53 protein-coding genes (2 of these 53 running past the window's edge) are annotated in these 56,604 nt (G+C 69.9%); 31 read left to right on the plus strand and 22 right to left on the minus strand.

The annotated features are described in order from the left end of the window. Positions 1-1,242, plus strand: the 3' portion of a protein-coding gene (locus ACH34R_RS31940) for a hypothetical protein (protein ID WP_397565279.1). The gene continues 132 nt to the left of window position 1, outside the view; only the last 1,242 of its 1,374 coding nucleotides appear in the window; its start codon lies off the left edge, out of view; it ends in the stop codon at positions 1,240-1,242. Here ACH34R_RS31940 and ACH34R_RS31945 read toward each other — a convergent pair. The 3 genes from ACH34R_RS31945 to ACH34R_RS31955 all read right to left on the minus strand — a co-directional run bounded on the left by ACH34R_RS31945 (position 1,158) and on the right by ACH34R_RS31955 (position 5,018). Continuing rightward, the gene (locus ACH34R_RS31945; RefSeq protein ID WP_397565280.1) at positions 1,158-1,691 is read right to left on the minus strand and encodes a hypothetical protein; all 534 of its coding nucleotides are present in this window, start codon (positions 1,689-1,691) and stop codon (positions 1,158-1,160) included. The genes ACH34R_RS31940 and ACH34R_RS31945 overlap by 85 nt on opposite strands. A gap of 42 nt (positions 1,692-1,733) precedes the next feature. Beyond that, a complete protein-coding gene (locus ACH34R_RS31950) occupies positions 1,734-2,189 on the minus strand; it encodes a DoxX family protein (protein ID WP_397565281.1) in 456 nt (151 codons plus the stop codon). A gap of 264 nt (positions 2,190-2,453) precedes the next feature. Beyond that, positions 2,454-5,018 carry a glycosyl hydrolase family 18 protein gene (locus tag ACH34R_RS31955; protein WP_397565282.1) on the minus strand — a complete coding sequence of 855 codons (2,565 nt, stop codon included), beginning with the start codon at positions 5,016-5,018 and terminating at the stop codon, positions 2,454-2,456. 304 nt (positions 5,019-5,322) lie between these two features. Between ACH34R_RS31955 and ACH34R_RS31960 the strand changes: the two genes are divergently transcribed. Together ACH34R_RS31960 and ACH34R_RS31965 are read left to right on the plus strand one after the other, a co-directional pair. After that, positions 5,323-6,939, plus strand: coding sequence for an FAD-dependent monooxygenase (locus ACH34R_RS31960; RefSeq protein WP_397565283.1), 1,617 nt, complete (start codon positions 5,323-5,325; stop codon positions 6,937-6,939). Positions 6,940-7,041: 102 nt separating this feature from the next. After that, the gene (locus tag ACH34R_RS31965) at positions 7,042-7,971 is read left to right on the plus strand and encodes a ParB N-terminal domain-containing protein (RefSeq protein ID WP_397565284.1); all 930 of its coding nucleotides are present in this window, start codon (positions 7,042-7,044) and stop codon (positions 7,969-7,971) included. Positions 7,972-8,006: 35 nt separating this feature from the next. Here ACH34R_RS31965 and ACH34R_RS31970 read toward each other — a convergent pair whose 3' ends face one another. Together ACH34R_RS31970 and ACH34R_RS31975 are read right to left on the minus strand one after the other, a co-directional pair. After that, the gene (locus tag ACH34R_RS31970; RefSeq protein ID WP_397565285.1) at positions 8,007-8,465 is read right to left on the minus strand and encodes a pyridoxamine 5'-phosphate oxidase family protein; all 459 of its coding nucleotides are present in this window, start codon (positions 8,463-8,465) and stop codon (positions 8,007-8,009) included. Positions 8,466-8,511: 46 nt separating this feature from the next. Further along, positions 8,512-8,973 (minus strand): anthrone oxygenase family protein, encoded by a 462-nt coding sequence (locus ACH34R_RS31975; RefSeq protein ID WP_397565286.1) that lies wholly within the window; start codon positions 8,971-8,973, stop codon positions 8,512-8,514. Between the two features lie 163 nt (positions 8,974-9,136). On the opposite strand from ACH34R_RS31975, the gene ACH34R_RS31980 reads away from it, so the two are divergent. Beyond that, the gene (locus tag ACH34R_RS31980) at positions 9,137-9,610 is read left to right on the plus strand and encodes an anthrone oxygenase family protein (protein ID WP_397565287.1); all 474 of its coding nucleotides are present in this window, start codon (positions 9,137-9,139) and stop codon (positions 9,608-9,610) included. 13 nt (positions 9,611-9,623) lie between these two features. Then, positions 9,624-9,953 carry an antibiotic biosynthesis monooxygenase gene (locus tag ACH34R_RS31985; RefSeq protein ID WP_111171576.1) on the plus strand — a complete coding sequence of 110 codons (330 nt, stop codon included), beginning with the start codon at positions 9,624-9,626 and terminating at the stop codon, positions 9,951-9,953. 83 nt (positions 9,954-10,036) lie between these two features. On the opposite strand, the gene ACH34R_RS31990 is transcribed toward ACH34R_RS31985, so the two are convergent. After that, positions 10,037-10,786 carry a BTAD domain-containing putative transcriptional regulator gene (locus ACH34R_RS31990; RefSeq protein WP_397565288.1) on the minus strand — a complete coding sequence of 250 codons (750 nt, stop codon included), beginning with the start codon at positions 10,784-10,786 and terminating at the stop codon, positions 10,037-10,039. 216 nt (positions 10,787-11,002) lie between these two features. Between ACH34R_RS31990 and ACH34R_RS31995 the strand changes: the two genes are divergently transcribed. Together ACH34R_RS31995 and ACH34R_RS32000 are read left to right on the plus strand one after the other, a co-directional pair. After that, positions 11,003-11,326 carry a TcmI family type II polyketide cyclase gene (locus ACH34R_RS31995; protein ID WP_397565289.1) on the plus strand — a complete coding sequence of 108 codons (324 nt, stop codon included), beginning with the start codon at positions 11,003-11,005 and terminating at the stop codon, positions 11,324-11,326. Beyond that, on the plus strand, positions 11,314-12,354 hold the full coding sequence (locus ACH34R_RS32000; protein ID WP_397565290.1) for a methyltransferase: 1,041 nt from the start codon (positions 11,314-11,316) through the stop codon (positions 12,352-12,354). Before ACH34R_RS31995 ends, ACH34R_RS32000 begins: the two co-directional genes overlap by 13 nt. A gap of 21 nt (positions 12,355-12,375) precedes the next feature. Here the strand turns inward: ACH34R_RS32000 and ACH34R_RS32005 are convergent, their stop codons facing one another. Next, positions 12,376-13,188, minus strand: coding sequence for an AfsR/SARP family transcriptional regulator (locus ACH34R_RS32005; RefSeq protein WP_111171436.1), 813 nt, complete (start codon positions 13,186-13,188; stop codon positions 12,376-12,378). A gap of 36 nt (positions 13,189-13,224) precedes the next feature. Next, entirely contained in the window at positions 13,225-15,504 is a 2,280-nt protein-coding gene (locus ACH34R_RS32010; RefSeq protein WP_397565291.1) for a germacradienol/geosmin synthase, read from the minus strand. 175 nt (positions 15,505-15,679) lie between these two features. Between ACH34R_RS32010 and ACH34R_RS32015 the strand changes: the two genes are divergently transcribed. From ACH34R_RS32015 to ACH34R_RS32025, 3 genes are all read left to right on the plus strand, one after another. Further along, the gene (locus ACH34R_RS32015) at positions 15,680-16,078 is read left to right on the plus strand and encodes a hypothetical protein (RefSeq protein ID WP_397565292.1); all 399 of its coding nucleotides are present in this window, start codon (positions 15,680-15,682) and stop codon (positions 16,076-16,078) included. Positions 16,079-16,166: 88 nt separating this feature from the next. After that, entirely contained in the window at positions 16,167-18,062 is a 1,896-nt protein-coding gene (locus ACH34R_RS32020) for a hypothetical protein (RefSeq protein ID WP_397565293.1), read from the plus strand. 80 nt (positions 18,063-18,142) lie between these two features. Next, positions 18,143-19,051, plus strand: coding sequence for a NaeI family type II restriction endonuclease (locus ACH34R_RS32025; protein WP_397565294.1), 909 nt, complete (start codon positions 18,143-18,145; stop codon positions 19,049-19,051). 289 nt (positions 19,052-19,340) lie between these two features. Here the strand turns inward: ACH34R_RS32025 and ACH34R_RS32030 are convergent, their stop codons facing one another. After that, complete coding sequence (locus tag ACH34R_RS32030) at positions 19,341-19,940, minus strand: very short patch repair endonuclease (protein ID WP_397565295.1); 600 nt, start codon at positions 19,938-19,940, stop codon at positions 19,341-19,343. 13 nt (positions 19,941-19,953) lie between these two features. Here ACH34R_RS32030 and ACH34R_RS32035 point away from each other — a divergent pair, with 13 nt between their 5' ends. Next, the gene (locus ACH34R_RS32035; protein WP_397565296.1) at positions 19,954-21,225 is read left to right on the plus strand and encodes a DNA cytosine methyltransferase; all 1,272 of its coding nucleotides are present in this window, start codon (positions 19,954-19,956) and stop codon (positions 21,223-21,225) included. Positions 21,226-21,247: 22 nt separating this feature from the next. On the opposite strand, the gene ACH34R_RS32040 is transcribed toward ACH34R_RS32035, so the two are convergent. After that, complete coding sequence (locus ACH34R_RS32040) at positions 21,248-21,943, minus strand: hypothetical protein (protein WP_397565297.1); 696 nt, start codon at positions 21,941-21,943, stop codon at positions 21,248-21,250. A 109-nt stretch (positions 21,944-22,052) separates the two neighbouring features. On the opposite strand from ACH34R_RS32040, the gene ACH34R_RS32045 reads away from it, so the two are divergent. The 3 genes from ACH34R_RS32045 to ACH34R_RS32055 are packed head-to-tail and all read left to right on the plus strand — an operon-like array spanning position 22,053 to position 26,123. Next, entirely contained in the window at positions 22,053-23,462 is a 1,410-nt protein-coding gene (locus ACH34R_RS32045) for a transcriptional regulator (RefSeq protein ID WP_397565298.1), read from the plus strand. Then, complete coding sequence (locus ACH34R_RS32050) at positions 23,462-25,294, plus strand: DEAD/DEAH box helicase (protein ID WP_397565299.1); 1,833 nt, start codon at positions 23,462-23,464, stop codon at positions 25,292-25,294. The genes ACH34R_RS32045 and ACH34R_RS32050 overlap by 1 nt, the downstream gene beginning before the upstream one ends. After that, on the plus strand, positions 25,278-26,123 hold the full coding sequence (locus tag ACH34R_RS32055) for a protein NO VEIN domain-containing protein (RefSeq protein ID WP_397565300.1): 846 nt from the start codon (positions 25,278-25,280) through the stop codon (positions 26,121-26,123). The genes ACH34R_RS32050 and ACH34R_RS32055 overlap by 17 nt, the downstream gene beginning before the upstream one ends. Before the next feature lie 13 nt (positions 26,124-26,136). Here the strand turns inward: ACH34R_RS32055 and ACH34R_RS32060 are convergent, their stop codons facing one another. Beyond that, positions 26,137-26,445: a DUF6881 domain-containing protein gene (locus ACH34R_RS32060; protein ID WP_397565301.1), complete on the minus strand. Its 309-nt coding sequence runs from the start codon at positions 26,443-26,445 to the stop codon at positions 26,137-26,139. Then, positions 26,390-26,947 (minus strand): HYD1 signature containing ADP-ribosyltransferase family protein, encoded by a 558-nt coding sequence (locus ACH34R_RS32065; protein WP_397565302.1) that lies wholly within the window; start codon positions 26,945-26,947, stop codon positions 26,390-26,392. Before ACH34R_RS32065 ends, ACH34R_RS32060 begins: the two co-directional genes overlap by 56 nt. 183 nt (positions 26,948-27,130) lie before the next feature. On the opposite strand from ACH34R_RS32065, the gene ACH34R_RS32070 reads away from it, so the two are divergent. Further along, on the plus strand, positions 27,131-27,979 hold the full coding sequence (locus tag ACH34R_RS32070; RefSeq protein WP_397565303.1) for a hypothetical protein: 849 nt from the start codon (positions 27,131-27,133) through the stop codon (positions 27,977-27,979). 448 nt (positions 27,980-28,427) lie between these two features. On the opposite strand, the gene ACH34R_RS32075 is transcribed toward ACH34R_RS32070, so the two are convergent. From ACH34R_RS32075 to ACH34R_RS32115, 9 genes are all read right to left on the minus strand, one after another. Continuing rightward, positions 28,428-29,231, minus strand: a complete 804-nt coding sequence (locus tag ACH34R_RS32075) for an SDR family NAD(P)-dependent oxidoreductase (RefSeq protein WP_397565304.1) — start codon at positions 29,229-29,231, stop codon at positions 28,428-28,430. Between the two features lie 120 nt (positions 29,232-29,351). After that, positions 29,352-29,603 (minus strand): hypothetical protein, encoded by a 252-nt coding sequence (locus ACH34R_RS32080; protein ID WP_397565305.1) that lies wholly within the window; start codon positions 29,601-29,603, stop codon positions 29,352-29,354. A gap of 163 nt (positions 29,604-29,766) precedes the next feature. After that, positions 29,767-31,794, minus strand: a complete 2,028-nt coding sequence (locus ACH34R_RS32085; RefSeq protein ID WP_397565306.1) for a xanthine dehydrogenase family protein molybdopterin-binding subunit — start codon at positions 31,792-31,794, stop codon at positions 29,767-29,769. Beyond that, positions 31,791-32,765, minus strand: coding sequence for an FAD binding domain-containing protein (locus ACH34R_RS32090; RefSeq protein WP_397565307.1), 975 nt, complete (start codon positions 32,763-32,765; stop codon positions 31,791-31,793). Before ACH34R_RS32090 ends, ACH34R_RS32085 begins: the two co-directional genes overlap by 4 nt. After that, positions 32,762-33,292 carry a 2Fe-2S iron-sulfur cluster-binding protein gene (locus ACH34R_RS32095; protein ID WP_397565308.1) on the minus strand — a complete coding sequence of 177 codons (531 nt, stop codon included), beginning with the start codon at positions 33,290-33,292 and terminating at the stop codon, positions 32,762-32,764. The genes ACH34R_RS32090 and ACH34R_RS32095 overlap by 4 nt, the downstream gene beginning before the upstream one ends. A 47-nt stretch (positions 33,293-33,339) precedes the next feature. Further along, positions 33,340-34,512 carry an FAD-dependent oxidoreductase gene (locus tag ACH34R_RS32100; protein ID WP_397565309.1) on the minus strand — a complete coding sequence of 391 codons (1,173 nt, stop codon included), beginning with the start codon at positions 34,510-34,512 and terminating at the stop codon, positions 33,340-33,342. A gap of 22 nt (positions 34,513-34,534) precedes the next feature. Further along, positions 34,535-36,229: a substrate-binding domain-containing protein gene (locus ACH34R_RS32105; protein ID WP_397565310.1), complete on the minus strand. Its 1,695-nt coding sequence runs from the start codon at positions 36,227-36,229 to the stop codon at positions 34,535-34,537. A gap of 275 nt (positions 36,230-36,504) precedes the next feature. Then, positions 36,505-37,878, minus strand: a complete 1,374-nt coding sequence (locus ACH34R_RS32110; protein ID WP_397565311.1) for a serine hydrolase — start codon at positions 37,876-37,878, stop codon at positions 36,505-36,507. Between the two features lie 5 nt (positions 37,879-37,883). Continuing rightward, positions 37,884-38,132, minus strand: a complete 249-nt coding sequence (locus tag ACH34R_RS32115; protein ID WP_397565312.1) for a hypothetical protein — start codon at positions 38,130-38,132, stop codon at positions 37,884-37,886. A gap of 179 nt (positions 38,133-38,311) precedes the next feature. On the opposite strand from ACH34R_RS32115, the gene ACH34R_RS32120 reads away from it, so the two are divergent. The 16 genes from ACH34R_RS32120 to ACH34R_RS32195 all read left to right on the plus strand — a co-directional run bounded on the left by ACH34R_RS32120 (position 38,312) and on the right by ACH34R_RS32195 (position 55,313). Next, on the plus strand, positions 38,312-39,250 hold the full coding sequence (locus ACH34R_RS32120) for a MarR family transcriptional regulator (RefSeq protein ID WP_397565313.1): 939 nt from the start codon (positions 38,312-38,314) through the stop codon (positions 39,248-39,250). An 89-nt stretch (positions 39,251-39,339) separates the two neighbouring features. Then, positions 39,340-40,365, plus strand: coding sequence for a D-2-hydroxyacid dehydrogenase (locus ACH34R_RS32125; RefSeq protein ID WP_397565314.1), 1,026 nt, complete (start codon positions 39,340-39,342; stop codon positions 40,363-40,365). A 3-nt stretch (positions 40,366-40,368) separates the two neighbouring features. Further along, a complete protein-coding gene (locus ACH34R_RS32130; protein WP_397565315.1) occupies positions 40,369-41,271 on the plus strand; it encodes a dihydrodipicolinate synthase family protein in 903 nt (300 codons plus the stop codon). Beyond that, positions 41,272-42,060, plus strand: coding sequence for an SDR family oxidoreductase (locus ACH34R_RS32135; RefSeq protein ID WP_397565316.1), 789 nt, complete (start codon positions 41,272-41,274; stop codon positions 42,058-42,060). It begins immediately after the preceding gene. After that, positions 42,057-43,199 (plus strand): pyridoxal phosphate-dependent aminotransferase, encoded by a 1,143-nt coding sequence (locus ACH34R_RS32140; RefSeq protein ID WP_397565317.1) that lies wholly within the window; start codon positions 42,057-42,059, stop codon positions 43,197-43,199. The genes ACH34R_RS32135 and ACH34R_RS32140 overlap by 4 nt, the downstream gene beginning before the upstream one ends. A 180-nt stretch (positions 43,200-43,379) precedes the next feature. Further along, the gene (locus ACH34R_RS32145) at positions 43,380-45,011 is read left to right on the plus strand and encodes an ABC transporter substrate-binding protein (protein ID WP_397565318.1); all 1,632 of its coding nucleotides are present in this window, start codon (positions 43,380-43,382) and stop codon (positions 45,009-45,011) included. A gap of 78 nt (positions 45,012-45,089) precedes the next feature. Further along, a complete protein-coding gene (locus tag ACH34R_RS32150) occupies positions 45,090-46,067 on the plus strand; it encodes an ABC transporter ATP-binding protein (RefSeq protein ID WP_397565319.1) in 978 nt (325 codons plus the stop codon). Continuing rightward, a complete protein-coding gene (locus ACH34R_RS32155) occupies positions 46,064-47,035 on the plus strand; it encodes an ABC transporter ATP-binding protein (protein ID WP_397565320.1) in 972 nt (323 codons plus the stop codon). Before ACH34R_RS32150 ends, ACH34R_RS32155 begins: the two co-directional genes overlap by 4 nt. A gap of 97 nt (positions 47,036-47,132) precedes the next feature. Beyond that, positions 47,133-48,038 (plus strand): ABC transporter permease, encoded by a 906-nt coding sequence (locus ACH34R_RS32160; RefSeq protein ID WP_397565321.1) that lies wholly within the window; start codon positions 47,133-47,135, stop codon positions 48,036-48,038. A gap of 4 nt (positions 48,039-48,042) precedes the next feature. Further along, positions 48,043-48,975, plus strand: coding sequence for an ABC transporter permease (locus tag ACH34R_RS32165; RefSeq protein ID WP_397565322.1), 933 nt, complete (start codon positions 48,043-48,045; stop codon positions 48,973-48,975). A 31-nt stretch (positions 48,976-49,006) separates the two neighbouring features. Then, positions 49,007-50,128 carry a Gfo/Idh/MocA family oxidoreductase gene (locus ACH34R_RS32170; RefSeq protein ID WP_397565323.1) on the plus strand — a complete coding sequence of 374 codons (1,122 nt, stop codon included), beginning with the start codon at positions 49,007-49,009 and terminating at the stop codon, positions 50,126-50,128. A gap of 2 nt (positions 50,129-50,130) precedes the next feature. Then, a complete protein-coding gene (locus ACH34R_RS32175) occupies positions 50,131-51,600 on the plus strand; it encodes a TldD/PmbA family protein (RefSeq protein WP_397565324.1) in 1,470 nt (489 codons plus the stop codon). Beyond that, the gene (locus tag ACH34R_RS32180; protein ID WP_397565325.1) at positions 51,600-52,946 is read left to right on the plus strand and encodes a TldD/PmbA family protein; all 1,347 of its coding nucleotides are present in this window, start codon (positions 51,600-51,602) and stop codon (positions 52,944-52,946) included. Before ACH34R_RS32175 ends, ACH34R_RS32180 begins: the two co-directional genes overlap by 1 nt. After that, positions 52,943-53,803 (plus strand): DUF4438 domain-containing protein, encoded by an 861-nt coding sequence (locus tag ACH34R_RS32185; protein WP_397565326.1) that lies wholly within the window; start codon positions 52,943-52,945, stop codon positions 53,801-53,803. The genes ACH34R_RS32180 and ACH34R_RS32185 overlap by 4 nt, the downstream gene beginning before the upstream one ends. Continuing rightward, on the plus strand, positions 53,800-54,657 hold the full coding sequence (locus ACH34R_RS32190; RefSeq protein WP_397565327.1) for a DUF4438 domain-containing protein: 858 nt from the start codon (positions 53,800-53,802) through the stop codon (positions 54,655-54,657). Before ACH34R_RS32185 ends, ACH34R_RS32190 begins: the two co-directional genes overlap by 4 nt. Next, complete coding sequence (locus tag ACH34R_RS32195) at positions 54,654-55,313, plus strand: GntR family transcriptional regulator (RefSeq protein ID WP_397565328.1); 660 nt, start codon at positions 54,654-54,656, stop codon at positions 55,311-55,313. The genes ACH34R_RS32190 and ACH34R_RS32195 overlap by 4 nt, the downstream gene beginning before the upstream one ends. A 138-nt stretch (positions 55,314-55,451) precedes the next feature. Here the strand turns inward: ACH34R_RS32195 and ACH34R_RS32200 are convergent, their stop codons facing one another. Then, positions 55,452-56,604: the 3' end of an NPP1 family protein gene (locus ACH34R_RS32200; RefSeq protein ID WP_397565368.1), read on the minus strand. The gene runs 1,283 nt beyond the window's last position; only the last 1,153 of its 2,436 coding nucleotides appear in the window; its start codon lies beyond the right edge, outside the window; the stop codon is at positions 55,452-55,454.

The raw sequence follows: 56,604 nt of genomic DNA on the forward strand, positions 1-56,604 counted from the left end.
CTCGGGGCGGCCAACCGGCTGCCCCGGCGGATGGCAGAAAGCGCGTACGCCACGGCCGGCTGGACCGAGGCCAGCTCACCGGAACGGCTCGCCAAGCTGCGGGCCGGCGACCTCGCCGAATGGGTGGTGCGGCACTATCCGCCGCGGCGCTATCCGGTGATCTTCGTGGGCTCGGCGTCCGGGGCGCTGGTCCACCTGGCCGCCGCGCTCGGCGCGGCCTGGCTGCCGCAGACCCTCCTGCTGCCCGTGCGGCAGCGCGGAGTCCACCCCGACGCGCCCGCCGACGGCCTGCGCCACTGCCGCGCCGCCGGGGAGGCCATGCTGGACGCCAACCCCGACCTGCTGCTGCACCACATGCACGACGCCGCCCAGGACCGGCTGATGATCGCGGGAATGGCCTATTTCCGGGTCAAATGGCGGCGGCTGCCCGCCGCCTACCGGAAGTTCATCCGCGAGCGGCTGGCCCCCGGCGGCACGCTCGTCGTCTCCGACTGCGGCCTGCGCTGGCCGACCACCCGGATCACCGACCGGTACGTCTTCCAGCACGGCGCCCTCGGCGGCCTGTCGCCCGGCGAATATCGCGAGGGCGGCCAGAAGGTCGCCGACTACCTGGCCGAGCACGGCTCGCCGTACCGGCGCTGGGACGCCCCCGAACCGGACGGCGAGAGCCCGGAGGCCGAATGGGGTTTCGCCCCCGAACTGCTCGGCGACCTGCGCACGGCCGCGCCCCGGGTGGCCCGGCTCGGCTTCCCCGACCCCGAGGCGCTGAGCCCGGCCGTGGCCGACCTCTACCGGGCGTGGTACGAGCGGCGCGGGATCCCGGCGGCCCGGCTGCTCGCCGAGTCGTTCGTGCTGGTCGAGCCGTGGTGGACGCTGCGCACCGGCTCGGTGCCGTTCTGGATGACCTTCAACGCCGAGTCGTCGCGCCGGGCGCTGGCGGCCTACCTGGACGGCGGCGAGCCGTACGACGAGATCCGGCTGACGCTCTTCAGCCACGGCGTGCGCTCGCCGGGGGTGGCCCCGATCGCGGCGTGGCGGGAGGTGCTGGAGCGGGCCAGGAAGATCGGCGTGTTCGCCGGGGTGGACCCGCGGGCCTTCCCCCGGGATTTCGCGGTGCTGGCCCGCACCCACCGCGATCTGTCGCGGGTGCGGACGACCTACCCGATGCCGCTGCCGATGGCGCTCGGCGAGGCCGAGACCTGGCTCACCGGACGGCCCGACCTCCAGTGGGTCACACTGTGATCGCCGCCGGGAGCCGCTCCTGCGCCTCCCGGCGGGGGCGTGGCCACGCGGATCGCGTCGTCGGGGGTGCGCTCGCGCACGTCGTCGGCGCGGATGGTGATCACCGCGGGCGGGCCGCCCAGGTCGCCGTAGCGGGCGGTGACCGCCGGAACGATCGCGGCGCGCGCGGCGGCGGCCACCTCCCTGGCCGTGAGGCCGGGACCGGCGACGGAAAGGAAGCCGAGCAGGGCCGCGAACCGCAACTCCTCGGCCGCGGGCGGCGGGGCCCCTGGCGGGGCGGGACGCCCCAGCCAGAACACCCCGCCGTGCAGATGGCCCGGGAAGGTCGTGCCGCCGCCCGCGGGGAGCGCGCGCACCGCGCCGGCCAGCAGCTCGCCGAACTCCATCAGCTCGGCCTGTGCCGGCAGGTCGGTCGTGACCAGCAGCGGAACGATGTGCGCACTCAGCATCGGCAGCCTCCCGGGGCCTCCCTGTCCTACTGAAGGGTCATGCTAGACACGGCGACCGACATTTTCCCGCTGGTCGGCGCTCGGTTCCGCGTTCGCGCCGTACCGGCGCCGGATGAGCGTGTCGAGTGCCCAGGTACCGGGACCGAGTATGCAGATCAGCAGGAACGACCAGGAGTACATCGCGGCGAGTTCGCCGTGGTTCTCGAAGGGCACCAGCCCCTGTGGCTGGTGCACGGTGAAGTAGGCGTAGGCCATCGCGCCGGATGCCAGGAACGCGGCGACCCTGGTGAACAGGCCGAGGGCGATGAGCGAGCCGCAGCCCAGCTCCACCAGCGCCGACCAGAAGCCCGGCCACGCGCCGAACTCGACGGTCTCGCCGGTGCCACCGGCACCGCCGAACAGGCCGAACATCTTGGCCACGCCGTGTTGCAGGAACATCAGGCCGGCCACGATACGGAACAGCGAGAGCGTCGGCCCGCCGTACCGGTCGAGATTCATGAGATCACCTCGATGTTGCGGGGGGTTACAGAGACGGGTCGCGCCGCCCGCTACCAGACCCGGAAAGGGCACGCCTTGAAGGGGGGCAAGGCGGGCCGGATGACGTCTGTGATGACGACGCTTCTGCGGCCGGCGCGACCATTTTTCGGATTTTCTCGAAGGTGTGACTTTCAAACGCGAACCGCGTCCCGCGACGTCCGGCGTCCGGACCGACGCCGCGGGACGCGTGCTCAAGTGGTCCTCCGGCGGACCCTCAGCCGCCGGTCAGGGCGCCTTCAGCGCGTTGTCCAGCGCGGTGGTGAGATTGCCCGTGTCTCCGGACATCTCCCAGATCATCGCGCCGAGCAGGTTCTTCTTCTTCAGCCAGGCGACCTTCTGCTGGATCGACCAGGCGTCGTCGAACGACCACCACTGCCCGTTGTTGCCCGTGTAGCAGTAGGTGGCCACGGCCTGCGTGTCGTGCTTGATCGTGCAGTTCGGAACGCTCGACAGCAGGTTGCTGTACCCGCGGGTGCCGGCCTCCTCCGCGAACTGACCGGGCGCCGCGCCCTTGGCGTCCTGCCACTCGCCGGACTTGCCGCCGTCGGTGACGTTCTGCCAGCCGCGTCCGTAGTAGGCGAGGCCGATGGTCAGCTTGCGGGGGTTGATTCCGGCGTCCAGGTACGGCTGGACCGCGTTCTCGACGCTGAAGTGGAAGTTGTAGGGGTCATCGACGTCGGTGTACAGGTTGCCCTGGTGCCCGGTCCGGTTGGGCTCCCAGGAGTTGTCGCTGCCCGACCCGTGGAAGTCGTAACCCTGGATGTTGAAGATGTCCATGTACTTGGCCACCTTCGCCAGTTCCCAGCCGGCCTCGATCTTGGCGGGGTCGGCGGGGGTGAACGCGGTCAGCTCGTACCGCTTGCCGGTCGTCTTGGTCAGCTCGTCGAGCTGCTTGCGGAACTCGGCGATCAGCAGGGTGTTGTTGACCTTGTCGTCAGGGCTGATGTGGTTGCCCGGGTGGCCTTCGGCGCCCGGCCACTCCCAGTCGAGGTCGATGCCGTCGAAGATGCCGGCGGCGGTGCCCGGTCCGCCCGCGGCGTTGTACGTCGGCAGGTTGCCCTTGATGTAGACGTCGAGGCAGGAGGCGACGAACTTCTTACGCGCGGCGTCGGTCTTGGCCACGTCGGAGAAGTACTTGGAGTAGGTCCAGCCGCCGAGCGAGATCAGCACCTTCAGGTGCGGGTACTTCGCCTTGAGCTTCTTGAGCTGGTTGTAGTTGCCGCGCAGCTTCTCCCAGCCGGTGTCGCCGACGCCGTCCACGGACTGCGCGGCGCTGAACGGCCTGCTGTAGTCGGCCTCGGCGTCGCCCGCGCCGTCACCCTGGTTGGGGTCCTGCGGGTTGGACGAGGTGCCCTTGGTGACGCCGTGCAGACAGGTCAGGTTGACCGGGTCGATGTTGCCGAACGCGTAGTTGATGTGGGTGAGCTTGCGGGCGTTGCCGGTCGTGTCCAGGTTCTTCACGAAGTACTGCCGACCGTAGATGCCCCACTGGACGAAGTAGCCGACCCGGGCGTAGCCGCCGGCGACGAGGTCGTCGGTGCTCGCCTTGACCGGGGTGCTCGCCGGGGACAGGTTGTCGTACAGGTCACGGGCCCGGACGGTGAAGGTGTACTCGGTGGACGGCGACAGCCCGTCAACGGTCGCGGTGGTGCCGGTCACCGTGGTCTTGAGTTCGTCGCCCACATAGACGTGGTAGTTGGCGACGCCCTTGTTGTCGGTGGAGGCGTTCCAGGCCAGCGAGACCGTGGAGGAGGTCTTGCCGGTGGCGCGTACGTTGGTCGGGGTGGTCGGCGGGTCGGGGTCCTCGGCCGGGTCGTTGGTCTTGACCGACAGCGCGTTGCTGGCCGGGGAGAGGGTGCCCTTGCGGTCGACCGTCTTCACCGTGAAGGAGTACTCGGTGTTGGGGGTCAGGTCGGTGACGGTCGCCGAGGTGCCCGTGACCGTGGTCTTGAGCGTGCTGCCCGCGTAGATGTTGTAGCCGGTGATGGGCAGGCTGCCCGGCGTGGCCGCGTCCCAGGCCAGGGAGACGGTCTTGGTGGTCTTGACCGGGGAGCGCAGGTTGCCCGGTGCGCCCGGCGCGGTGTCCGCCGACCCGTCGCAGCGCACATCGTTGACCCGGCAGTTGGCGGGCTCGGCGGACGCGGAGCTCAGGGTGAACGTCGGGCTGTAGGGGTCCGTGGTCCGCCGCGCGCCCACGTTGGTGTTGTAGTGCGCGGGGGTCAGCGTGACCTGGCGGCCGTTCTGGCTGAGCGTGGCGTGGTCGGCGTTGCTCGCGGTCACGCCGGCGGGGAGATCGAAGGTGACCGTCCAGCCGTTCAGCGTGGCGTCCGTGTTGTTGCTGATCACGTACGTGCCGCGGCTCCCGCTCTTGGAGAACTCGGCCATGACCGGGGACGGATCCGGTGGGTCCTCACCGCTGCCGTCGCAGTTCGCGCCGTTGATCGAGCACGAGGTGGGTTGCACGGCGGAGCTGAGGGTGAAGGTGGGGCTGTACGGCTCGGTACTGCCGTTCGCACGCACCGTGTTGATGTAGTGGAGGGGGGTGAGCTTCACCCGTGTACCGTTTTGGGAGATCGTGGCATTCTGGGGGTTGCTCGCGGTCACCCCGGACGGCAAGTCGAAGTAGATCGACCAACCGGTCACAGCGGTGGAATTGGGGTTGCTCACCACGAACTTGCCCTGGTTGCCGGTCAGTGTGAAGGCGGCGGTCAATCGGGCGGCGGCGTTGACAGGAGCGGCCATTGCGGTCGCCACGATGAGAACCAGCAGCACAGCGGCATATCGGCGCATGCGGCGGACCCTTTCTTAAAAGAAAGTTTCCTAACAATTAAGCCGGATCGTAACCCCCTGTCCTGACGGCGGCAAGGCCCAATCACTCTGTGCGTTCGAGGCATCGGACTGCTACTTGCGATATGTCGCGAGTGCTGGAATACTCTGACCAGAGTATTACGAAGGTATACAAAATGCCCTCAGCAGTGCTGCAACACCGCTGAGGGCACGCAGGTCCGCGTGGAGGCGTGACCCGAGCCTCGCTACAAGGCCATTCCCAGGCTAGCGGGCGCGACCTCCACTTCACCCACCGTGGAGGTTTCCGATGAGTTCCATTCGCGTGCCCGTTCTCGTGGTCGGCGCCGGCTATGCCGGGCTCAGCGCCGCCGCGCTGCTCGCCTGGCGCGGCGTCGCGGTCACCCTCGTCGAGCGGCACCAGAGCACGTCGATCCAGCCCAAGGCGTTCGGCGTCAACTGGCGGGCGCTCGAACTCCTGCGCTTGGTCCCCGGCCTTGAGCGCGAGCTGAGCGAGATCTCCGAGGGCATCGGCGACGGCATGCGCATCGCCATCGCGGCCAGCCTCTCCGACCCCGACCCCAAGATGATCGTCGAGGACTCCGACGACGACTTCTCCTTCCTCCGTCAGGTCACCCCCGTCCCCGACATCGGCGCCCCGCAGGCGCGGGTCGAGCGGGTGCTGCGGGGCAAGGCCGAGGAGTTCGGCGCCGACCTGCGGTTCTCCACCGAGCTGACCTCCCTCGTACAGGACGCGGACGGCGTCACCGCGACGATCCGCGACCTCACCACCGGCGCGGAGACCACGGTCAGGGCCGACTACGTCATCGCCGCCGACGGGCATCGCGGCCCGCTCAGGTCGATGCTCGGCATCCCGGTCACCGGCAAGGGCGAACTCGGCCACACCTGCGCCATCATGTTCGACGCCGACCTCACCGGCCTGGTACGCGAGCGCCAGGTCACCTTGTGGTACCTGCAGAACGACGTCTTCACCGGGGCCATCGTCACCGGCACCGGGGTCGGCTCCCACGTCCTCGCGGTCAACTTCGACCCCGCCGCGGGCGAGAGTGAGGCCGACTTCACCACCGAGCGGGCCCACGAGCTGATCGAGGTGGCCCTCGGCGTGCCCGGGATCGAGATAAAGGTGCTCGACCGGAACAGCTTCGCGATCGCGCACACGCTGGCCGCCCGCTACCAGGAGGGCCGGGTCTTCCTGGCCGGCGACGCCGCGCACACCATGCCGCCCACCGGCGGCCAGGGCGGCAGCACCGCCCTCCAGGACGGCGCGGACATCGCCTGGCGGCTCTGGCTGGTGCTCTCCGGCCAGGCGGGCCCCGGCTTCCTGGACTCCTACGACGCCGAGCGCCGCCCGATCGGCGCGATCACCGCCGACTCCCAGCTCGCCAACCTCGCGGTGCGGATGCCCCCGGCCGCCCGCGCCGAGTACCCCGAGCCGGTCTCCGACCCGTTCGCGGTCATCATCGGGCAGCGCTACCACTCCGGCGCGGTGCTGGCCGAGCCGGGCGAGGACGGCTCGCTGCTGGAGCCGCCGATGCTGCCGACCGCGCGGCCCGGCAGCCGCGCCCCGCACATCACGCTGACCAGGGACGGGCGGGAGATCTCGGTGATCGACCTGTTCGGGCACGGGTTCGTGCTGCTGGCGGGGCCGCGGGGGCAGGCGTGGGCGGGCGCGGCGGGCGCGGTCGCCGGGCGGCTCGGCGTACGGCTCGCGCCGTACGTGGTGGGCGGGCCCGCGCTGGGCGACCCGGGCGACGCCTGGGCGGCGAGGTATGGCGTGGCCGAGACCGGCGCGGTGCTGGTCCGCCCCGACGGCCACATCGCCTGGCGCGCCCGCGAGGCCGCCGCCGACCCCGCCCGCACCCTGGAAGACGTGCTGCGGACGGTGCTCGACCGGCCCATCCGGTAATTCACAGTTCCCGTTCGATCCACTCACCGCCGCCGGACGAATCAGCCATGGCACGTCCGTCAGGGGGAGTGGACAAAAGTGACACGGGGGAGTGTTGCGGTCGTGGGCCCGCCGACGACCGTTCCGATAGCCATGCTGTCGCCGGGAGACTCGCCGCGCCTGGCCGGCGAGGATCCCGGCCACGCGCTGCTGCTCGCCGAGTCGAGCACCAGGCTGCCGCCGATCATCGTGCACCGGCCGACGATGCGGGTGATCGACGGGATGCACCGGCTGCGCGCGGCGATCATGTGCGGCGCGGACACCATCGAGGCGCGGTTCTACGACGGCGACGCGGACGCGGCCTTCCTGCTCGGGGTCCGCGAGAACATCACCCACGGGCTGCCGCTCTCGGGGCCCGACCGCGAGGCGGCGGCGATCCGGGTGATGGGGGTTCATCCGGAATGGTCGGACCGGGCCATCGCCGCGGCGACCGGGCTTTCGGCCAAGACGGTCGCCGCGATCCGGCGGCGTACCGGCGGCGACGCCGCCCATCGGCGGGCCCGCGTCGGCCGTGACGGCCGGGTGCGGCCGATCGACGGCGGCGAGGGACGGCTGCGGGCCTCACAGATCATCCAGTCCGAGCCGGAGGTGTCGCTGCGCGAGGTGGCCCGGCGGGCGGGCATCTCGGTGGCCACCGCGCGCGACGTACGCGAACGCCTCCGCCAGGGGCGGCACCCGCTGCCACCCCGGCAGCGCCGCACCAGGGCCGCCCCGGCGGGCCGTACCGCCCGTCCCGTGCCCGTCGTCTGGCCCGAGGTACGCGACAAGCTGGGCAGGGACCCGGCGCTGAAGTACAGCGAGTCGGGGCGTCACCTGCTGCGCTGGCTGGACACCCACGCACTGGCCGCGGGCGAATGGGAGGCCCTGCTCAGAGCGGTGCCCAGCCACTGGACCGGCGACCTGGCCCACCTGTGCAAGCTCTTCGCCCGCCGCTGGCTGGACTTCGCCAACGCCCTCGAAGCAACCGGCCCCAACCCCCCACCCGGCCACTAACGCCGCGCTGCCGGGGCGTCGGCGTGTCGTTCGGGTCAGGCGAGCCAGCGGCCGTTCTCCATGAGGGTGCGGTCGGGGATCTCGCCGCGGTGCCGCCAGGCGAGCACGCGCTGCGGGGTGAGGCGCAGGTAGACGCAGCCGGGGACCCTGGCGGGGTCGAGTGGGAGGCCGGGCGGCGGCGTGAAGTCCTCAGGCAGGTCGCCCGGGGACAGCACCTCCACCGGGCCGTCCACCAGGATGACGTCGGCCGGGGTGCCGAACGCGGCCCGCGCCCGCGGGTTGTCCCGTAGGTTGCGGGCGGTCCGGTGCCGCTCGTGGGTGGCCATCACCACGTGGCTGCCGTCCCAGGCGCAGCCGAGCGGCACCATGTGGGCGCCGGAGGGCCCGCTGGTGGCCAGCCAGAGCTGGACGTCGCGGGCCAGCGTGCCGAGCACGTCGGACTTGCGCTGCGCGAGGTCGCGGACGGGGGCCGGAGCGGCTCCGGTCACGGGCATCTGCACTCCTTTTTCTTTGTCGCCGGTTCTGCTCGCCGCCCGGCGGTCAGATGGCGGATACCGCGGCAGCGGCGTTTCCGATGAGGGCGAGAACCGCGAATACCGTCCGCACGTGATTCCATTTTTCCCATTCGCCGCGTGGATCCACCCAATCGATGGGAATGGCGGCGGGATCAAGTGCTTTGACCCGGTGGTTGATGGGCACGTTGCGCGTCTGTGAGACGACCCCCGAGGCGATCAGCGCGACGGCGGACGAAGCGAACAACACACGGGGCACCAGGTCGGCGGAGAGCACCGCGAGCGCCGCGTCGCAGATGACGGCGGTGATCACGATGATCGGCATCAGCGGGTCGTAGGCTCGGTCGAACGACTTGTGGAAGGCGATGTAGCGGTCGGGGGCCAGCGCCCGCATCGCGGGCCAGACCCCGATGGCATGACTGAAGAGCACACCTGCCACGAGCCCGTTTCCGACGATTACCGTGGCGGTGAGAATTCGGGCGAGCAGCATGTCCGTCCTTTCGCCGGTCCCGGCGGCAGTCTGCCGCTGTCGGCTTGAGCCGAACTAGAGCGCCACTGGTGTGACCGCGAAATCCGAATTCGAGCGCCGTTCGAGGTGCGCACGAGGGCGCCCGACCAGGCTTGAGCTCGTCAGGCGAGCGAAAAGGAGCAGGATGACCGAGTTGCTGCTGCCGGTGGCGCTGTTCACCAACGGGATCGCGGCCGGCGTACTGGTCGGGACGATGCTCGGAGTGGTCCCGTTCTACCGGACGCTGGGCGCGCCCGAGTACGTGCGGGCGCACGCCTTCAGCTCCACCCGTTATGACCCGTTCCAGCCCATCTGCCTGGTGACCACGCTCGTCATCGACACGATCCTGGCGGCCACGGTGGACGCGTTCGCCGCACGGGCACTGTGCGCCGCCGCCGCCGTCACCACGCTCGGCGTTGTGATCATCTCAGTGAGCAGGAACGTCCCGATGAACCGCTGGATCGTCCGCCAGGACCCCGACGCGATGCCCGCCGACTGGGACTTCGAGTCCTTCCGGGCGAACTGGGCCCGCTGGAACGGCATCCGCGCCACGGTGGCGATCCTGGCCTTTGTCTTCAACATCTCGGCCGCCGTCGCCTTGCTGGCGCTCGGCTTGTGAAGGGAGGTCCGGCATGGCGGAGACGACCGCCTTCCGGGTGATGCTACGGATGCAGATCTTTCCCGGCAAGGAGAAGGAGTTCGAGAAGGTGTGGTACGCCGGGTCCGATGTGATCGGCCGGCAGGCGGGCAACCTCGGGCAGTGGCTGATGCGCGGCGAGGACGAGGAGGAGGGCGTCTACTACATCATGAGCGACTGGGTGGACGAAACGGCCTTCCGTGCGTTCGAGGGCACCGACGAGCACATCGAGCACCGCACCCAACTGCACCCGTACCGCTCGAAGGGCTCGATGGCCACCATGAACATCGTCTACGCCCTCGGCGGCCCCGCCACTACCTCCTGACCACGACCTCCTGACCACGACCTCCTGACCACGACCTCCTGACCACGACCTCCTGACCACGACCTCCTCCTGACGCGGCCGGGTCAGCCGGCCGCCAGGACCACTCGCTGCAGCTCGCGCATCTCGCCGCTGGGCTCCAGGCCCAGTTCCCGGTGCAGGATGCGGCGCAGGCGCTGGTAGACCTCCAGCGCCTCGTGCCGCCGCCCGGCCCGGGACAGGGTCTCCATGAGCTTGAGGTGGAACCACTCGTCCAGCTCGTAGACGGTGGTCAGCTCCTTCAGCTCGCCGATCAGCTCCTGGTGCTGCCCCGAGCGCATCCGGGCCTCGATCTTGAGCTTGATCGCGTGTACCCGCAGCTCCTCCAGCCGGGTGCGGTAGATCGCCAGCCGGGGGCCGGTGACCACGTCGGCCAGGGCCGGGCCGTGCCACAGCGCCAGCGCGCCGCCCAGCGTCGCCGCCGCCCGCTCCGCGTCGCCCGCCCGCAGCAGCTCGCGCGCGCTCGCGACCTGCCGCTCGAACTCCACGGCGTCGAGCGAGCCCTCCGGGATGTCCAGCAGGTAGCCGCCGTGTTTGGTGACGAGCCTGGGCAGGCCCGCCGGGTCCGCCGCCCGCACGAACTGTTTTCGCAACTGATAGATATAGGTCTGCAAGGTCGTGCGTGCGCTGGGCGGCGGATGGCCCTCCCACAGCTCCTCGGTGAGCACGTCGGTCGGGATCACCTCGCCCGCCGCCGACAGCAGCAGCGCGAGCACGCTGCGCTGCTTGGGGGCGTTGGGGGTGACCCGCCGCCGGTCGTCGTGGACCTCCAGAGTGCCGAGCACCTGAAAACGCATGCGCCCTCCCCGATCGCCGACGGTCGTGTGTCCCACTGATGTTCTAGCCGTCGGCCCTGACGCCTCACTGTCGTCTCCCTTTCTCCAGCTCGGCCTTTTGTGCTCGGCGGCCCGTTCCAAGCCCGCTCAAGTGCGCTTCGAGAGCCACCGCGCAGACTTCTGAGCAGAGCGCTCATGCGCTCGCGGCCCTCGCCACCTACGGGAGAAAACACGCGTATGGAACGAATTCTGATCGTCGCCCGGATGCGGGAGCCGGCGGAGGCCGAGATCGCCCGGCTCTTCGGCCACTCCGACGGCACCACCCCGCTGCCCGAGCTGGGCGGCGCGGTGAGCCGCAGTCTGTTCTCCTTCCATGGGCTCTACTTCCAGCTCATGGAGGTCGAGGGCTCGGCGGCGGAGACGATGGCGCGGATCCGCGATCGGCCGGAGTTCCAGGAGCTGAGCCGCAACCTGACGCAGTACATCGAGCCGTACGACCCCCAAAGCTGGCGGTCGCCGCGCGATGCCATGGCCACGGAGTTCTATCGGTGGGAGCGGTAACGGACATGAAGGACACCGCGGTGACCCGCGAGTCGCTGTTCGGCATGATGCAGGCGTACAAGACGACCAGCCTGCTGCGGACCGGCGTGTCGATGGGCGTGTTCGACGCCCTGGCCGGCGGCCCGGCCACCGCCGAGGCGGTCGCCGACCGGCTCGGCTGCGCGCCGCGCGGCATGCGCATCCTGCTCAACGCGCTGGCCGCGGTGGGCCTGACCGAAGAGCGCGACGGCCGCTACACGCTCCCGCCCGGGGCCGATGACCTGCTGGTCGCGGGCGGCCCCGGCTATCTGGGCGACATGGTCAAGGTGATGTCCAGCGACTGGGAGTGGGACGCGCTGAAGCGGCTGGACGACGCCGTACGCCGGGGCGGCACGGTCCTGGAGGTACACGCCGAGACCCCCGGCTACCAGTACTGGGAGGACTTCGCGGCCTACGCGGTGGCGGTGGCCCGGCCCACCGCGGGCGTGGTCGCCGACGCGCTGAAGTCGTGGGCGGGCGGGCGGGAGTCGCTCGACGTGCTCGACGTCGCCTGCGGCCACGGCCTGTACGGCCTGACGCTGGCCCAGCGCAACCCGCGGGCGAACGTCTGGGCGCTGGACTGGCCCAACGTGCTCACCCAGGTGGAGGCGCACGCCGACCAGTTGGGCGTGCGCGACCGGCTGCACCAGGTGCCCGGCGACATGTTCCAGGTGCCCCTCGGCGGGCCGTACGACGCCATCCTGGTCACCAACGTGCTGCACCACTTCTCCGAGCAGCGGGCGGGCGAACTGCTGGCCCGGCTAGCGCCCGCGCTGAAGCCGGACGGCAAGATCGTGCTGGTCGGCTTCACGCTCGGCGACGAGAACCCGGCCGACGACCCGGCCCCGCACCTGTTCTCGATCCTGATGCTGGCCTGGACGTACGAGGGGGAGGTCCACTCGATCGCGGCGTACGACCGGATGCTCACCGCGGCCGGCTACACCACCGGCCGCCGCCACGATGTACCCGGCCTGGCCTTCCGCGTGCTGGTGGCCGACAAGGCCGGCTGACCGGCGATGCGCGGCAGCGGTTCACAGGGCGCGGCGGGCCAGGCTTCGGTGCCAGCCGCGCTCTGTGGCCAGCACCGGGTCACGGGTCAGCACGGCCTGGTGCAGGTCGTGCAGCTCATCCCCCACGTCCAGGCCGTACTCCTGACGCAGCACCGCCGACACCGAGTCATAGACCTTCAGCGCCTCCACCTGCTGCCCGCACCGGAACAACGCGATCATGAGCTGCCCGCACAACCGCTCGCGGAGCGGATGCTTGAGCACCAGCCGGCGCAGGGTCGCCACGATCTCGGCGTGGTTGCCCAGCGTCAGCTCCACGTCGAACCGCCGGTGCAGCGCCCGGAACCACTCCTCGGTGAGCTGCGGCACCTCGTCGCGGACCAGCGAGTCGGAGGCGATGTCGGCCAGCGCCGGGCCCCGCCACAGCCCCAGCGCCTCGCGCAGCAGCCGGGCCTCCCCGGCCAGGTCGCCCACGGTCTCGGCGCGGGACGCCTGGTCGAGGAGGTCGCGGTACCGCAGCAGGTCGAGATCGTCGGCGGCCACCTCGATGAAGTAGCCGCCCGGACTCGTATGGATGGACTGACACGACCCGTGGCCGTCGCCGAGCACCCGGCGCAGCCGGGCCAGGTGCGTCTGCAGCGACGCCCGCGCGTCGCGCGGGAAGCGGTCGTGCCACAGCCGCTCCATCAGGTCGTCCGCCATGACCACCCGGTTGGCGGACAGGAGAAGCGCGGCCAGGATGACCCGCTGTTTGGCGGCGTTGACGACGATCGTCTGGCCGCCGCGCCGGACATCGAGTGGTCCCAGGATCGCGAACTGTAGTGAGGCATGCCGCATGCGTGACCCCCCGGGCTTCTCTGTGTAGTCAAGAGATTACCTAAGGTCAACATCCTTTGGCCAGGGGCGGCTCGCGACTCGCAGCGCGGATGTGCCGAGCCCGGAGGGCAGCAGCGCGAACTCCGCGTGCGGGCCGGCGGGCCGGTACCTGCTCAGCAGCTCCGGCTCGGCGTAGCGCTCGCATTCCTGGTGCCAGGCGAGGATGCCGGACATCCACTCCTTCAGCGCGTCGGTCTCGCGCAGCAGCGCCGCGCGCACCTCGTCGTCCAGCTTCAGCGTCTCGAACATGGCCGGCAGGTCCACCGACGCGATGTGCTCGAACTGCCGCATCCGCGCCTCCATCAGGCCCGCCACGACGTCGCGCGCCTTCAGCCGGTCGACGTCGAGGAAGTGCTCGACGACCACCACGATGTTGTGCAGCTCACCCTCGAACTCGACCTCCTTCTGGTAGGAGAACAAGTCGTTGATGAAGCACGCGTAGTCGCTCGCGGCGGTCTCCATCTCGCGCAGCACCCGATGCCGGTACAGCTCCTCGGGCACCAGGTGGGCGTGCGGCAGCCGGGCCAGGGCGATGGTCAGCTCGGAGCCGAAGGTCCTGCGGCGCATCTCGACGTAGTCGATCGGGTCGGGGATGCGGTTCTGGGCCTGGTTGGCCAGCTCCCACAGCCAGCTTTCCAGCATCACCTCGATGGTCTTGCGGAACCGGGCGCGCGCCTCGTCGCTCAGGCGCCCCGCCGTACGCCGCCACAGGTCGTCCAGCCCGCGCTCCAGCGGGTGTTCGGCGGGGACCGTCACCGGGGCGTCGAGGTCGAGCGGCATGAGCGCGAGCAGCCGCTCGTTGGTGAGCCGGGCCGTGGCCAGGTCGCGGCGGGCGCCGAAGACCAGCGGGTAGTAGTCGTCGGCGTAGGTGCCCCACGACAGCCACTCCGAGGAGATGAACAGTTGCTCGGCGTCGGCGTCGGCGTGGATGTTGGCCGCGCAGTACGGGAAGTCGTACCCGACGAACTCCCGCTCGGTCCACAGCGCGCCGCGCTCGACCCCCGGCAGCGACTCGAACATCCCCATCCGGCGGGCCCAGGCCACGGCGTGCTCGCGCGCGGCCGGGAGGTGCGGGCTGGTGCGCACCGGGAACGGCATGTAGAGGTCGGGCAGCGGCAGGTGGCCGACCGGCCGGAACGGTGTGAACGAGTGCTGCCGCACCCGCTGGCGCAGCCCCGGCCGGTCGGGCGTGGGCAGCAGCCAGGTGGCCGCGGAGGAGCCGAGTGCCGGGAAGCCGAACGACGGCGCGCCCACCGCGGGCTCGTCGCCGGTCGCCAGCTCGTCGTTCATGTAGCGGCTGGACCTGGCGTGCCACTCGTGCCCGCCGGACTGCCAGTCCTGGAGGCCCTTGGCGTAGGCGGCCACCGCGACCTGCTCGTGCGCCGGGCAGGCCCGGTCGGCGAGCAGCGCCGGGACGTGCGTCAGCGCGGTGTTCTCGAACTGCTGGAGCCGGGAGGTCAGCAGGTCGTTGACCAGCTCGGCGGCCTCCTGCGTGGAGCAGCCGAAGAACCGCTCGAAGACCAGCACCGCGTTGGCGTTCTCGCCCTCCTCGCGGACCTCGCGCTCGTAGGAGAACAGGTCGTTGCGCAGGTGGACGGCGTCGGCGAAGGTGTCGGCCAGGACCTCCATCGGCCGCGTCGCGGCCAGCCGGTCGGGCACCTCCGCGCGCACCGCGTACTCCACCAGGTTGGCCGACCACGGCGCGCCGCCCACCCGGCGGCGCATCTGGACGTACTCGATCGGGTTGGCGATCCGCCCCCTGTTGATGTTGTCGAGCTCCCACATCGACTCGACCATCAGGTTGTGCGTGCTGGTGATGAACCGCCGCCGCCAGCCGTCCGACATCGCCGGCACCGTGCGCGCCCACAGATCGGCGAGCCCTGCCTCGCACGGGTTGGTCGGCTCCGGCGGGGTCTCGCCGTCCATCGTCATGAAGCGCTCCAGGCGGTCGAGGTACGCCTGCGCGCCCTCGGTGTCGCCGGTGTGCTTGTAATGGGCCAGGAAATGGTCGTCGAAGAAGAAGACCCAGATGTACCAGTCGGTGATCAGGTCGAGCGCCGGGCCGTCGCAATCGGGGTGGGTATAGGCGCACATCAACGGGTAGTCCATCCGGTCGAGCTCGGGCTCGTCCCAGATGACCCCGCCGCCGGGTTTGGGCGAGTCGAGCATGCCCATCTCCCTGGCCCACGCCGTGCTGTGCACGCGGGTGCGTTCCACGTGGGGGTTGAGCCGCGCCGGGTGCGGCACATAAAAGCCGGGCAACGTGAAGGCGTGCATGGGCTGCCTCTCATGGTGGCCAACGTACGGTAATGAGCCTGGCACTTTGCGTGGCGTCCCGCAAGACGATAAAACCCTGTAGATCTTCGGATGAGTATGGGGCTACTCATGTGCATGGGACGGCCGCCTGACAAGACTGACGATCAGGGTTGCAGGCCGTCAAGAGGGGATCACGATGCCAAACGGGCTGAGCCCGGCCGCGTTCATCCTGCCCGACGTCGGCGTGGATCGAGACCCCCGGGTGCGGGCCGATTTCGAGTTCCGGTCCGGCGGCGTGCGGGTCGGCTGGTACAAGTTCATCAGCTACGACATCGACAAGATCCAGGCCACCCGGCTCTGGCTCGACCACCTGGTCGTGACGATCATCAAGGGCCCCGCGTCGATGGACGAGCTGCCCGCGCACGAGACCGACGCCGTACTCCGGACCCACGCCGCCACGGCCGACAACTGGGCCGCCCGCTCCCGCCGCCTCCAGTTGCTGCTGGGCGGCTCGCTCACCGCCGAGTGGGACGTGGAGTTCCCGGTGGCCCTTTATCCCTTCCGGCTCGACGGCACATGGACGCTCGCCGGGTAGTGATCGCTCGGGTAGTGATCGCTGGGGTAGTGATTGCTGCCACACTTGGGTGACGCGTGGTCCCGAGGCGGTATCGACGGAGTGAGACGTGAGGACTTATTTCGAGCCCGATGAGGACGAGGAGTTCGAGGCGGCCAAAGACCTCATCGTCCGCAGGTGCGCCGCCTGGGCGGCCGAGCGCGGCTCGCGGGCCGACGAGGTGGTGCTCGCCGCTGCGCTCGAATCGCGGCATATGAGCGTGGACGGCCGGCTCGCGTACTGGGGGCGCGACCAGGTCCGCCGGTTCCTCGGCGAGTACGTACCGCGTTATGTCGTCGCCGACCAGGACGTACTGGAGCGCGCCCCCGAGTCCCTGCTGACCCTGCTGCGGCACCTGGCGGCGACCGGGCTGCTCGACCCCCGTGGCCTCGGCCCGGAGGCGCTCGCGACCGAGGTCTCCGAGGTCGCCGCCGACTATCCGGACATCATCGCCGATCCGCGGCGGCAGTCGCTCGCGAAGTTCTGGACCCTGCTGGCGCTGGACCGCGGCGTCGACCTCCACGACGAGCACGCCCTGGACCGCTTCCAGGAGGACATCGACGCCGGGCGCGTGCCCTACGACCACGACCTGCTGGACGAACTGGCCCTGGCCCAGTTCACGCAGCCGGACCAGGAGGAGGAGCGGGCGTTCGCGCAGCCGCCGGTGACGCTCCCGCTCCCCGCCGAGGCGGCCGAGGCCGCGGCGCGCAGCGAGACCGTCCGCCGGCTGAAGCTGCTGTACGAATGGGCCGATGACCGGCAGCTCACCTCCAAAGGCAGGCTGCGCGCGGCCGACGCCCGCGCGCTGGCCGGGCTGCTCGGCGTCGAGTCGCCGGAGCCGCTGCTGGCCTGGGCGCGGAAGGCCGGCCTGGTCCGCGTGGTCAAGGGCCGCCTGCGGCGCACCGCCAAGGCCGCGCCCCTGGTCCGCGACCCGGAGGCGCTGTGGCGGCGGGCCTTCGAGCGGTTCTTCGAGCTCGGGGCGGAGATCGGCTCGGGCGGCTCGATCATGTCCGAGTGGTTCGACGAGATCATTCCCGACGTCCTCAACAGCCTGTACGGCATGCCGTCCCCCCTCCCAGTGGCCCGCCTCCAGGAGACGGTGTGGCTGGCCTGCCAGGAGAAGTACCTGGTCGAGGAGGACGAGCGCTGGCGCGCTGGGGTCGACGCCGACCTCGATGCCGCCTTCGCGGCGCTGGCCGAGCTGGGCGCGGTCGAGCTGAGCCACGGCGTTGCCGACGAGCTGTACTCCAGCGACCTGCGCCCCTCCGACGCCGAGGACGACCTGCCGCCGCCGCTGCCTCCCGAAGTGTGCGAACGCCTGCTCGTCAGGCTGGCCGAGCCCGGCCCCCTGGTCCGCCTGACACCGCTCGGCACGAGCGCGACCCGCGACCGGATGCTGGCCGACGGCCGCGACGTCCCACTGCTGGGCGAACTCGCCGACGCGCCCCCCGCCGGCCTGCTCGGCGTACTCGCCCAGCACTACCCGGAGGAGGAGGCCGCCGTCGAACTGGCCGGCTGGCTGGCGGCGCACGACGGCGACACCGAGCCTCTGCTGCAAGCCGTACGCGACTGCCCGTACCGCACTCGCGCTTCAGCGATGCTCGCCGTACTGGCCGGAGCCCACCCGGACGGCCCCACCCTCCTGACCCGGCTGCGCCACGACCCCGTCATCGGCCCCATCGCCATGACCGCCCTCGTCGAGGAAGGCCGCCTGTCCCACGACGACCTCACCGCCGACGACCAACTGGCCATGCTCGCCGAGGCGATGTTCGCCCTGCTGGAAATGGGCGGCCCCGAGGCCGTCCACGACCAACTCACCACCCTCCCCAATCCCGCCGCCCGCGAACTGGTAGAGGCAGTAGCCGCCTCCCCCCACCCAGCCCAAACAGCCCTCACAGAATTCCGCACCCTGATCGCCGACCCGCTCCTGCACCCTTCAACCGGTTTCTTGCCCGGGGACTCGTGATCGGTACTCTCAAAGATCCGGAAACGGGATATTTCAGGCTTTGAACACTCACTATCTCCGAGAGTCTGGAGGGTCGCTACTTGTGCTACACGGACACCGAGCTCGAAGCGGTCGCAGCCCATCTGCTGGCACTTGACAGTGACGGAAGCAGGATTGGAAGGGCGATCAGGCGCACCTTCGACATGCTGCTGGACGGGCAGCATACCGGGCGATTTCGCTGGGAACAGCTGCACAAGACAGAAAAGACGCACTGTGGAACCCTGGTTGAGATCAACCTGCAGCGTGAGTTCGATTTCGCCGATGGCGAGACACTGGACTACTCCATAGCGAACGCAGAGGTCGACTGCAAGTTCTCCCAGAAGCTGGCCGAGTGGATGATCCCGCCGGAGGCTGTGGGCGGGCTGGTCCTGGGGTTGTGGGCTAGCGACTTCGCAGGCCAGTGGAGTGCCGGTCTTGTCCGGGCCACCGTGGAGAACCTCAATTCTGGCAAGAATAGGGATGCCAAACGGACCTTGAACCAACGTGGCCGCTCAGCTATCAGATGGCTGTTCAAGGACGCTCCTCTGCAGGACAACATCCTCCTCCGGCTGTCCTCAGCGGATATCGATGCCATCTTCAGATCGGCGACAGGGCAGAAGCGGGTGAATGAGCTCTTCCGCCGGGTGCAGAGGCGGCCTGTCAGCCGGAACGTGGTGGCCACCGTGGCGATGCAGGAGGACTATATGAAGCGCGTCCGCGGCAACGGCGGGGCTCGTACGACACTGCGAGACGAGGGGATTGTCATCTTCGGCCAGTACCAGAGGCACTCCGAGATCGCTCTCGCTCTCGGCCTGCCGCCGATCGGCCCGGGCGAGTCGATGAGTGTCCGGCTCGCCCGTCGGCGACCGCATCATGAAGGCGCAGCTTGTGTCGCGATTGACGGTGAGCGTTGGGTGGTCGCTGGCTCCAGCGATCCTCGGGAGCGCGCCCCGCTTCTGCCCCGGATCTGATCGCTGGCCAACTTGGCCGTAAGCCGTCAAGCGGTGCCATTACCAGTCAAATCGACATCTTCTGTAACCTTGCCGATGATGGAAGCATTCATCGGCGTGGTCGTTGGGGAGACGAGGGCTGCAGCGTATCGCTGTGCGGCGAGCAGGTTGCCGGTGCTTACTCAGGGTGACGGGCGAGCGGCAGTTGATCACTCGGCCGGTGGCGTGCTGCGTAAGGCGTTCGACAGCAATTGCGGCGTTTGGGTGAGGCGCTGGGACGCTTTGCCGCCGCGTTGGGCGAGGCTATCCCTCAACCAGGGTGATTTTGGCGGCGACTATCGCTAACCTCGCTCACATGTTCGGGGTCAGGGTGCAGTGCCGTGATCACGGTCTCGACGGCCGTCGTCAGCGGCTCGTGCTCCCAGAGGCGAACCACCTTCCAGCCAGCCGCCTCCAGGGCAGCGTTGACGATCTGATCGCGTTCCATGTTCCGGCGCAGTTTCGGCGTCCAGTACCACTCATTGGTTGTGGGCTGACGACCATGATCTGGGCATACATGCCAGAAGCATCCGTCGACAAAGACTGCGACCTTCCGGGCGGTGAACACGATATCCGGCCGGACCTTCACCTTTTCGAGATCGATCCGCAGGTCCTTCCGGTACCGGTAGCCCAGCCGATGGAGCGCGCTCCGCAGCACCACCTCCGGTTTGGTGTTGGCCCGGCGATTGGCCTGCATGTTCCTCGATCGGCCTTCGTTGAGCGGTGCGGGGTAGAGCCCCTGCTCATGGGCCTGCTTCCTGGCTTGAAGTCGTCTGTGGTCAGACAAATCTGGTGTCCCGATAGGCTCACGGCTCACTGTCTTCTCCGAGAAGATACAACTGCCCAGCGGCCCGCGCGGCAACCAGACCACGAAAGAGGTTCCTGTGACCGATCAACCACTCCGCGTCATCGAGATCTGCGCCGGCGCCGGTGGCCAGTCGCTGGGGCTCGAGAAGGCAGGATTCGAACACGAGCTCGCTATCGAGCTGGACGTAAACGCCGTCAACACACTGAGGCACAACAGGCCGCGGTGGAAGGTCCTGCACGGGGATGTCGCAGACTCGTCTGTCTGGAAGCCGGCCGACTACGCCCCCAGGGAGCCCGGGCAACGTCCGATTGATCTGCTGGCGGGAGGGGTTCCCTGCCCGCCGTTCTCCATAGCCGGAAAGCAACTGGGCGCAAGCGACGAACGCGATCTGTTCGCATGGGCAGTAGAGCAGGTAAACGTTCTCAAACCTCGCGCGGTCCTCCTGGAGAACGTACGTGGGCTGAGTATGCCACGATTCGCCGGATATCGGCAGCATGTTCTGGACCGCCTCCAGGAGTTTGGATATGCGGCGGAGTGGCGTCTTTTGCAGGCCGCGGACTTCGGGGTGCCGCAGCTTCGGCCGCGGTTTGTTCTGGTTGCTATGCTGCGCGAGTACTTCGCGCACTTTCACTGGCCTGAACCAGCCGGAGAGCCGCCCACAGTCGGCGAGGTCCTGTTGCCACTGATCTCCGCTAGAGGCTGGAAAGAAGCTGACGCCTGGGCCAAAGTGGCGAGCGGCATAGCTCCAACAATCGTGGGCGGTTCCAAGAAGCACGGCGGGGCGGACCTCGGCCCGACGCGTGCCAAGCGCGCATGGGCCGCACTGGGAGTGGACGCGCTAGGCGTCGCGAACGAGCCGCCGGCACCTGATGACACCTTCCCTGTAGGCCCCAAGCTCACCTGCGAGATGGTTGCGCGAATACAGGGCTGGGACGGGGATGAGTTCGACTGGACGTTCACCGGCAAGAAGACATCGACCTATCGGCAGATCGGCAATGCTTTTCCGCCGCCAGTCGCCAAGGCGCTTGGTGTGGCGATCGCCGCCGCGCTGAACCGCACGGCTCCGCGGCGAGAAGTGGAGCGGGATCGCGAGCACGACCCTGTGTATCGGGTACTTCGCGACCGCGGTGACTTCATGACCGCAGCACAGATCGCCCGGGCCATCGGCAAGGAGCTGGAGCCGCATGAGCTTGAGCACACGATAAGCCTGCTGAGCCGTGATTTTCATATTGATATCAACTACAAGACTCCAGTGGCTTACAAAATCGGTGACTTCAAGGCTTTCCTGGGACAAGACGACCACGTCAGGCACTCATTGTTCGAGAAATCCCGGAGTCGCATCAGCTAGCAGCCGCGGGCACCCCGCAGGATCAGTCTTCCAGTGCGTCAAGGACTTTCTTCCGAGCCTCTTCTGGCAGGCGCCGATAGCTGGTCCATGCCCGCTCGAGAGGAGTCGAGCCACGGCGGCCCCGTTCGATCCAGCGCCTGAGACGGCGCTGGTCATGGACTTCGAGCGTCCTGATGTCGGCGAGTACTTCATCAGCCCGGGCGGGCACGCCGAGGTCGCCGGCGCGACAGCGCTTACACTGCGTGGCGAGCAGCATGTCGTCACTGCCGTCCGGAAGGACGGTAGCGACTCGCGTGACCGAGAGGACGGCTGTCTGATTGGAGTCGTCAAGGTACGGCTCGCCGCCGGAGATCCCGCAGAGGGTGCACATGTAGTCGTCGCGTTGCAGGATGGCCTGCTTCTCCTTGGCCGAGATCGTCTTGCTGGGCGCAGCGGCGCGCCGCGCCGCGGGATCCCACACCGGTACGCCGGCCTTGACGAAGCGCTGGTCCTCCGCGGTTAGTGTCGCGTCCTCAGTGTTGGTCAGGATGACCCAGCCGTAGTCACGAAGGTCGCGTACCCGCCGGTCTACCTGCGAGATGCCCGGGAACGCCGCGCGGAGCTGGCCTTTGGTGAAGGTATTACCCTCGCCGACCACCTGGATGAGCCAGAGCGCGGCCTTGACCATGGCACCGGCCTTGTGTTCCGGGTCGTTCCAGGCGCGGGGGGGCATATCCATTGCTTCCTTTTCTCCAGATGCAACATGAGGATCATCGTGGGCGCTTGCCTGCGCTCTCTATCATGATGCCTGGAGTTCTGTATCACCTGGATCACTTGGAGGCGACGGCATGGCTGTGAGATTCGGTGTCCCTCCCGAGGGCGAGAAGATCCGCAGCTTGGTGGAGGAACGCCTGAAGCAGGCCATGTCCGAGGACTCCGCCAAGATTACGGTTGATTGGCGTGGTGAGCAGCGGCACCTCTACGTGATCTCGATGCCCGTTGACGTGCTCTACTTCAACGCCGACACACATCGAATCCGGGCGCAGAGATCCCTGGATCCCAAGCGCAACCAGATCCTGGAGGAAGAGCCCTGGAGCGAGGCGGCGCAGGCGTACCTCCACGACCTCCTCCGGCAGAAGGCGTCCGACCCGAACCAGACGGACCCCGACTACACGGCTCTGATGGACGAGCTGGAGGACTTCGGGCAGAGAGAGCCAGGGATCATCAGCCCGGACGGAATCATCGTGGACGGGAACACCCGCTGCGCAGCCCTGCGGGATCTCGGAGTCAAGGACATCCGCGTTGGCGTACTGCCCGCCGACACCTCGCGCCGGGACATCAACAGCGTCGAGCTCGCCCTGCAGCTCCGCAGGGACAAGCGAAGGGACTACTCCTACATCAATCGCCTCATCGCGATCGAGGAGGAACTTGCCAGCGGCCGGCGAGAGGAGGATGTGGCCCGCGACTTCAACATCAAGGTGAAAACCCTGAGGGGCGACCGCTGGGTCTACCAGATGATCAACGAAGCCATTGAGCGCAGCAGCGCGGCCGGTGGTGCCCGGCTCAGGCTGATCGACTTCGAGGAGCACCAGGAAAAACTCAGAGAGTTGCAGCGTGACTTCGCGAAGAAGGCCGCAGTCGACCCCGACGCCGCCGAGCTGCTCAAAGAGGCGAGGCTCGCGATGGTCGTGCTCAACTATCCGAAAACTTCACTCCGATATGCGGAGGAAGACTTCCACAGCCGGTATCTCGACGAACGCCTGCCCGCCGACCTTCGCCCGGCCGTACAGGAATCCGGCACGGTCCCGATTCCGGGGCTGCCCGGTGTCGCGGTCCAGGATGGCACAACCGCCGTCAAGACAGCCCGCGCGCTCACCGATCAGCTGCTGAAGGCGGAAGCGGCGAGAGTAGCGGGCGGCGAGGGGAAGTCGGCGGAGGCCGCGGAAGCCAGCCGACTGATCAAGTCGGCGCGCGAGACGTTCGACGTCGCGGTGAAGCTGGCCGGCCAGAACGCCCAGTTCGAGAAGCGCAAGGTCGCCGTCCAGGACCGGCTGACCGATGCCGCTGACTACGTGAGGCAGTGTGCCGCGGAGTTCGCTGAGGCGAAGGCCAAGCGCGCGCTGGACGATGACGCCTTCGACGATGCGCTGCTGGAACTGCGTGACAGCCTGGCCCGGCTGGCCAAGCAGGCGGGCCGTACGTTCAGCTCGCCGGGCGATGGCGTCGAGTGGCTGCTGGCAGCGACGCGGGAAGACTGATGCCGGAAACCGCACAGAAGAACAGCCTGGAGATTGGTTTCGGCGATGGTGTCGCCAGAGCACGCCTGCACGCGCGCAGTGATCGCGAAGACGATCTCAGGAAACTGGCGCTCAAGTTCCGCACTGGCATTCAGCGCAGGTCCGGCATCCTTGAGGTAGACGTCGATGATCTTCTGGTGAATCTCGTCGCCCTCGCCTCTTGGCCCGAGCCGGCAACGGTTGTCTGGGACCCCCAACTTGCGGCGCTGGCGGCCGACTCCGCGGCCGATGCTCAGGCAATGGGCGAAAGAATCGAAAGTGGGAAGCCGCCGTCCGAGGTCGCGGTTGAGGATGTCCAGCAGTTCCTGGGGGCTTCGTGGAAAGGCGATCTGACCAGCTTCCAGCTCCGGGACATCGCGCGGTTGCTGTCGCTCAGACATGGAGCCAACTTCTCGGTTCCCGGAGCCGGCAAGACCCGCGTCGCACTGGCGGTGTTCAATGCCCTTCGTAACAAGGGGGCCGACCGCCTGCTGATCGTCGGCCCGAAGTCCTCCTACGAGTCGTGGCTTTTCGAGAACCAGGAATGCCTTACGGAGCCACTGCGTATGGAGGTCTACGGAAGGGAGAACGACCCGTCCGCCGAGGCGCTGCTCGTCAACTACGAGCGCCTGCGCTTCGACGGCGTGGCGAACGACCTCGGCCAATGGCTGTCGGCACGGCCATCGATGCTGCTGCTTGATGAGGCGCACCGGATGAAGCTTGGAGCCGATGGGACATATGGCGGAGCATGCCTGGCACTCGGGCCGAGGGCCAAACACCGTCTCATCCTCACCGGCACGCCGGCTCCCAACGGCCCCAGGGACCTGGAGAACCTCTTTGGATTCGTATGGCCGGGCCACGGGCGTCAGAAGGTCATTCAGGCGGTCGCTGGAGGAGATCTCGCGGTGGCGAGCAGAGTGCTGCGCCCCTTGTTCACCCGGACGACAAAGGGTGAGCTCGGCCTTCCCCCGGTGACAACGACTCTGCGCACGGTGGCCATGCCACTGCTGCACAAAGAGATCTACGACGCGCTTCTGGGCCGGTTCTCCGCGCGAGCCGCAGGCTCGGAAGGCGACTTCCTCGCGCTCGGCAGAATAGTCGTCTACATGCTCATGGCCGCGACCAGCCCGGCCCTCCTCGCGGTCGGCACCACTCGTTATGAGCCGCTCGCCTACCGTGTACCGCCCCTGGCGATTCCTGAGGGCTCGACCTTGTCGGCGCTGATGCGCGATCTGCCGAGCTACGAGATGTCGCCCAAGTACCAGGAGGTGCTCGCGATTGTCGCTGAGAATGCCGCGAAGGGGCGCAAGACGCTGGTCTGGTCGACATTCATCCGGAGTCTGAACACCTTGCAGCGGATACTGGCCGCGTTCCAGCCGGCCATGGTGCACGGGGGGACGGAGGACCGGGAGGCCGAGATAACGCGGTTCAGGAAAGACCCCTCGTGTATGGTCCTGCTCTCCAATCCCGCCACTCTCGGCGAGGGCATCAGCCTCCATCACGAGTGCCATGACGCTGTGTACGTCGATCGTGACTTCGCAGCCGGCCGCTTCTTGCAGAGCCTTGACCGCATCCACCGGCTGGGGCTGGCACCCGATACGCAGACCCGGATCACGGTCCTCGCCTCCGAGGGAACAATCGACGAAATCGTCGAGCAGCGCCTGGCGGAAAAACTCGTCTTCATGGGCAGCATCCTGGACGATCCAGCCGTACGCGAGCTCGGAGACCTCTACGAGGAGCCGGCCATCGGTGCCGGACTCGACCATCGTGACCTGCAGGCGTTGATGGGTCACCTCCGTGCCGCTGCCGCCTGACTCCATACTCCGCGCCGCTGTCCGCTGGCTGGAAAGACTCCCGGCCAGTGGGCACAAGCGATGCCGGGCGCTGTTTTCGGCACATCCGGATTTCAGTGATCTCACCCCCACCCAGTACGACGCGGCCTACGGCTGGCTCAAGGAGACTGGGCTGCTTGAACGTGCAGGGGAGCCCAGTTCTATCCCTCAGAGGATCTTCGAAGCCGCTCTGCCAGGCTTGCCATGGTTCCAGGACGCGGACATCCTCGTGCGAGACCCTGGCGAACTACCGGAGGATGCTCTTACCGCAGCCGAAACCCTGGGCATCGACCGCGCACAAGCTTTTCGGCATATCCGCGCGCTTTGGGGCAAGGTCGATCTGGAACAGCGGGAGAGGATCGGCACAGCAGGTGAAACGGCGCTGGTCAAGCTGCTGGAGGGTTCAGTAGACGCACAGGTCCAGCATGTCTCCCAGACTTCTGACGGGCACGGGTACGACATCGAAGTGGTGGGCGCATCGTGCCGGCTACACATCGAGGCGAAGACCACGCTCCGCCGGCAACGCCTTACGATGTTCCTGTCCCGGCATGAGTACGAGACCATGATTCATGACCCCGCATGGCAGCTCGTGGCTGTCCGGCTGTCCGGCGATATGGAGATTGAGGCGGTCTGTTCGGTGCCTCGCGAGTGGATCAAGCGGAACACCCCGTGTGACCGTGCGGTCAGCGGGCGGTGGGAGTCATGCCGTCTGACTGTTCCACTCAGTGAGATCACCAGCGGCATTACCAGGCTCAGACCGCTCTTGGCCGATACCGTATCTCCGGTGATCGACGGTACCACTGGGTGGTGAGCGGCCGCCGATGCTACTGGGCCACTGGCCCACGTCCATCTCCGGGCACGGCGGCTCTGCTCCACATGTGCTCAAACTCCGCCCTGCTGATCATCGATGCGGAGAACTCGTCCTGCGCGTCGATCTCGTCCACCGAGCCGATCGGCACCTCACTCAGCCCGGTTGCCGCAGTCTCCGTCTCGGCGTCTGCCCGCTCCAGCCGCTCGTCACGGAACACCTGGACCTTCCGCAGCTCGTAGCCCTCATCGTCGATCTCGCTGTAGAGCTCAACCGGTTCCTCGGGAAAGTCGTGGTGCCACTCCACCCGGAGGTGCCAGATCATCGTTCGCTCCCCAACTCACAACCCGGCCCGTAAGGTCGAGCGCTTCGCGGCTCGGGATGACGAAGACACGCTCCCGGCCCTGGATGACTTCCAGTCCCGCCACGTCGATCCCAACATAGTGGGTGAAGCGCCACCATGCATAAGGCCCGCCCACAAGCCAGTAGGACAGTTGCGCACTCGGCATGGTGTGCGGCTCAATGTCGGATACGTACTGCCCGTCGCCGTAACGGGCATCCCGCATGTTGTGCTCGCGCAGCGATGGGTACAGCATCAGGCTGCCGAGGATGGACATCATATTGGCGCGGCGGGTGTAGTGCCAGAAAATCCGATGCCTGCGCGTTGCGGGGACCCATGAGGCTGGCCGAGGGGACTGTGGCGGGTGCTTCGGTGCAGAATTCACACCGTATATAAAAGCATCGATCGACTCGGGCTGTGACCGCTGCGCCAGGAAATGCAATTGAGGAATGTTGAGTAAGGTTGCACAGCTCGGGGTGCCGGTCACTCGGCCAGGCGGACCCGATGCGGGAACGGTGGGGGCCAGCAAGGGGCGGGTGTATCCGCCGGTCCCCCTCGGGCTTCAACAAAATTCAACGGTGCGCACCTGTCATCCGGCCACACCCGCTCTCTGCGTGTGGCATGATCTTCCCATCCCTGTTGATTTGCCCTATGTGGGAGGGTTTGCCGCATGGTCGCCCCTGCCGAAGCCTCATGGCCGTACCCTGAAGCGGCTTGGCGGCATGTCGTCGCAGCCATCGACGACTCGGGCTATCTCGCCAGCAAGATCGCCAGCTGCACTAAAGCTACTGTCGAGGACTACTTGCCGCTCGCGCCCGATCTCAAGGGCCACGACTTCGATAAGTCGACCATATGCCACTGGCGCCGCGGCGGGGTTAAGACTCCTCGCCGTGAAAAGATGGTAGTGTTGAAGCTAACCCTCTTGCGCCTTGACGATCCTTCCTGGAGAAGGTGGTCTGACGAGCAACGTATGACAGCTTTGCGGGACGCGATCGCGTTCGCTGATGAGGTATGGCGGCTCGTTGTGGAGAGCAGGAAATCTCGCACAGTAATTGGCGTAGGAAAGATGAGTGCTCGGCACGCCCGCACAGTGCACCTGCTGGGTGAGTATGGTGCGCTGCTACTTCAGCATGTGAATGACGATGATATGGCTGAGGTTGAGGCGAAATTGGCGGTACTTCACCAGCTCGCGGGGGATGGCGACGACGTTCGCTACTGGTCGGCGCTGGCTTTGGTGGCAAATCCCGCTTATGAAGCTCCTTCGTCACATGAAAAGCTGCTTGAGCAGGCCCGCTGCTATGCTGCCGAGTACAAGCGTGCCGGTGAACACAGTACAGCTCGCATATATTTGAGTGCTGCGGCAAAGCGAGGAGACGGGCTCGCGGCCTTCGAGCTTGGCCTGATGGCTGATTTTGAGGGAAACGCACAAGAGGCGGTGGACCACTATCAGCGCGCCGCCGACCTTGGTTGCCTGGATGGTCAGTTGCGTGCGGAGAGGCTCAAGGCGACGGTGGCCTGACGTATTCAGATTGAGATGGCTACCCTGCCCTGCGCCGGCGCCACACGGAAAGCTCGGTCTGGGATGTGTGCGTTATCGGCTATTCATAGCTCACGCGGGTGCAGCGTTGGCCGCCAGGCCCCCATTGGTGGCCTGGCGGCGTTGGGCTGCTCCGTTAGTCTCAGCGACCTAGACTGCGGATCAGGATCGCGAAGCCAAGGATCCACTGGCGCGCGTATTGAGATGTCGCAGATATGGCGAAAGGTAATCGGAAACTTGCGCAACCTTCGAATGGGGTTGTCCGGTCTGCTGTTCCAGCGCTGCTTCAGCCTGTAGTAGCGGGCCAAGGTGACGCCGCAGGGGCATTATATAGACGGCGAGTGAGTCCGGGAGTGGCGATCGGTAATGATGGCGGCGAAGCCGGCGTACCGTACCGGGTGATTCCCCGGACCCACGAAGCCTGTGGGGGTTAGAGGAGGGCGGAGCCGCGGTTGCGGGCGGAGGCGGCTAGGGCCTGGGAGAGGCGTTCGGCGCCGGTGGCGCGTTGCCAGTGGGCCCAGAGGCGGGGGGAGACGCCGGCGAGGGTGGCGCCGAAGCGGAACATGGCAGGGGCGACGTTGATTTCGAGGGCGTTGGTGCGGATGGCGCGTTGGACGGCGCGGGCGACGTCTTCTGGGGTGACGGAGCCGACGCCCGGTGGGAGCGGTACTCCGGAGCGGGCGAACATGCCCTCGTTGCGGACGAAGCCGGGGTGGATCGCCGAGACGCCGACGCCGTGGGGGCGGAGGTCGGCGGACAGGGCCTGGGTGAAGCCGCGCAGGCCGAACTTGGTGGCGTTGTAGAGCGACGAGCAGCACTGTGCGGTCTTGCCGCACATGGAGTTCATGAACACCAGGTGGCCGCGTTTGGCGGCCATCATCTGCTCGGCCGCGGCGCAGGCCATGACGATCGGGGCGCGCAGGTTGACGTCCAGGCAGCCGTCGATGTCGTCGACGGCCAGGTCGGCCGCGTGCGCGGCGGGCATGACCGCGGCGTTGGCGACCAGGATGTCGACCGGTCCGGCCTGGCTGAGCAGCTCGCGCGGGCCGTCCGGCTTGGAGAGGTCGGCGGGGATGGCCCGCGCGTCGAGCTCGGTGGCGAGCCGGGTCAGGAGGTCGGCGCGCCGGCCGCTCAGCACGACCTTCACCCCCTGACCGGCGAGGCGTCGTGCTATCGCCCTTCCGATACCTCCGGTGGCTCCTGTGATCAAAGCGGTGGTTCCGGGCAGCCGCATCCCATTGTCCTTACCTCGAACGGCATTGCCCCATCACTATAGGTATTCAGGGCACTTCGTATAGTGAGGATGACAGGAATTGTTCCTTAGAGGTCACACCTCGCCACCGCGCGGTCCGGGTCACCCCAGGTAGAGGCGCTCGGCGAAGGCGCCGCGTTCGTCGCGCTCGGCGAGCGCGCGCAGGACCTCCAGGACGTCGCTGATCTCCGCCGCCACCTCGTCGTGGCCCGCCTCGCTCAGCTCGGTGGACTCCTCGAACAGCTTCGCGATCAGGGCCGCGCGGTAGTCGGTCTCGTCCAGGACGGACACCACCGGTGTCCTTCCACTCCGGCGGATGATGTCCGGGATCTTGTCGCGGACCAGTTTGCCCATGTCGGCGGAGCCTACCGGCCCACGCCCCTGCCACGCCGACGTACGCCGCAGGCGTCGTCGGCAGTGGAGATCGCCGACACCGACTTTCCGGCCGTGGCCGCGCATGAGCGGGCCGAGTCGGTCCGGCTCGATCCATGCCGGGTGTGTGAGCAGGTGTAGCGCCTCAGATGAGCAGTTTGTCCGGGGTGATGGGGAGGTGGCGGATGCGGTGGCCGGTGGCGTGGTGGACGGCGTTGGCGATGGCGGCGGCGGTGCCGACGATGCCGATCTCGCCGATGCCCTTGCTGCCCATCGGGTTCAGGTAGGGGTCCTCCTCGTCGATCCAGGCGATCTCGATGGCCGGTACGTCGGCGCAGGCCGGGAGGTGGTACTGGGCCAGGTCGTCGGTGAGGAAGTCGCCGAAGTCCGGGTCCATGATGGTTTGTTCCATCAGGGCCATGCCGAGGCCCATCGTCATGCCGCCGATGAACTGTGAGCGGGCCAGCTTCGGGGCGATGATGCGGCCCGCGGCGAAGACGCCGAGGAGGCGGGAGACGCGTACCTCGCCGGTGTCGGCGTGGACGCGGACCTCGGCGAACTGCGCGCCGAAGGCGTGCCGGGCGAAGTCGGCGGCCTCGCCGACCTCGTCGGTGGTGTCGGCGGTGGCCTCCTTGCCGCCGTTCTTGAGCAGGGCCTCGCAGGCGCGGACCACGGCGGTGCCCCAGGAGGCGGTGCCCATGGAGCCGCCGGCCAGGCTGGCCTTGGGCAGGTCGCTGTCGCCGATCTCGACGCGGACCTGTTCGGGCGAGGCGCCGAGGGCGTCGGCGGCGATGCGGGTCAGGGCGGTACGCGCGCCGGTGCCGATGTCCACCGCCGCGACCCGGACGATGAAGTCGCCGTTGAGCACGCTCACCGACGCCGACGTGGGACGGCGATATGCCGGATATGTCGAGGAGGCCACCCCGGTGCCGACCAGCCACCGCCCCTCCAGCCGGATGCCGGGCTCGGGGTCGCGGCGCGCCCAGCCGAACCGGTGCGCGCCCTCGCGCAGGCAGGCCACCAGGTTCCTGGAGCTGTACGGCCGGCCGCTGCCCGGTTCGGCGTCCGGCTCGTTGGTGATCCGCAGCTCGATCGGGTCCATCCCGGCGGCGATGGCGAGTTCGTCCATCGCCGACTCCAGGGCGAACATGCCCGGGGTCTCGCCGGGAGCGCGCATCCAGGAGGGGGTGGGCACGTCCAGTCGCGCCAGGTGGTGGTCGGTGCGCAGCGCGGGCGTGGCGTACATGACCCGCGAGACCACCGTGGTCTGCTCGGCGAACTCCTTCAGCGTCGAACTCTGCTCGGCCACGTCGTGGTCGAGCGCGGTGAGCCGGCCCTGGGCGTCCGCGCCGAGCCTGACCCGCTGGATCGTCGGGGTGCGATAGCCGGTCATGTCGTACATCTGGTGCCGGGTCAGCGTCAGCTTCACCGGACGGCCTGCCGCCCGCGCGGCCAGTGCCGCGATGACCGCCTGCGGCCGTGGCGTGCCCTTGGAACCGAACCCCCCGCCGACGTGCCGCGACACCACCCGCACCCGTTCCGGCGGCAGCCCCAGGGCCCGCGCGGTGATGTCCCGGTGGCCGGTCGGCCCCTGCGTCGAGTCGTAGAGGGTCAGATCGCCGTCCGGCCCCCACACCGCGATGGTCGCGTGCGGCTCCATCGCGTTGTTGTGCAGCGCGGGGGTCGTGTAGACCTCGTCCACCGTCACGGCCGCGTCGGCCAGCCCGGCCTCCACGTCGCCCTTCTCGGTACGCGAGGGGAAGCCGGGGTTGACGACCTTCGGCCGGTAGAGGCCGGGGTGGTCGGGGCGCAGCCGTACGTCGTGCGGCTCCTCGTCGTACTCGACCCGCACGCCCGTCCGGGCCGCCTCCCGCGCGACCTCCAGCGTCTCGGCCACCACGACGGCCACCGCCTGCCCGTGATAGGCGATCTCCGGGCTCTGGAACACCGCCAGCTCCGGATCGTTGGTGTCGCCCAGTTCGGGCCGGTCGGCGCTGGAGAGCACGACGAGTACGCCGGGCGTGGTCAGCGCGGCGCTCGCGTCCAGCGACCTGATCCGCCCCTTGGCGATGGACGACTGGACGACGAACGCGTAGGCGACCCCTTCGACGTCGTACTCGTAGGCGTACGTGGCCTGGCCGGTGACCTTGTCTCGTCCCTCGACGCGGTTCATGGCGCCAGCTCCCGGAGGGTGGAAGTGATCAGATTGCGGGCCAGCGCGACCTTGTAGGCGTTGCGCGGCAGCGGCCGGGCGAGCGCGAGTTCGGCGTCGGCCGCCGCCGCGTACGCCTCCTCGCCCGCGACCGAGCCGATCAGCGCGTCCTCGGCGCGGGCCGCCCGCCACGGTACGTGGGCCACGCCGCCCAGCGCCAGCCGGCATTCGCGCACGATGCCGTCGGAGTCGATGTCGAGCAGGGCCGCGATCGACACCAGCGCGAACGCGAACGACGCCCGCTCGCGCACCTTGCGGTAGGTGGACCGGCCCACCGGCGGGGCGGGAAGTTCGACGGTGGTGATCAGTTCGCCCGGTTCGAGCACGGTGTCCCGCTGGGGGTCGGTACCGGGCAGGCGGTGCAGGCCGGGCATCGGCACGACCCGGTCGCCGCCGGGGCCGGTGACGTGGACGCGCGCGTCGAGCGCGGTCAGCGCCACGGCCATGTCGGAGGGGTGGGTGGCCACGCAGGAGTCGGAATGCCCGATGATGGCGAGATTGTGGTGTTCGCCGGGGATGGCGGGGCATCCGGTGCCGGGCGCGCGCTTGTTGCACGGCTTGGAGATGTCCTGGAAGTAGCCGCAGCGGGTGCGTTGCAGCAGGTTGCCGCCGACCGTGGCCATGTTCCGCACCTGCCCGGACGCGCCGCTGAGCACGGCCCGCGCGAGCATGGGGTAGCGCCGCCGGATGTCGGGGTGCGCGGCGAGGTCGCTGTTGCGCACGGTCGCGCCGATCCGCACGCCGCCGCCCGGCACCGGCTCGATCCGGTCGTACGGCAGGCGGCCGACGTCCACCAGGCGGTCGGGCTCGGCCACCCCGAGCCGCATGAGGTCCACCAGGTTGGTGCCGCCGGCGAGGTACATCGTGCCCGGCTCGTGCAGGCCGACCGCCTGCCGCCCGTCGCCGGCCCGCACGTAGTCGAACGGTCTCACCGCACCGCCTCCACCTGCGCGCCCGGCGCGGCGACGCCGGCGGCGGCCTGCTCGATGGCGGCCACGATGTTGACGTACGCCCCGCACCTGCAAAGATTCCCGCTCATTCGCTCGCGGATCTCCGCGGCGTCCAGCACCGGCTCCGTGCTCAGGTCCTCGGTGATCGCGCTCGGCCCGCCCTCGTCCAGCATCCCCACGACGGAACAGAGCTGCCCCGGCGTGCAGTACCCGCACTGGAAGGCGTCCTGCTCGATGAACGCCTCCTGTACCGGATGCAACCCGTCGCCGCCGGCCAGCCCCTCGACCGTGGTCACCTGCGACCCGTCGCAGACCACCGCGAGGAGCAGGCAGGAGTTGACCCGCCTGCCGTCCACCAGAACGGTGCACGACCCGCATTGACCGTGGTCACAGCCCTTTTTCGAGCCGGTCAGCCGCAGCCGCTCGCGCAGCAGGTCGAGCAGCGAAGTGCGCGTATCCACCTCAAGGTGATGCTCCACATCATTGACCCGAACGGTAAGAGAAGCCATACCCGAGGTGGTGCCCGCCCGACGGGCGATCAATCCTTCGCCCATGGCTAGGAGGCGGACCGGCTCATGCCGGTGGCCGCCCGGAGCGCGCCCTGCGCCGCCCGTACCGCGCTGTTCATGGAGATCTCGCCGCGCATGCCCGGGGCCGCGACCATGTCACCGGCCAGGAACACCCCGTCGCCGCGCTCGATCGCCGGACGGTCTCGCCAGGTGAACCCCGGCAGGTCCAGGGCCCCGGTACGACCCTTGGCGGCGGCCGAACGCTGCCAGGTCACCCGCTCCCGCCAGCCCGGCACCGCCAGGTCGGCGAACGCCTCCACCCTGGCCCGCGCGTCGGCCCTGCTCTCGCCCTTCTGGATGGGCATGTCGAGCTGGAACAGCGTCTCGCCGGCGGGCGCGGTCGTCGGGTCCTGCATGGAGTAGCTCTCGTGGAACCCACCGGTGTCCAGGTCCCAGCAGATGAACCAGTCCCGCGGCCCGGACCGGACCGCGAGGTCGAGCATCACGCAGTTGCCGGCCTCCCAGCGCAGCGAGGAGTCACCGAGCAGCCCGCGCGCCGACGACAGTTCGGTCGCCACGATCGTCGGTTCCTTCGGGAGTTCGGTGACCCTGGATTCGAGTTCGATCCGCACCCCCAGTCGCCGGGCGTGGGCCTCCATCCGCCGGATGACCGCCTGCCAGCCGCCGATCACCCAGCGGACCGCGGGCGGCTTGGGCGCGAAGACCCGCCACAGCAGGTCCCACACGAAGGCCGCCGACAGCCGGCCGGTGTCGGCGTCGAAGGTCACGACGCTGATCGCGTTCGCGGCTGCTCTGGCGGCCTCCTCGCCGTACCGGGCCGATGCCCAGGAGTGGAAGTCCTGGTCGATGGGCGCGATGGGCCGGCCGCCGTGGGTGAGCATCATGCGCAGGAACCCGAGCGGCGGGAGGCGGTGCAGCCGCCCCTCGCGGATGAAGCCGATCTGCATCATCTGCCGGAGCGGCGGCTTGCCCACTGGCCCGGTGAGCCCGCGCTTGACCATCCAGCCCCAGTGCGGCCCGTCGGCGTAGAAGACGTGCGCGCCCTCGTGCGCGACGTACGGCCCGCTCGTCGCGCGGCCACGGCCGCCGACCTCCCGATGCGCCTCGTACAGCGTCACCTCGGCCCCGGCCTCGGCGGCCGTGATGGCCGCGGTGAGCCCGGCGAGCCCGCCGCCCACCACAACGATCCTTTTAGCCACGTTCATCCCTTTCCCGCTTGTCTCACCTCCTAGGAGGGCTTGGCGTGGCGGAATGTGACATCGGCTGGAAATCAGCCGGGGGAGGTGGCATGCAGAGCAGCGGGTGCCGGGTGTCGGAGCAGGGCCGGTTGCCGAACGTCCGCAGGATGTTCTTGCCGCCCTGGTCGGTGAGGTACTGCAGGAAGGCGGCCCCGATGGAGTCGGCGGGCAGCTCGCGGTAGGTGTAGGCGAATTCGGTCTGCCAGTAGGGGTAGCCGCCTTGCTCGATGCCTTGCAGCGACGCCGGCTGCTGGTCGATGCGCAGTCGCACGACGTTGGCGGGGGCGCCGTCGGCGCTGCTCGCCTCGCTGTAGCCGAGCGCGCCGTCGATCTCGGCCACCTTCCGCAGCAGGCTCTGCGTGCTGTTGACCTCGCAGTAGCGGTTCTCGGAATTCGGCAGCAGGGCGCAGTCGCCCGCGATGGACCCTGGTTTGCTCGGCCGGCCGTTCAGGACGCGCTGCTCCAGGGCGGTCCGGGTCCCGGAACCGGCGTTTCGGCCGACGAGTTCGATGGGAATCGGAGCGCCGCCTACATCAGACCATTTTGTGTGCTTCTGGGCATAGATATCGCGAATCTGGCTCAGGGTGAGGTTACTAACATTCGCCTTCTCGTTGACGACAAGGGCGTAGGCGGAGTAGGCGACCGGGTGGGAGAGCAGCCGGGAGTGCGTGCCTGGGGCCGGCTTTCCGTCGGTGAAGGCGATGTGGTCGCCGGGGCCGATCGTGCCGCGGGCGCCGGCCTTCTTCCCGGCCAGCTCCAGTGCGTCGAGCCCCGGGGTGCTGCCGAGGAAGGTCCCGTCATTGATGGGAATCCGGGCCCCCTTGCCCTTGCACAGGCTCACGTACGTCTCGGCGGCCCGGCGTACGGCGGGCCCGAAGGCGGTGGAACCGTGCAGGTGAAGGGTGCCGCCGACGCAGTCCAGCGGCGGCGGCTCCGGGCGGAGGAACAACGTGATGCTCGACTGCGCCACGGCCGCCGCCGTCAGCAGGGCGATCAGCAACAGCGCGGGCTTTGAGGCGAACGTGTGGCTCTCGGTCGCCGCCAGCTTGAGCCGGGACATCCAGCCGAGCCAGCGGAGCAGGCGATTGTGCCGCCCGGCCACGTCGGCGCGGAACTCCGGCTTGGGGAACTTGGCCCCCGGCTCCCCGGAGCGGCGTTCCAGCACCGCCAGCACCTTGTAGTGCGCCTGGGGGTTGAGCTTCACCTTGGGCAGCCTGATGACGCCGGCGCCGTTCTCCTCCCCGATTCCGAAGCCGGCGGCCTCGACGAGATCGCCGTTGTCGTCCTGGGTGATGAAGAAGTCGCGCAGTTCGGGCTGGCTGAGTTCGGTCACCGCCATGCCCACGACCCGGCGCTGCCGGAAGGTCACGCGGATGCCGGCCTTGTCGGCCTCGGGGGTCAGATAGTCGCTCTCGACGATCTCCATCCAGCCCGCGTTCTCGATCCGCAGCAGGACGAACGACGGTTCGTCCAGCTCCCTGCCGTCCTCGTGCATCCGTGACAGCACGTCGGCGCTGGGCGCGTGCGCCGTGTCGGTGGCGAGGGTGTCCATCTGCACGCGGTACCCCAGCCGTTTGCGGCGGACGACCGCGAACTCCCAGACGAACGCGCCCAGCGGGATGGCCAGGCTGAGGACGGCGATGACCGAGTCGAAATCCCATTCGATGCCGAATAACACCGTCGTTTCCTTGGTCCCTCGGGAGTCGGCTGAACGAGGTCGTCCGAAGAGACGACGTCGTGCCCAGGAACCACAGCGCCGAAGGCAAATTCAGGGTGCAGTCGGGAGCTTTCTATTCGGCACGATGGCGGGGTGGCATGTCCCCGTCAGCCACCACTGACCGGAGGGCTTTCTGAGTGCCAGTAACCAGCCGGTCACCCGGATAGTCGACCCTATCCGTGCCGCCGTTAACTTCGGCCGTCCGCGGTGTTAACAGACGGGTGCGGGCGGCGGGCTCAGCCGGTCCTCGGGTTCACCCGGCAGTTGGTGTGCAGGTAGCGTGCCGGGCCGCCGTCCGTGAAATCGTAGATTGCGACGGTCTGGGGGTCCTCCAGCGGGTCGTCGGAGGGCATCAGGAAATGCGTTTCGCCGACCGGCAGCAGTTCGCGCCTGACCTGCTCGGGTTTGCCGAGAAACCGCGCCTCCATCGCGTTCATCGCGAACGTGAGATACAGCCGCCCGTCTTCCGCCGTCACCTCGTAGCGGGTGCCGGGCCGTTCATAGACGCCTGCGTACGCGGAAAGGCCGAGCCCCCCGCCCAGAACGGGTTTCGGCAGGTCAGGGATGGTGACCGTGCCCAACTCGGCCAGGATCTCATTGAACACCTCCCGGTAGAACGGCTCGCGCGGCCCGCCGTTCGTGAGCATCGTCAGCGCGATGCCGGAATCGGGAAGAATGCGCAGCCGGGCGTTCTGGCCGACCGTGCTGCCGTCGTGCGCGTAAACCGGATGGCCATGCCAGTCGCACACGATCAGGCCGAGTCCCCACTCCGGCCCGAACATGTAAGGATCGGGCACCGGCACCCGCGAGCGGGTCATTTCCGAAACGGCCTCCGGCGAGACGATCCGCGTGCCGTCCGGGGCCTTTCCGCCGTTCAGCAGGACGTACGCGAGCGCGAGCACGTCACCGGCCGTGGAATTGACGTTGCCGCCGGGGCCGAAGGCACGCGGCAGGTACGGCAGCGGCGTGCCGATCGGCCCCTCCGCGCGGGAGCGGACGATGTGCCCGGTGGCGGCCCGGCCCCGGTCCACCTGGCCGGGGCGGGTGCTCGTGCCGGTCAGCCCGAGCGGGCCGAACAGGCGGTCGCGCATGATGTCGTCCCACCGCGCGCCCTCGATCACCTCCATGATCCGGCCGAGGATCGCGTAGCCGAGGGCCGCGCTGTACCCGTGGGTGTGCCCGAGCGGGTGGACCTGCGGGGCGTCGGCGATGCCCGCGACCATCCGTTCCAGTACGTCGTCGCCCTCGCCGGGGTCGCCGAAGCTCTCCTCGATGCCGTTCGTGTGATCGAGCAGGTGGCGCGGGGTGACCTTGGCGGTGGCCTCGGGGTCGGCGACCCGGAAGCCGGGCAGGTAGGTACGGACCGGTTCGTCCAGGCCCGCCTTGCCCTCGTCGGCCAGGCGCATGAAGGCGAGCGCGGTCCAGGTCTTGGTCATGGAGCCGATCTGGTAGATCGTCTCGGTGGTGGCGGGCTCCCCGCTCCGGACGTCCTTGACGCCTTCGGCGAACGTGGTGACCCGGCCGTCGCGCAGGACGCCGATCACCGCGCTCGGGATCTGGTACTCCGCCAGCAGCTCGGCGGTCCGGGCGCGGGCACGGGTCAGGTCCATGGGCGCTACTCCGGCAGGCCGACCGCGTTGGCGGCGTCGGCCTGGGAGTAGTCGGTGGTGGCGAAGGGGCCGGCGTACTCCTCCATGAACTCCCGCACGCCCTCCACCGAGTCGTGGACGATGACGTTGACCGCCCGGCCGCCATCGGTGCTCGCCACGGCCAGGACCCACCGGGCCTTGCCGGGCAGCCTGCCGTGCGCCTTCTTCAGCGCGTCCCAGAACCCGTCCTGGTCCGCGACCGTGGAAACCGCCATCACATGCATGCTCGTTGTCCCTTCCGGCTGTTTCAAAGCAAGGAAAGGCTACGTTGCGTTTCCAAACTCGTCAACAAATTACCGTGGATAATTGCAATGGCTCTGCTCGTTAATGCAATTGGCTGTTGCAATGTGCTGAGGGTGAACGCCACACTTGGAGGCAGCGAACAGGAGGGCCGATGCCCGGAGGCAGGCTGACCCACGACGAGCGCCGGTCCATCGCGGCCTGGCTGGCCGAGGGGTCGGGATACGCCGAGATCGCCAGGCGGCTGGGCCGCCCGACGTCCACGGTGAGCCGGGAGGTCGCGCGCAACGGCGGCCCCGGCGGCTATACGGCCGACCGCGCCCAGCGGGCCACCGGCGCGCGCGCCCGCCGCCGCGGGCCCGCCCCGGTCCCGGAGCCCGCCGCCGGTCCGGTGCGGGAGTTCGTGGAGGGGTTCGCGGCCCTGCTCGCCGGCACCGGGCTGCCCCGGATGGCCGCGCGGGTGTTCGCCTGCCTGCTCACCGCGGACGCCACCGGCCTGACCGCCGCCGAACTCGTCCGCCGCCTGCGGGTCAGCCCGGCGTCGGTGTCCAAGACCATCGGCTACCTGGAGACCATGGAGCTGGTCACCAGGGAGCCGGTGCCGGGTGGCCGCCGCGAACGGTACCTGATCGGCGACGACGCCTGGACCCGCGCGTGGCGGACCGACACCCGCGTCCACGACGAGGTGGCGACGGCGGCACGGCGCGGGGCCGAGATCATGGGCCATGGCACCCCGGCGGCGGCCCGGCTGACCCAGATGAGCCGGTTCTTCGGCCAGGTCAGCGCGGCGATGAACGGCAGCCGCATCAGCGAGCGCGCCACGGCCGACGCGCTGACGCTGGTCGCCGCCCTGGCCCACGCCACCCGGCCGCTGACCGTGCCGGAGCTGGCCGCCGCGCTGGGCCTGCCGGTGGATCGCGTCGCGGACGCGATCGAGGCGGTCGAGCGCCGTCCGTTGATCGCCGACCCGTTCGCGCTGCGTCGTACCGAGAGCCGTACTGTAAGCCGTACCGAGACCGGCGCGTACGCGCTCACCCCGCTGCCCGAGCGGCTGAGCGCCGCGCAACAGGCCGCGCTCGACGCGCTGGCCTGAGAAAAGTCGCCGCAGGGACTGGAGCGCGACCGGAAAGGGGTGCTACTGTCCTGGCCCATCGTCGATTGTCGACAATCCAAGGATCTCCGTTGAGCCTCAAGGTTCTCATCGCCTCGCCCCTGGAAGCCGAGCACGTCAAGACCATCGCCGCCACCGACCCCCAGGTGGAGGTGCTGCACGAACCGGACCTGCTGCCCACCCCGCGCTACACCGCCGACCACGTCGGCGTCCGGCCCGGCCTCGCCGAGCCGGAGCTGCGGCGCTGGCGCGACCTGCTCGCCCAGGCCGACATCAGCTTCGACTTCGACTGGTGGGAACCGGCCCGGATGCCCGCCAACTGCCCGAAACTGCGCTGGGTGCAGGCCACCAGCGCGGGCATCGGCCAGTTCGTCGAACGGCACGGCCTGGCCGGCTCGGACCTGGTGTTCACCACGGCGGCGGGCACGCACGCGGGGCCGCTGGCCGAGTTCGCGCTGATGGGCGTGCTGCACTTCGTCAAGGGCGTACCGGACCTGCGGCGCTGGCAGGCGCGACGGCACTGGGAGCGTTACACGACCCGCTCGCTGGCCGGGAGCCGGGTGGTGGTCGTCGGGCTCGGCGGGATCGGCCGCCGGGTGGCCGAGGTGTTCGCCGCCCTCTCCGCGCGGGTGGTGGGGGTCGGCCGGCCGGGCCGCGAGTACGACGTCCCCGGCCTCACCGAGGCCCGGTCGTTCACCGAGATCCGTGAGGCGCTGACCGGCGCGGACGCGCTCGTACTGGCCTGCCCGCTGACGGACGAGACGCGCGGCCTGATCGGGCCCGCCGAACTGGCCGCGCTCGCGCCCGGCGCGGTGGTGGTGAACATCGCCAGGGGGCCGGTCATCGACGAACCCGCGCTGGTGGACGCGTTGTCGTCCGGCCGGCTCGGCGGGGCGTGCCTGGACGTCTTCGCCGAGGAGCCGCTGCCCGCCCGCTCGCCGCTGTGGGCGATGGACAACGTGATCGTCTCCCCGCACTCGGCCTCCACCATTGACGCCGAGAACGCCCTGCTGACCGAGCTGTTCACCGACAACCTCCGCAGGTGGCTGGCCGGCCGCCCGCTGCGCAACGTCTTCGACAGGGAAAAGGGGTACTGAGGAATGACGGCATTCCACGGCACGTGGTACATCGTCCCGACGCCGTTCGCCGAGGACGGGTCGCTGGACACCGCGAGCCTGGCCCGCACGGTGGAACTGGCCGCCGCCTGGGGCGCCGACGGCGTCACCATCCTGGGCGTGATGGGCGAGGTGACCAGCCTGACCGACGACGAGCGCGAACGCGTGCTCGCCACCGTGGCCAAGGCGGCCGACGGGCGGCTGCCGTTCGCGGCCGGGTGCTCGGCCGCCGCCACGACGCTCGTCGCCGAACGCATCCGCCGGGCCGCCGCCCACGGGGCCGCCGGGGTCATGGTGGCCGCGCCGCCGCTCGCCCCCGACGTGGACGGCCTCGCCCCGTTCTTCGCCAGGGCCTGCGCAGGCAGCCCGGTACCGGTCATCGTGCAGGACGAGCCGAACGCCACCGGCGTCAAGATCCCGGTGTCGGCGCTGCTGGCCATGCTGGAAGCGGCCGGTTCCGGCGTGGTCAAGCTGGAGGACCCGCCCACCCCGCCCAAGATCACCAAGCTGCTGGCCGCGGCCCCGGAGCTGACGGTGTTCGGCGGGCTCGGCGGCGTGTCCGCCTACAGCGAGCTGACCAGGGGCGCGGCCGGGACGATGACCGGCTTCGCGTTCCCGGAGATCCTCCGGGCGGTACGCCAGGCCGTCGAGGCGGGCGACCGGGCCCGCGCCGCCCGCGTCTTCGACCGCTACCTGCCCTACATCGCCTTCGAGGGCCAGCCCGGCATCGGGCTCGCCGTGCGCAAGGAGGTGCTGCGCAGGCGCGGCGCGCTGACCACCGCGCGCACCCGGGGCGCGGCGCTGGACGCAGTGACCGTCGCCGAGCTGGACGACGTGCTGGCCCGCGTCGGCCTCACGCCCGGCCCCGACCGGCTGGAGGTCGAGTAGATGGACCTCGGGCTGAACGGCCGCCGGGCGCTGGTCGGCGGCGCGACCTCCGGCCTCGGCCGGGCCATCGCGCACGCGCTGGCCGCCGAGGGCGCGGAGCTGCTGCTGTGGTCCAGGGACGAGGAACGGCTGGCCGGGACGGCCGCCGAGATCGCTCAGGTCACAGGTGTCAGGCCGCACGTCGTCGCCGCCGACGCCACCGATCCCGGCGCGGCCGACCGGGTCGCCGCCGCGGCGGGCTCGCTGGGCGGCATGGACGTCCTGGTGCTGAACGCGGGCGGCCCGCCCGCCGTCCCGCCCGACGCGACCAGCCCGGACGCCTGGCGATCGGCCTTCCAGATGCTCGCCGTGACACCGATCGAGCTGGCCACGCGGCTGCTGCCGGGCATGCGCGAGCGCGGCTTCGGCCGGATCGTCGCGGTGCTGTCGTCGGGCGTGCGCGAGCCGATCCCGGCGCTGGCCTACTCCAACGCCGGCCGTTCCGCGCTCGCCGCCTGGCTCAAGACGGTCTCCCGCGAGGTCGCCGCCGACGGCGTGACCGTCAACGGCGTCCTGCCCGGCCGGATCGCCACCCCGAGGGTCGCCGCCCTGGACGAGGGCGCGGCGGCCCGGGAGGGCGTTCCGGTCGCCGAGGTCAGCGCGCGCAGTCAGGCGACCATCCCGGCCGGCCGGTACGGCAGGCCCGAGGAGTTCGCCGCGGTGGTCGCGTTCCTGGCCTCCACGGCGGCCTCGTACGTCACCGGCTCGACCGTCGCCTGCGACGGCGGAATGCTGCGGAGCCTGCAATGAGCCTTTCGGCCAGCCGGTCCGTGGACGCGGTCACCGGCTCGGGCATCCGGGCCATCGCCAACGCCGCCTGGCAGGTCCCCGGCGCGATCCGCCTGGAGATGGGCGAACCGGACTTCCCCACGCCTGCGCACATCGTGGCCGCCGCGCACGAGGCCGCGCGAAGCGGCGCCACCCGCTACACGCCCACGGCGGGCATCCCCGAACTTCGCGCGGCGCTGGCCGCGAAGGTCCGCGCGGTCAACGGCCTGGACGCGGACCCCGGCGACGTCTTCGTCTGCGCGGGCGCGGTCCAGGGCCTCGCCGCCGTGTACCGGAGCCTGCTGGACGAGGGCGACGAGATCCTGGTGCCCGACCCGGGCTGGCCGAACTTCGCGAACCTGGCCCTGCTCGCCGGGGCCCGCCCGGTGACCTACGAACTGGAGGCCGCGGCCGGTTTCCTGCCGGATCTCGCCGCGCTGGACCGGCTGGTCACCGCGCGCACCCGCGCGATCCTGGTCAACTCGCCGTCCAACCCGCTGGGCGTGGTGTGGCCCGCCGCGACGCTGGCCGCCCTGGCCCGCTGGGCGGCCGGGCGCGGCCTGTGGGTGGTGTCGGACGAGTGCTATGACCAGCTCGGGCTGGACGACGACCCGCCGCCCTCGGTCGCCGCCGTGGCCCCGGACGCGCCGGTCGTGACGGTGTACTCCTTCTCCAAGACCTACGCGATGACCGGGTGGCGGATCGGGTACGTCGTGGCCCCCGCGCCGGTCGCCGGGCGGGTCGCCAAGGTGCTGGAGACGGCGGTCTCGTGCGTCTCCGCGCCCGGCCAGCACGCGGCGCTGGCCGCGCTGCGCGGCCCGCAGGACGTCGTGGAGTCCATGCGCCTGGCCTATCGCGAACGCCGTGACCTGGCCCTTCGCGTCGCGGCCGAGCACGGCCTGCGCGCGCTGCGCCCGTCCGGCGCGTTCTACCTGTGGGTGGACGTCGGCGTGCCCTCGCACGACCTGGCGTTGCGGCTGCTGCGCGAGCGGCAGGTCGCGGTGGCCCCAGGGGCGGCGTTCGGGCCGGCCGGTGAGCGGTCCGTGCGCGTGTCACTGGCCGCCGCGCCCGCCGACATCACCGAGGGCCTGGTACGCCTGGCCGCATTACTAAGCACCTGAAACAGATATTTCACCCCATCCCAAACCCTTGACGACCGGATATCCGCCCACTCATATTGTTGATTGTCGACGATCGACCAAAGATCGGCGACTGCGGGGACGAGTATCGGAAGCGGCACTGCAAGACCGCCTCAGACCCTCGGGGGAGCCCCCGCGAAGTGAATCCCGAGGAGGCATTCCATGGCCAGATCTCGCGCCCTGCTGCTCATAGGGCTGGCCGCGGCCCTGTTCTCGGCGGCGGCCTGTGGTTCCGTGCAGAAGAACACCGGCACCGCCACCACCCCCGCCCCCGGCGGCGACCAGCCCCGCGCCGGCGGCACCATGACCGTCGCCTACAAGTCCGACCCCAAGACCTTCGACCCGGCCGTGTGCTACGACGCCACCTGCTGGAACAACATGCGGATGCTGTACGACCGCCTGTACGACTACAAGGGCGCGACCAGCGAGCTGGTCCCCCAGGCCGCGGCCGACTTCCCGAAGGTCTCCGAGGACGGCAAGACCTACACGATCACCCTGCGCCCCGGCATGACGTTCTCCAACGGCTCCCCGGTGCGCGCCCAGGACGTCGCCTACTCCCTGGCGCGGCTGCTCGACCCCGCCACCAAGTCGCCGGTGCGCGGCTTCTGGACCGGCGTGGCCGGCGCGGACAAGGCCAAGGGCGGCAAGGCCGAGGGCATCGAGGCGGTCTCCGACACCGAACTGCGCATCCGCCTCACCCAGCCGAACTCCTCGTTCAAGTACATCCTGGCCATGCCGCACGCCTCGGTCATCCCGCAGGACGCGGGCGACGACGTGGCGACCAAGCCGGTCGGCTCCGGACCGTTCACCTTCAAGGAGTTCTCCCCGGGACGGCAGATCCTGCTGGAGAAGAACACCGCCTACTGGGACAAGCCCCGCCCGTACGTGGACAAGGTCATCGAAAAGCTGGGAGTCAACCCCGACGTACAGCTCCTCCAGTTGGAAAAGGGACAGATCGACCTGATGGGCGACCCGATTCCGCCCGCGCAGTTCCTCTCGGTCACCGCGAACGCCGCGCTCAAGCCGCAGACGCTCACCATCGCCAAGCCCACCACCTACTACCTGACGCTCAACGTCAAGATGAAGCCCTTCGACGACCCCAAGGTCCGCGAGGCGATCTCCTACGCCATCGACCGGTCGTTCCTGCTCAAGCTGGTGAACGGCCAGGGTGAGACGGCCAACCAGTTCCTGCCGCCCGGCGTGCTCGGGCACACCGAGGACAAGCTCGTCCACGACCAGGACATCGCCAAGGCCAAGGCGCTGCTCGCCGAGGCGGGCCACCCGAACGGCTTCACCACCACGATGTACACCTGGAACACCTCCCCCTGGACGAACCTGCTTCCGCAGATCCAGCAGGACCTCGCCAAGATCGGGGTCAAGATCGAGCCCCGCCCGCTCCAGCAGAGCGCGTTCTTCGACCTGGCCGGCACGCCGGGCAAGGCCCCGATGACGCTGCGGTTCTGGGTGGCCGACTTCCCCGACGGCAGCAACTTCTTCCAGGCGCTGACCTCCTGCGCCGCCGCCGTGCCCGGCGGTCAGAACAACTCCTTCTACTGCTCCAAGGAAGTGGACGACCTGGTGGTCCAGGCGCTCGCGGCGGGCACCACCGAGGAGGCCGAGAAGCTGTACGCGGAGGCCACCGCCAAGCTGCTCGCCGACAACCCGATCGTGCCGCTGTACTACGGCACCAAGACCGAGGTGTTCGGCAAGAACGTCGGCGGCTACCACCCGCAGCCCATCTGGGGCTTCGACATGGCCGCCTACTGGAAGACCGACGGCAAGCCGCTGAGCTGACCCCGCGCGGCCCGGCGTCGTCCTCCCTCCGACGCCGGGCCGATCCCCCAGAGCAAGCCCCCCAGGAAAGGCTGAATCATGAGCGCCTTGCTGGACGTCGAGGATCTCGTCGTCCGCTTCGCCACGCCCGGCGGGGAGCACACCGCCGTGCGCGGCGTCTCCTTCTCGGTGCGGGCGGGCGAGCGCGTCGGCATCGTCGGCGAGTCGGGGTCGGGCAAGTCGGTGACCGCCCAGGCCGTACTCCGCCTGCTCGGACCGGCCGCCACCGTGGCCGGCGGCGCGATCCGGTTCGACGGCCGCGACGTGCTCACCTTCGACCGCGGCGAACTTCGCCGCTGGCGCGGCGCGCAGGCCGCCATGGTCTTCCAGGACCCGCTGTCCAGCCTCAACCCGCTGGTGCGGATCGGCCGCCAGGTCACCGAGACGCTGCGCGAACACCTGGGCCTGGACCGCCGCGCGGCCACCGCCAAGGCCGCCGAACTGCTCGCCTCGGTCGGCATCCCCGACGCCGCCGCCCGGCTGCGGGAGTATCCGATGACGTTCTCCGGCGGCATGCGCCAGCGGGTCGCCATCGCCATCGCGATCTCCTGCGCGCCGCGCCTGCTGATCGCCGACGAGCCGACCACCGCCCTGGACGTCACCGTCCAGGCCCAGGTCCTCGACCTGATGGACGGCATGACCGCCGACCTCGGCACCGCCGTCGTCCTGATCAGCCACGACCTCGGCGTGGTGTCCACCTTCTGTGACCGCGTCCTGGTCATGTACGCCGGGCGGGTCGTGGAGAGCGGCACCGCCGACCAGATCGTCGAGGATCCCCGCCATCCGTACACCCGGGCGCTGCTCGCCTCCATCCCCTCCCTGGAAGGCGAACTCCCGCGGCGGCTCCCCTCCATCCCGGGGACCCCGCCGCAGCCGGGGCAGGCCCACACCGGGTGCGCGTTCGCAGATCGGTGCCCGCTGGCCGCGGACGTCTGCCGGGCCGAGGACCCCGAACCGCTCGACCTGGGCGACGGACGCCTGGCCGCCTGCCATTTCGCGGACCGGAGCGCCGGATGAGCCCCGTGGTCGAGGTCGAGGACCTCAAGGTGTACTTCGGCAGGCGGCGCGGCGGCACGGTGAAGTCCGTGGACGGGGTGTCGTTCGACTTCGCGCCGGGGGAGACGCTGGGCCTGGCCGGGGAGTCGGGGTCGGGCAAGAGCACGATCGCCCGCGCGCTGTTGCGGATCAACGAGCCCACCTCCGGCCGCGTGGTGATCGGCGGCCGGGACGTCACCAAGCTGCGCGGCGCGGCGCTGAAGGCGTTCCGCCGCCAGACCCAGATGGTCTACCAGGACCCCTACGACTCGCTCGATCCCCGGATGCGGATCGGCGCGACGGTGGAGGAGGCGCTGCTGGTACGCGGGGTGCCCGCGAGCCGCAGGGCCGCCGGGGTGCGCGAACTGCTCGACCGGGTGGGCCTGCCCGCCTCCTACGCCAGGCGCTTTCCGCACGAGCTGTCCGGCGGGCAGCGCCAGCGGGTCTCGATCGCCCGCGCGCTCGGCGTGGACCCGGCGGTCATCGTGTGCGACGAGGCGGTGTCGGCGCTGGACGTGTCGGTACGTGCGCAGATCCTCAACCTGCTCAAGGACCTCCAGGAGGAGGCCGGGCTGGCGTACCTGTTCATCTCGCACGACCTGTCCACGATGCGCTTCGCCGCCGACCGGGTGGCGGTCATGTACCTGGGGCGGCTGGTCGAGATCGGCACCCGCGACCAGGTGTTCACCGCGCCCCGGCACCCGTACACGCGGGCGCTGCTGGCCGCCGTCCCGGTGCCGGGCGGGCGCGGCAGGGGGCCGCGGGCCCGGCTCGCGGGCGAGCCGCCGAGCCCGGCCGACCCGCCCGCGGGCTGCGCCTTCCACCCGCGCTGCCCACTTGCCACCGACGAGTGCGTGACCACGCGCCCGGAACTGCGCCGCAAGGACGACGGCCGGCTCACCGCCTGCCACCTCGTCCCGGACGCCCCCGCCCCGGAGGTGACCTCGTGACCGCCGCCCCCGGAGGCCACCACCACGACCCTCGACGCCCCGGCTCGACCGGAGGCCACCGCCACGACCCTCGACGCCCCGGCTCGGAGGTGACCGTATGACCGCGCCCATCGAGGTGCCCGGTCTGGAGGCGGCGGCGCCGCGACGGCCGTTGCGTCAGGCGTGGCGCAGCCTGCTGCGCGACATCCCCGCGCTGATCTCCATCGTGGCGCTGATCCTGCTGGCCCTCGCCGCGCTGCTGGCGCCGGTGCTGGCCCCGCACGACCCGCTGCGCACCTACGCCGAGGGCCTGACCGACCAGGGCGCGCCCGTCGCGCCCGGCGGCGGTTTCCCGCTCGGCACCGACCCCAACGGCCGCGACGTGCTCTCCCGCCTGCTGTACGGTGCGCGCGTCTCGCTCACGATCGGCGTCTTCGCCAACGGCCTGGCCACCCTGGTCGGCGTGGCCGTCGGCATCACCGCCGGATACTTCGGCGGCCGGGTGGACACCGTGGTCAGCCGGATCACCGACGTCGTCATGTCGTTCCCGATCCTGCTGTTCTGCGTCGCGCTGATCACCGTGACCGGTCCCAGCCAGCGCAACGTGGTGCTGGTCATCGCGCTGATCTACTGGACGTACCTGGCCCGGATCATCCGGGGCATGGTGCTGTCGCTGCGCGAGCGGGAGTTCGTCACCGCGACGCGCACGCTGGGCGTGAGCACCGTGCGCATCCTGTTCCGGCACATCCTGCCGCACCTGGTCCCGGCGATCATCGTCTACGCCACCCTCGGCGTGGCCAGCTCGATCCTGATCGAGAGTTCGCTGTCGTTCCTCGGCGTCGGCGTGCCGGTGCCCGAGGCGTCCTGGGGCCAGATGATCGACGACGGCCGCAAGTACTACGAGGCCGCGCCCTGGCTGCTGTTCGCGCCCGGCGTCTGCCTGATCGTCACCGTGCTGGCCTTCAACCTGGCCGGCGACTGGCTGCGCGACCTGCTCGACCCCACCGCACCGGAACGGAGGTGACCCCATGACCCCGTGGGTGCTGCGCAGGCTCGGCCAGATGGTCCTGGTGCTGCTCGGCGTGGTGACGCTGGCCTTCTTCATGTCGTACGCGGTGCCGGGCGACCCGGCCAGGCTCATCGCCGGGCCGAACGCCGACGCCGCGACCGTCGCCTCCATCCGCCACCAGCTCGGACTGGACGCCTCCCTCTGGTCGCAGTACACCGGCTTCCTGGGACGGCTGGCCCGGGGCGACCTCGGCACGTCGTACGCCCTGCACGGAGCGCCGGTGAGCGAGCAACTGGCGCTGGCGCTGCCGACGTCGGCGCTGATCGCGGTGGGCGGCGTGCTGTGGCAGGTGGTCATCGGCGTGCCCGCCGGGATCATCGCCGCCTACCGGCCGGGCCGGGCGGCCGACCGGATCGCGACGCTGGGCGCGCTGGTCGGGCTGTCCGCGCCGCCGTTCTGGGTGGGGCTGCTGCTGATCTACTACCTGGCGTACCGGCTGTCGATCTTCCCGCTGACCGGGCTGGGCGACCCGATGTGGTGGTACCTGGCGCTGCCGACGTTCACGCTGGGGCTGGCCGGGGCGGCGTGGTACGCCCGGATGACCCGCACGCAGATGATCGAGGTGCTGCGCACGCCCTACATCCAGCTCGCCAGGGCCAAGGGCCTGCGCGAGCGGACGATCCTGCTGCGGCACGCGCTGCGCAACGTGCTGACCCCGCTGATCACCATGATCGGCATGGACTTCGGCTACTTCCTCGGCGGCGTGCTCATCATCGAGTCGGTCTTCGGCCTGCCGGGCGTCGGCAAGCTGACGTACGACGCCATCGACCAGCTCGACATCCCCATGATCACGGGCGCGGTGCTGTGCGCCGCCTTCTTCGTGGTCGTCATGAACTTCCTCGTCGATCTCGCGTACGCGGCCATCGACCCGCGTGTGCGCAACCGCCGCTGAGCGACCCTCAAAGGAAAGAGAGAGAACGGATATGGGACAGGACAGGCTGCGAGTCGCCGTCGTCGGCGCGGGCAAGTGGGCGCGGGACGCGCACATCCCCGGCTGGCAGCGTGACCCCCGGGTGGACGTGGTCGCGCTCGCGGACGTGGACGCGGCGGCGGTGGCCGAGGCGGGGGAGGAGTACGGCGTCGAGCGCCGCGTCACCGACTACCGCGACCTGCTCGGCGACCCCGACATCGACGTCATCGACGTCGCCACCGGCAACCGCGCGCACTTCGAGATCTCCGTCGCCGCGCTGGAGGCGGGCAAGCACGTACTGTGCGAGAAGCCGGTCCACCACGACTACCGCGAGACCCGCAGGGCCGCCGATCTGGCCGCCGCCAAGGGGCTCAAGACCAAACTGGGCTTCACCTTCCGCTACGCGCCGGCCGTGCAGTACGCCAAGGAACTGATCGACTCCGGGTTCGTCGGCACGCCGTACATCTTCAACGGCTACGAGCAGAACAGCCAGTGGATCGACCCGGCCACACCGCTGCGCCAGGTGGACCCGGACGCCGACCCGGCCACGCTCCAGGTCTCCTCCATCGAGGGGTACGGCGCGCCGATCATCGACATCATGCACTGGTGGCTGGACTCGCCCATGACGTCCGTGGTGGGCACGATGCGGAACTTCGTCCCCGAGCGGATGGTCCGGGACACCGGCCTGATGAGCCGGATGAACATCGACGACGGCGACATGTGGATCGCGGAGTTCGGCTCGGGCGCGCTCGGCTCGATCCAGTCGTCGTACGTGACCGTCGGCAACTACCCCGGCGTCGAGGCGCGGATCTTCGGCTCGGAGGGCGCGGTCATCGTGCGGCTGGTGGACGAGGCGGGTATCTGCCAGACCATCAAGACCGCCACCAAGGACTCGGTGGAGTTCGTCGAGCGGGAGATCCCCCAGCGGTTCTTCCCCGAGAACGGGCACTCGCGGGAGCCGTGGCCGTTCCTGTTCTACTCCAACCTGTGCCGGAACTTCGCCACCGAGATCCTTTCCGGTCAGGAGGCCAACCAGGGCGACTTCCGGCAGGGCGCGCTCGTGCAGGAGACCGTGAACGCCTTCGAGCGCTCCTACCGGGACCGCCGGTGGGTCGGCTTCCCGCTGGAGGTGTGAGCGTGGCTCACGACTGGGGCGATCTCGCCGGCGACGCGGCGGCCGAGGCGCTGTGCGAGGAGGCCCTGGACGCCTCCTCCGGCGCGGACTACGCCGATGTCCGGCTGGTGGAGTGCGAGGAGACCCGCCTGTACGGCCGGGCGGGCGCGGCCCCCGACGAGCGCGCCGAGCACACGCTCGGGGTGGGCGTGCGGGTGCTCTGCGAGGGGGTGTGGGGGTTCGCCGCCGCGCCCGTGTCCGATCCGGCGTCCGTCCGGGCCACGGCGGCCCGCGCGGTGGCCGCCGCCCGCGCCGCCGCCACGGCGAGCGCGGAGCTGGTGACGCTGCCGCCGCGCCCGCCCGCCTCCGGCCGGTACGCCACCGAGGTCGCCGTCGATCCGTTCGCGCTCGGCGCGGACGTACGGCACGGCCTGCTCGGCGACGCCCTCTCGGCCGCGACCGCGCCCGCCCGGGTGGTGTCCGCCGAGGTCGGCCTGTCCGCCAAGCGCCAGCACCGGCACTACGCCGACAGCGCGGGCTCGCGCCAGCACCAGCACCTGATGGAGGCGGGCGCGATGGTCATGGCGTTCGCCTCCGACGGGCACGAGGTGCAGCGCCGCTCCTATCCGAACTCCTTCCACGGCAACACGGCGGGCGCGGGCTGGGAGTACGTCGAGTCGCTGGCGCTGGTGCGCGAGGCGGCCAGGGTCGGCGAGGAGGCCGTGGCGCTGCTCACCGCCCCGGCCGCGCCCTCCGGCGTCGCCGACCTGGTGATCGGCCCCGCCCAGATGGCGCTCCAGATCCACGAGTCGTGCGGGCACGCGCTGGAGCTGGACCGCATCCTCGGGGACGAGTCCAACTTCGCCGGGGCGTCGTTCATCACCCCCGGCGCGCTCGGCACCCTGCGGTACGGCTCGCCCGCCGTCAACGTCACCGCCGACCCGACCATGCCCGGCACCCGGGGCTCCTTCGCCTGGGACGACGAGGGCACCCCCGCCCGCAGGAAACGGCTGATCGAGGCGGGCGTCGTGGTCGACTTCCTGTCCAGCAGGGACAGCGCCGCCCGGGTCGGCCTTGAGTCGATCGGGGCGGCCCGCGCCGACGGGTGGGCCTTCCCACCGGTCTGCTTCGCCACCAACGTCTTCCTCGAACCCGGCGAGGGCACCCTGCCCGAGCTGCTCGACCGGCTCGGCGACGGCTACTACCTGGACGACAACCGCAGTTGGTCGATCGACGAGCGGCGGCTGAACTTCCAGTTCGGCACCGAGGTCGCCTACGAGGTGCGCGGGGGCCGCAAGGGGCGGCTGCTGAAGAACTTCTCCTACGGCGGCGTGACGCCGGCTTTCTGGGGGTCGGTGGAGGCGGTGGCCGGGCCCGCGGAGTTCCGGGCGTTCGGCATGCCGTGCGGCAAGGGCGAACCCAAGCAGTGGGGGTTCCTGGGACACGGGGCCGCGCCGACGCTCGTGCGCGGCGTGCGGATCGGGGTGGCGTGATGCGGGCCTACGAAGGACGCGACCGGGCGATGGCCGCCGTGGAGTCGGCGCTGGCGCACGCGGCCGGAGCCGACGCCGCCGAGGCGTTCCTTTCGGTGCGCGCGGGCGAGTACACCCGGTTCGCCGGGCGGCGCGTCCACCAGCCGCAGGACATCGTGGAACGCCAGCTCATGGTGCGGGTGAACGTCGGCGGGCGGACCGCGCGGGCCGCCACGTCCGACCCGGCGGGGGCGGCGCGGGCGGTGCGCGCGGCGCTCGACCTCGCCACCTCCGCCGGGGTGATCGATGTGGCCGAGCCGCAGGAGTATCCGGAGTTGCGGCTCTGGCACGAGGACACGGCCGCCTGGGACGTGTCCGCGCGTTCGGCCGAGGCCGCCCGCACCATGCGCGCCGCCGAGGACGCCGGGGCGCTCGCGTACGGCATGTACGGCCGGGCCGCCACCGAACTCGCGGTGGCCAACACCGCCGGGCTGCGCGCGTACGCCTGCGCCACCGAGGCGTCCGGCGCGCTCACCGTCAAGGCCGGGGACGGCTCGTCGTACTGGTGCGACCTCGGCCGCTCGGCCGCCGCCCTGGACCTGCCCGCCGCAGTGGCCCGCACGGTCGCCGAGGGGGCCCGCAGCCGGACCCCGGCCGAGTTGCCGGACGGGGTTCACGACGTGGTGCTGGGGCCGCTCGCGGCGGGGGAGCTGCTGCACTTCTTCGGCGCGTTCGGGTTCACCGCCGAGGCGCTGGGGGACGGCGTCGGCCTGGCCGCCACCTCGGCGGGCAGGGAACTGGCGTCCTCGCTGATCACGGTGGGGGACGACGCGCTGGCGGCGGAGGGCCTGCCGTTCCCGTTCGACTTCGAGGGCACGGCCAAGCGGCGGGTGCCCTTCCTGTCCGCGGGGCGGGTGGGGGAGGTCGTGGGGGATCTCGCGACGGCGGCGCGGCTGGGCGTCCCGTCCACCGGGCACGCGCACATCGCGCGGGAGGAGTCGCCGCGGGCGGTACCGGCCAACCTGCGGCTGGAGCCGGGCGGGACCTCTGTGGAGGAACTGATCGCGGGGGTCGAGGACGGCGTTTACGTGCAGCGGTTCTGGTACACCAGGGTCGTCGATCCGGCCGCCACCACGATCACCGGCGTCAGCAGGGACGGCTGCTTCCGGATCAGGAACGGGCGGCTGGCCGGGCCGGTGGTCGGCAAGCGGTTCACCGAGAGCGTGCTCGGCGTGCTGTCCCGGGTGGACGCGGTCGGCGACACGCCGGCCACCCAGCCGCTGATGAACGTCTGGAACGGCTGCGCCACCGCCCCCGCGCTGCGCGTGCGCGGCTTCCGCTTCGGCCCGGCGGGAGGTTCGCGGTGAAGGTCAGGACCAACGCGGATCGGCTGGTCACCCAGGTCCTCGCGGGCGAGGTGTGGCCGCCGCTGGCCGACCGGAACGGCTACCGGGTGGACGCGGACGGCCGGCCGTTCCTGCTGCCCGGCATGGGCGGCGTCACGCTGGGCGCGCACCCCGGCGACCCGGCCACCGGGTACGCCGCCGACCACCTGGAGCCCGGCCTGTCGATCCGGCATCGCGACCCCGACGCCAACATGGCACTCCAGTTCCTGTCCTGCGTCGGCAACGTGGTACGGCTCGCCGACGGGACCGAGGGCGTGGTGATCGGCCAGCACGCGTACGTGCTCGCCGACTTCCCCGAGCCGGTCCTGGCCGGGGTGACGGTCGGCGACCAGGTGACCGTGCTGGCCCGCGGCCAGGGCCTTCGGCTGGCCGACCACCCCCTTCTGACGGTCAAGAACTGCTCGCCGGACCTGCTCGCCCGGATGCCCGGCGGCACCCGCGCCGACGGCCGCCTTGAGGTCCATGTGGCGGCCCGGGTGCCGGCCGAGGCGATGGGCGCGGGCGTCGGCATGCCCTCGGAGTTCGCCAACACCGACCTGATGGGCGCGTACGCCGGGCTGTCCGCCGATCTGTCGCTCGGGCTGGAAGGGCTGCGGGTGGGCGACTTCGTCGCCCTCGAAGACGCCGACCACTCCTACGGGCGGGGCTACCGGGCCGGTCACGTCACCATCGGCGTGATCTCGACCGGGCACTGCATGCTGTTCGGGCACGGGCCCGGACCCTCCACGCTGATCAGCGGCCCGGCCGCGGCCTTCCACCTGGTGGACGACCCGGACGCCAACCTGGCCGCGCTCTACCCCGAAGGGGCCGCCATATGACGAGCGTCGCCATGAACCTGCTCGGCGTGGTCGAGCATCCGGGGATCTCGGGGGGCTCGCCGTACCGGGTGGACGCGGACGGCCGGCCGTACGTGCCGGTGGGGGACGGCGGGATCGTGCTCGGTGTACGGCTGGGCGACTCGGCGTACGGCTTCGAGGCCGACCACGCCGCGCCCGGCGCGTGCCTGGTCCACCCCGACCCGGCCGCCCGGCACGCGCTGACCGCGTACGCCTGCGTGGGCAACGAGGTGATCGTGCGCACCGGGGCGGCGGCCGGGGCGCGCGGCTGGGTGACCGGCAAGCGCGGCGAGGCCGGGCGGGTGATCGTGCTGCTCGGCCAGGACGACCTGGCCCGGCTGCGGCCCGGCGACCAGGTGAGCGTGCGGGCCTCCGGTCAGGGGGCGCGGCTGCCGGGTGCGGGCGTGGAGCTGCTGAACCTGGACCCGGAGCTGCTGCCGTACCTGCCGGTGACCGTGGACGCGGACGGGGTGGAGGTCACCGTGCGCGGCGTCATCCCGAGCCGGCTGGCCGGCAACGGCCTCGGCCGCCCCGCGCACATGTGGGACCTCGACGTCCAGACCGGCCCGGACACCCCCGGCCTGGCGGGGCTGCGGCTCGGTGATCTCGTTTCGCTTGACGACGTCGATGTGCGGTACAACATGGGCTATCGGAGAGGCCGGCGCACCGTCGGCCTCGTGGTCCATGGCGACAGCCCGCAGCCCGGCCACGGCCCCGGCGTGATGCCGTTCATCACCGGCCCGGCGGAGCGCGTGCGGGTCACGGCGAGCCCGCGGGACGGCCTGGGCCTGACCGAGGGCGCGCTGCGCCGGATGAGAGGAGCAAGGCCCCGGTGATCGAGCACCTGTCCCTCCCCGACACGGTACGGCTCGCGCTGCGCCGGAAGATCCTCAACAACGAGCTGCCGGCCGGCACCCGCCTGGTCGAGGCGGGCATCGCCGACGACTACGGCGTCAGCCGCGCCACCGTCCGCCAGGCCCTGCGCGACCTCCAGATCGAGGGGCTGGTGGACATCAGCCCGCGCCGCTACACGATGGTGACCCGGATGTCACCTGAGGACATACACGACATCTGCTACGCCCGCTGCGTCCTCGAAACCGCGGCGGCCCGCGACGCCCTGGCCCGCCTGCCGGACGGCTTCTTCGCCGGCCTCGAACGCATCATCGAGGAGATGGCCGCCGCCGCCGAGGCCGGCGACATGCACGAACTCGTCGACATCGACACCCGCTTCCACCACGAGATCGTCCGCGCCTCCGGCCGCCGCCGCCTCGCCGAACTGTGGGGCACCATGAACGGCCACATGTACGCCCTGATGCGCTCCTCCCTGGACCGCCAGCAACTCGCCATGCCCGAAGCGGTCGCCCGCCACCGCCACGTCATCGACGCCCTGGCCAGCGGCGACCTCAAACTCATCGAATCAGTGATCCACGACCACTACCTGCACCCCGCCCTCCCGGAAGATGACCTCGGACCTGCCTCAATGGCGAGATGATGTCGCACCTGCCGGTGGTGACCCACACGGGGACGGCGGAGGACGCCCTGCCGTTCGTGCGGCGCCCGGCGTCCGGCTCTGGTGCGGATGGTGGTGAGCCGGACGCGGGCGGCACGGTGTCAGTGGCTGTGGAACCTGCTAGGGGTGGAAGGTGTCGAAGTAGTTCGCCGGCAGTCTGTTGAGCCAGGCGTGGGTGACGCCGGTCCAGCCGATGCGCAGGAAGTCGGCCTTGCCGTCTCCGTCGATGTCGGCGATTTGGACGTCCTTGGGCGGAACATCGGCGTCACCGGCGATTCTTCCGATGTCGCGCAGCTTTCCGCCCGCGCCCTTGGCCCCTTCGTTGATCCAGGCCCGCGCGCCGCCATTGGCGGTGATCAGGACGCGGTCGGCGCGCTTGTCGCCGTTGATGTCCGCGTACCTGATCTCCCGGGGAAGCTTCAGGGCGCGGCTGATGTTCTGGGGAGGCGTCCAGTCCAGCCACTTGCGGCCGTCCTTGTTCTGGAAGTCCCGGTTGTACCAGGCCGTCGTGGTGCCGTCCGGCTGGATCAGCAGGTAGTCGTCCCGCCCGCCCCCGGTGACGTCGGCGAACCGGATCTTCGTGGCCGGGTCGGTTTTCAGCCGGTCGCCCGTGGAGCCGTTGGAGAACACGCTGGCGATGCCGTCGTACTTCTTCATGCACATGCGCGAACCGGCCGGATTCTCGCCCTTCCAGGTGCGGACGAATATACGTCCGGTGAGATCCACGATCATGCAGTCCGGGAAGCCGTCGCCATCGACGTCACCGAATCGCAACTGGTTGCCGATCGCGCCGGGGTCGGGTTTGATGGAGTGCGTGCCTTCGACGAAGGGTACCCATTTCCTTCCGGAAGGACCGCTGTTCCACCAGAACCGAACATTCTGGTCCTTGTCCACGGTCACGAATTCGGCTTTGCGGTCCTTGTTTATGTCGACCATCATGAAACGGGTCGAAGAGGGGTACTGCACGTCCTGGATGACGCCCCGGTCGTCCCAGTTGGGCCCCAGTTTGTTGGGGTTGGTCTCTTCAACTTCTTCGGCGCCCGATCCAAGGTCCTCCATCCCACAGGGATGGGAACCCGCGTTCGGCGCCTGGGCGTTCGGCGGAAGGATCCACTTCCTGTCGTTCGCCTGGCGGGCCGCCTTCACGAACGCGTCCGCGATCTTCCGGTAGCCCGCGTCGGTGGCATGGATGCCATCAGAACCGACATCGGCCCGGTCCAGGCCGGTCGTGTCGGCGTAGACCACGTGCAGGCCATCCTCCGCGAGCCGCTTC

This window comes from Spongiactinospora sp. 9N601 (assembly GCF_044326295.1).
Lineage (GTDB): Bacteria > Actinomycetota > Actinomycetes > Streptosporangiales > Streptosporangiaceae > Spongiactinospora > Spongiactinospora gelatinilytica.

Bases quoted from the DNA above. Each gene is read 5' to 3' on its own strand.
- ACH34R_RS32050 (WP_397565299.1), top strand. From the start codon at position 23,462: ATGCCGGAAACCGCACAGAAGAACAGCCTGGAGATTGGTTTCGGCGAT.
- ACH34R_RS32085 (WP_397565306.1), bottom strand. From the start codon at position 31,794: ATGAACCGCGTCGAGGGACGAGACAAGGTCACCGGCCAGGCCACGTAC.
- ACH34R_RS31950 (WP_397565281.1), bottom strand. From the start codon at position 2,189: ATGAATCTCGACCGGTACGGCGGGCCGACGCTCTCGCTGTTCCGTATC.
- ACH34R_RS32190 (WP_397565327.1), top strand. From the start codon at position 53,800: ATGACGAGCGTCGCCATGAACCTGCTCGGCGTGGTCGAGCATCCGGGG.
- ACH34R_RS32005 (WP_111171436.1), bottom strand. From the start codon at position 13,188: ATGCGGCATGCCTCACTACAGTTCGCGATCCTGGGACCACTCGATGTC.
- ACH34R_RS31990 (WP_397565288.1), bottom strand. From the start codon at position 10,786: ATGCGTTTTCAGGTGCTCGGCACTCTGGAGGTCCACGACGACCGGCGG.
- ACH34R_RS32060 (WP_397565301.1), bottom strand. From the start codon at position 26,445: ATGATCTGGCACCTCCGGGTGGAGTGGCACCACGACTTTCCCGAGGAA.
- ACH34R_RS32120 (WP_397565313.1), top strand. From the start codon at position 38,312: ATGCCCGGAGGCAGGCTGACCCACGACGAGCGCCGGTCCATCGCGGCC.
- ACH34R_RS32115 (WP_397565312.1), bottom strand. From the start codon at position 38,132: ATGGCGGTTTCCACGGTCGCGGACCAGGACGGGTTCTGGGACGCGCTG.
- ACH34R_RS32075 (WP_397565304.1), bottom strand. From the start codon at position 29,231: ATGCGGCTGCCCGGAACCACCGCTTTGATCACAGGAGCCACCGGAGGT.
- ACH34R_RS32180 (WP_397565325.1), top strand. From the start codon at position 51,600: ATGCGGGCCTACGAAGGACGCGACCGGGCGATGGCCGCCGTGGAGTCG.
- ACH34R_RS31985 (WP_111171576.1), top strand. From the start codon at position 9,624: ATGGCGGAGACGACCGCCTTCCGGGTGATGCTACGGATGCAGATCTTT.
- ACH34R_RS31960 (WP_397565283.1), top strand. From the start codon at position 5,323: ATGAGTTCCATTCGCGTGCCCGTTCTCGTGGTCGGCGCCGGCTATGCC.
- ACH34R_RS32080 (WP_397565305.1), bottom strand. From the start codon at position 29,603: ATGGGCAAACTGGTCCGCGACAAGATCCCGGACATCATCCGCCGGAGT.
- ACH34R_RS32155 (WP_397565320.1), top strand. From the start codon at position 46,064: ATGAGCCCCGTGGTCGAGGTCGAGGACCTCAAGGTGTACTTCGGCAGG.
- ACH34R_RS32165 (WP_397565322.1), top strand. From the start codon at position 48,043: ATGACCCCGTGGGTGCTGCGCAGGCTCGGCCAGATGGTCCTGGTGCTG.
- ACH34R_RS32040 (WP_397565297.1), bottom strand. From the start codon at position 21,943: ATGGATATGCCCCCCCGCGCCTGGAACGACCCGGAACACAAGGCCGGT.
- ACH34R_RS32150 (WP_397565319.1), top strand. From the start codon at position 45,090: ATGAGCGCCTTGCTGGACGTCGAGGATCTCGTCGTCCGCTTCGCCACG.
- ACH34R_RS32135 (WP_397565316.1), top strand. From the start codon at position 41,272: ATGGACCTCGGGCTGAACGGCCGCCGGGCGCTGGTCGGCGGCGCGACC.
- ACH34R_RS31975 (WP_397565286.1), bottom strand. From the start codon at position 8,973: ATGCTGCTCGCCCGAATTCTCACCGCCACGGTAATCGTCGGAAACGGG.
- ACH34R_RS32130 (WP_397565315.1), top strand. From the start codon at position 40,369: ATGACGGCATTCCACGGCACGTGGTACATCGTCCCGACGCCGTTCGCC.
- ACH34R_RS31980 (WP_397565287.1), top strand. From the start codon at position 9,137: ATGACCGAGTTGCTGCTGCCGGTGGCGCTGTTCACCAACGGGATCGCG.
- ACH34R_RS32170 (WP_397565323.1), top strand. From the start codon at position 49,007: ATGGGACAGGACAGGCTGCGAGTCGCCGTCGTCGGCGCGGGCAAGTGG.
- ACH34R_RS31970 (WP_397565285.1), bottom strand. From the start codon at position 8,465: ATGCCCGTGACCGGAGCCGCTCCGGCCCCCGTCCGCGACCTCGCGCAG.
- ACH34R_RS31945 (WP_397565280.1), bottom strand. From the start codon at position 1,691: ATGCTGAGTGCGCACATCGTTCCGCTGCTGGTCACGACCGACCTGCCG.
- ACH34R_RS32010 (WP_397565291.1), bottom strand. From the start codon at position 15,504: ATGCACGCCTTCACGTTGCCCGGCTTTTATGTGCCGCACCCGGCGCGG.
- ACH34R_RS31955 (WP_397565282.1), bottom strand. From the start codon at position 5,018: ATGCGCCGATATGCCGCTGTGCTGCTGGTTCTCATCGTGGCGACCGCA.
- ACH34R_RS32110 (WP_397565311.1), bottom strand. From the start codon at position 37,878: ATGGACCTGACCCGTGCCCGCGCCCGGACCGCCGAGCTGCTGGCGGAG.
- ACH34R_RS32045 (WP_397565298.1), top strand. From the start codon at position 22,053: ATGGCTGTGAGATTCGGTGTCCCTCCCGAGGGCGAGAAGATCCGCAGC.
- ACH34R_RS31995 (WP_397565289.1), top strand. From the start codon at position 11,003: ATGGAACGAATTCTGATCGTCGCCCGGATGCGGGAGCCGGCGGAGGCC.
- ACH34R_RS32015 (WP_397565292.1), top strand. From the start codon at position 15,680: ATGCCAAACGGGCTGAGCCCGGCCGCGTTCATCCTGCCCGACGTCGGC.
- ACH34R_RS32160 (WP_397565321.1), top strand. From the start codon at position 47,133: ATGACCGCGCCCATCGAGGTGCCCGGTCTGGAGGCGGCGGCGCCGCGA.
- ACH34R_RS32070 (WP_397565303.1), top strand. From the start codon at position 27,131: ATGGTCGCCCCTGCCGAAGCCTCATGGCCGTACCCTGAAGCGGCTTGG.
- ACH34R_RS32140 (WP_397565317.1), top strand. From the start codon at position 42,057: ATGAGCCTTTCGGCCAGCCGGTCCGTGGACGCGGTCACCGGCTCGGGC.
- ACH34R_RS32145 (WP_397565318.1), top strand. From the start codon at position 43,380: ATGGCCAGATCTCGCGCCCTGCTGCTCATAGGGCTGGCCGCGGCCCTG.
- ACH34R_RS32095 (WP_397565308.1), bottom strand. From the start codon at position 33,292: ATGGCTTCTCTTACCGTTCGGGTCAATGATGTGGAGCATCACCTTGAG.